This window comes from Actinacidiphila glaucinigra (assembly GCF_900188405.1).
Classification (GTDB): domain Bacteria; phylum Actinomycetota; class Actinomycetes; order Streptomycetales; family Streptomycetaceae; genus Actinacidiphila; species Actinacidiphila glaucinigra.
Window position 1 is genome coordinate 12125 of sequence record NZ_FZOF01000025.1, and the last position, 57041, is coordinate 69165.

At 72.2% G+C, this 57041-nt stretch carries 53 protein-coding genes, 4 tRNA genes and 1 pseudogene (1 of these 58 cut by a window edge); 42 read left to right on the forward strand and 16 right to left on the reverse strand.

Annotated features, from left to right (window positions below; translation table 11 throughout):
* Positions 1-72: 72 nt before the first annotated feature.
* Positions 73-143, reverse strand: a tRNA-Cys gene (locus CHF15_RS33745).
* A 27-nt stretch (positions 144-170) separates the two neighbouring features.
* Positions 171-243: transfer RNA gene (locus CHF15_RS33750), tRNA-Gly, on the reverse strand.
* 202 nt (positions 244-445) lie between these two features.
* Between CHF15_RS33750 and CHF15_RS33755 the strand changes: the two genes are divergently transcribed.
* The 3 genes from CHF15_RS33755 (at position 446) to CHF15_RS33765 (ending at position 3273) form a co-directional block, all read left to right on the forward strand.
* Entirely contained in the window at positions 446-1513 is a 1068-nt protein-coding gene (locus CHF15_RS33755) for a chorismate-binding protein (protein WP_089227729.1), read from the forward strand.
* The gene (locus tag CHF15_RS33760) at positions 1500-2363 is read left to right on the forward strand and encodes an aminotransferase class IV (RefSeq protein ID WP_089227730.1); all 864 of its coding nucleotides are present in this window, start codon (positions 1500-1502) and stop codon (positions 2361-2363) included. Before CHF15_RS33755 ends, CHF15_RS33760 begins: the two co-directional genes overlap by 14 nt.
* Before the next feature lie 64 nt (positions 2364-2427).
* Positions 2428-3273, forward strand: coding sequence for a GNAT family N-acetyltransferase (locus CHF15_RS33765; RefSeq protein ID WP_089227731.1), 846 nt, complete (start codon positions 2428-2430; stop codon positions 3271-3273).
* 124 nt (positions 3274-3397) lie between these two features.
* On the opposite strand, the gene CHF15_RS33770 is transcribed toward CHF15_RS33765, so the two are convergent.
* A complete protein-coding gene (locus CHF15_RS33770) occupies positions 3398-3904 on the reverse strand; it encodes a DsbA family protein (protein ID WP_089227732.1) in 507 nt (168 codons plus the stop codon).
* A gap of 126 nt (positions 3905-4030) precedes the next feature.
* Between CHF15_RS33770 and CHF15_RS33775 the strand changes: the two genes are divergently transcribed.
* On the forward strand, positions 4031-4477 hold the full coding sequence (locus CHF15_RS33775) for a hypothetical protein (RefSeq protein WP_089227733.1): 447 nt from the start codon (positions 4031-4033) through the stop codon (positions 4475-4477).
* A gap of 143 nt (positions 4478-4620) precedes the next feature.
* Positions 4621-4755 carry a hypothetical protein gene (locus tag CHF15_RS46485; protein ID WP_018564240.1) on the forward strand — a complete coding sequence of 45 codons (135 nt, stop codon included), beginning with the start codon at positions 4621-4623 and terminating at the stop codon, positions 4753-4755.
* Here the strand turns inward: CHF15_RS46485 and CHF15_RS33780 are convergent.
* Positions 4734-5318, reverse strand: coding sequence for a CGNR zinc finger domain-containing protein (locus CHF15_RS33780; RefSeq protein WP_089227734.1), 585 nt, complete (start codon positions 5316-5318; stop codon positions 4734-4736). The genes CHF15_RS46485 and CHF15_RS33780 overlap by 22 nt on opposite strands.
* 156 nt (positions 5319-5474) lie before the next feature.
* Entirely contained in the window at positions 5475-5888 is a 414-nt protein-coding gene (locus CHF15_RS33785; RefSeq protein ID WP_003959770.1) for an SsgA family sporulation/cell division regulator, read from the reverse strand.
* Between the two features lie 190 nt (positions 5889-6078).
* On the opposite strand from CHF15_RS33785, the gene CHF15_RS33790 reads away from it, so the two are divergent.
* From CHF15_RS33790 to CHF15_RS33820, 7 genes are all read left to right on the forward strand, one after another.
* The gene (locus tag CHF15_RS33790; protein ID WP_089227735.1) at positions 6079-6564 is read left to right on the forward strand and encodes a TIGR02611 family protein; all 486 of its coding nucleotides are present in this window, start codon (positions 6079-6081) and stop codon (positions 6562-6564) included.
* Between the two features lie 89 nt (positions 6565-6653).
* Positions 6654-6725, forward strand: a tRNA-Val gene (locus CHF15_RS33795).
* A 224-nt stretch (positions 6726-6949) separates the two neighbouring features.
* Positions 6950-8227 (forward strand): ABC transporter substrate-binding protein, encoded by a 1278-nt coding sequence (locus tag CHF15_RS33800; protein ID WP_179280089.1) that lies wholly within the window; start codon positions 6950-6952, stop codon positions 8225-8227.
* Between the two features lie 26 nt (positions 8228-8253).
* Entirely contained in the window at positions 8254-9225 is a 972-nt protein-coding gene (locus tag CHF15_RS33805; protein ID WP_089227828.1) for a carbohydrate ABC transporter permease, read from the forward strand.
* Positions 9222-10079 carry a carbohydrate ABC transporter permease gene (locus tag CHF15_RS33810; RefSeq protein WP_089227737.1) on the forward strand — a complete coding sequence of 286 codons (858 nt, stop codon included), beginning with the start codon at positions 9222-9224 and terminating at the stop codon, positions 10077-10079. The genes CHF15_RS33805 and CHF15_RS33810 overlap by 4 nt, the downstream gene beginning before the upstream one ends.
* Positions 10076-10678: a hypothetical protein gene (locus CHF15_RS33815; RefSeq protein ID WP_245939176.1), complete on the forward strand. Its 603-nt coding sequence runs from the start codon at positions 10076-10078 to the stop codon at positions 10676-10678. The genes CHF15_RS33810 and CHF15_RS33815 overlap by 4 nt, the downstream gene beginning before the upstream one ends.
* Positions 10679-10987: 309 nt before the next feature.
* Positions 10988-11722: an HAD family hydrolase gene (locus CHF15_RS33820; RefSeq protein ID WP_220093351.1), complete on the forward strand. Its 735-nt coding sequence runs from the start codon at positions 10988-10990 to the stop codon at positions 11720-11722.
* Positions 11723-12049: 327 nt separating this feature from the next.
* Here CHF15_RS33820 and CHF15_RS33825 read toward each other — a convergent pair whose 3' ends face one another.
* The gene (locus CHF15_RS33825) at positions 12050-14407 is read right to left on the reverse strand and encodes an SCO7613 C-terminal domain-containing membrane protein (protein WP_245939177.1); all 2358 of its coding nucleotides are present in this window, start codon (positions 14405-14407) and stop codon (positions 12050-12052) included.
* 80 nt (positions 14408-14487) lie between these two features.
* Between CHF15_RS33825 and CHF15_RS33830 the strand changes: the two genes are divergently transcribed.
* Together CHF15_RS33830 and CHF15_RS33835 are read left to right on the forward strand one after the other, a co-directional pair.
* Entirely contained in the window at positions 14488-14964 is a 477-nt protein-coding gene (locus CHF15_RS33830) for an SRPBCC family protein (protein WP_089227738.1), read from the forward strand.
* A 38-nt stretch (positions 14965-15002) separates the two neighbouring features.
* Positions 15003-15074: transfer RNA gene (locus CHF15_RS33835), tRNA-Val, on the forward strand.
* A 47-nt stretch (positions 15075-15121) separates the two neighbouring features.
* Here CHF15_RS33835 and CHF15_RS33840 read toward each other — a convergent pair.
* Positions 15122-15862, reverse strand: coding sequence for an exonuclease domain-containing protein (locus CHF15_RS33840; protein WP_089227739.1), 741 nt, complete (start codon positions 15860-15862; stop codon positions 15122-15124).
* 173 nt (positions 15863-16035) lie between these two features.
* On the opposite strand from CHF15_RS33840, the gene CHF15_RS33845 reads away from it, so the two are divergent.
* The 3 genes from CHF15_RS33845 to thrS all read left to right on the forward strand — a co-directional run bounded on the left by CHF15_RS33845 (position 16036) and on the right by thrS (position 19903).
* Positions 16036-16602 carry a DUF4365 domain-containing protein gene (locus tag CHF15_RS33845; protein WP_089227740.1) on the forward strand — a complete coding sequence of 189 codons (567 nt, stop codon included), beginning with the start codon at positions 16036-16038 and terminating at the stop codon, positions 16600-16602.
* Positions 16602-17789, forward strand: coding sequence for a hypothetical protein (locus tag CHF15_RS33850; RefSeq protein ID WP_089227741.1), 1188 nt, complete (start codon positions 16602-16604; stop codon positions 17787-17789). The genes CHF15_RS33845 and CHF15_RS33850 overlap by 1 nt, the downstream gene beginning before the upstream one ends.
* 131 nt (positions 17790-17920) lie before the next feature.
* The gene (gene thrS, locus CHF15_RS33855; RefSeq protein ID WP_089227742.1) at positions 17921-19903 is read left to right on the forward strand and encodes a threonine--tRNA ligase; all 1983 of its coding nucleotides are present in this window, start codon (positions 17921-17923) and stop codon (positions 19901-19903) included.
* Positions 19904-19940: 37 nt separating this feature from the next.
* On the opposite strand, the gene CHF15_RS33860 is transcribed toward thrS, so the two are convergent.
* Positions 19941-20615, reverse strand: a complete 675-nt coding sequence (locus CHF15_RS33860) for a potassium channel family protein (protein ID WP_179280090.1) — start codon at positions 20613-20615, stop codon at positions 19941-19943.
* Positions 20616-20681: 66 nt separating this feature from the next.
* On the opposite strand from CHF15_RS33860, the gene CHF15_RS33865 reads away from it, so the two are divergent.
* Positions 20682-21242, forward strand: coding sequence for an HIT family protein (locus CHF15_RS33865; protein ID WP_089227743.1), 561 nt, complete (start codon positions 20682-20684; stop codon positions 21240-21242).
* A 70-nt stretch (positions 21243-21312) separates the two neighbouring features.
* On the opposite strand, the gene CHF15_RS33870 is transcribed toward CHF15_RS33865, so the two are convergent.
* Complete coding sequence (locus tag CHF15_RS33870; RefSeq protein WP_089227744.1) at positions 21313-22956, reverse strand: hypothetical protein; 1644 nt, start codon at positions 22954-22956, stop codon at positions 21313-21315.
* A 178-nt stretch (positions 22957-23134) separates the two neighbouring features.
* A complete protein-coding gene (locus CHF15_RS33875) occupies positions 23135-25339 on the reverse strand; it encodes an elongation factor G-like protein EF-G2 (RefSeq protein WP_089227745.1) in 2205 nt (734 codons plus the stop codon).
* A gap of 250 nt (positions 25340-25589) precedes the next feature.
* Between CHF15_RS33875 and pgsA the strand changes: the two genes are divergently transcribed.
* From pgsA to CHF15_RS33950, 15 genes are all read left to right on the forward strand, one after another.
* Positions 25590-26249, forward strand: coding sequence for a phosphatidylinositol phosphate synthase (gene pgsA / locus CHF15_RS33880; RefSeq protein WP_089227746.1), 660 nt, complete (start codon positions 25590-25592; stop codon positions 26247-26249).
* Entirely contained in the window at positions 26246-27229 is a 984-nt protein-coding gene (locus CHF15_RS33885; RefSeq protein ID WP_089227747.1) for a phosphatidylinositol mannoside acyltransferase, read from the forward strand. The genes pgsA and CHF15_RS33885 overlap by 4 nt, the downstream gene beginning before the upstream one ends.
* Entirely contained in the window at positions 27226-28413 is a 1188-nt protein-coding gene (locus CHF15_RS33890; protein WP_089227748.1) for a glycosyltransferase family 4 protein, read from the forward strand. Before CHF15_RS33885 ends, CHF15_RS33890 begins: the two co-directional genes overlap by 4 nt.
* A 347-nt stretch (positions 28414-28760) precedes the next feature.
* Positions 28761-29318, forward strand: a complete 558-nt coding sequence (locus tag CHF15_RS33895; protein ID WP_089227749.1) for a LemA family protein — start codon at positions 28761-28763, stop codon at positions 29316-29318.
* Positions 29319-29465: 147 nt separating this feature from the next.
* Positions 29466-30380, forward strand: coding sequence for a pyridoxal 5'-phosphate synthase lyase subunit PdxS (gene pdxS, locus CHF15_RS33900; protein ID WP_089227750.1), 915 nt, complete (start codon positions 29466-29468; stop codon positions 30378-30380).
* 86 nt (positions 30381-30466) lie between these two features.
* Complete coding sequence (pdxT, locus tag CHF15_RS33905; protein ID WP_089227751.1) at positions 30467-31066, forward strand: pyridoxal 5'-phosphate synthase glutaminase subunit PdxT; 600 nt, start codon at positions 30467-30469, stop codon at positions 31064-31066.
* 61 nt (positions 31067-31127) lie between these two features.
* A complete protein-coding gene (locus CHF15_RS33910) occupies positions 31128-31880 on the forward strand; it encodes a YebC/PmpR family DNA-binding transcriptional regulator (RefSeq protein WP_089227752.1) in 753 nt (250 codons plus the stop codon).
* 134 nt (positions 31881-32014) lie between these two features.
* Positions 32015-32545, forward strand: coding sequence for a crossover junction endodeoxyribonuclease RuvC (gene ruvC, locus CHF15_RS33915; protein WP_089227753.1), 531 nt, complete (start codon positions 32015-32017; stop codon positions 32543-32545).
* Positions 32542-33156 carry a Holliday junction branch migration protein RuvA gene (ruvA, locus tag CHF15_RS33920; protein ID WP_089227754.1) on the forward strand — a complete coding sequence of 205 codons (615 nt, stop codon included), beginning with the start codon at positions 32542-32544 and terminating at the stop codon, positions 33154-33156. Before ruvC ends, ruvA begins: the two co-directional genes overlap by 4 nt.
* A gap of 31 nt (positions 33157-33187) precedes the next feature.
* The gene (gene ruvB / locus CHF15_RS33925) at positions 33188-34252 is read left to right on the forward strand and encodes a Holliday junction branch migration DNA helicase RuvB (RefSeq protein ID WP_089227755.1); all 1065 of its coding nucleotides are present in this window, start codon (positions 33188-33190) and stop codon (positions 34250-34252) included.
* A gap of 161 nt (positions 34253-34413) precedes the next feature.
* The gene (gene yajC / locus CHF15_RS33930) at positions 34414-34842 is read left to right on the forward strand and encodes a preprotein translocase subunit YajC (RefSeq protein WP_089227756.1); all 429 of its coding nucleotides are present in this window, start codon (positions 34414-34416) and stop codon (positions 34840-34842) included.
* 103 nt (positions 34843-34945) lie between these two features.
* Positions 34946-36706: a protein translocase subunit SecD gene (secD, locus tag CHF15_RS33935; RefSeq protein WP_089227757.1), complete on the forward strand. Its 1761-nt coding sequence runs from the start codon at positions 34946-34948 to the stop codon at positions 36704-36706.
* Positions 36706-37848, forward strand: coding sequence for a protein translocase subunit SecF (gene secF / locus CHF15_RS33940; protein WP_089227758.1), 1143 nt, complete (start codon positions 36706-36708; stop codon positions 37846-37848). The genes secD and secF overlap by 1 nt, the downstream gene beginning before the upstream one ends.
* A gap of 55 nt (positions 37849-37903) precedes the next feature.
* A complete protein-coding gene (locus CHF15_RS33945) occupies positions 37904-38464 on the forward strand; it encodes an adenine phosphoribosyltransferase (protein WP_089227759.1) in 561 nt (186 codons plus the stop codon).
* A 214-nt stretch (positions 38465-38678) separates the two neighbouring features.
* Entirely contained in the window at positions 38679-41150 is a 2472-nt protein-coding gene (locus CHF15_RS33950; protein ID WP_089227760.1) for a RelA/SpoT family protein, read from the forward strand.
* A gap of 75 nt (positions 41151-41225) precedes the next feature.
* On the opposite strand, the gene CHF15_RS33955 is transcribed toward CHF15_RS33950, so the two are convergent.
* Positions 41226-42455 carry a DUF349 domain-containing protein gene (locus CHF15_RS33955; protein ID WP_089227761.1) on the reverse strand — a complete coding sequence of 410 codons (1230 nt, stop codon included), beginning with the start codon at positions 42453-42455 and terminating at the stop codon, positions 41226-41228.
* 220 nt (positions 42456-42675) lie between these two features.
* A complete protein-coding gene (locus CHF15_RS33960; RefSeq protein ID WP_089227762.1) occupies positions 42676-43500 on the reverse strand; it encodes a peptidylprolyl isomerase in 825 nt (274 codons plus the stop codon).
* Positions 43501-43689: 189 nt separating this feature from the next.
* On the opposite strand from CHF15_RS33960, the gene CHF15_RS33965 reads away from it, so the two are divergent.
* The 3 genes and pseudogenes from CHF15_RS33965 to CHF15_RS46780 all read left to right on the forward strand — a co-directional run.
* Complete coding sequence (locus CHF15_RS33965; protein WP_089227763.1) at positions 43690-44406, forward strand: MBL fold metallo-hydrolase; 717 nt, start codon at positions 43690-43692, stop codon at positions 44404-44406.
* Between the two features lie 14 nt (positions 44407-44420).
* Entirely contained in the window at positions 44421-45683 is a 1263-nt protein-coding gene (hisS, locus tag CHF15_RS33970) for a histidine--tRNA ligase (protein WP_089227764.1), read from the forward strand.
* 33 nt (positions 45684-45716) lie between these two features.
* Positions 45717-46085, forward strand: a pseudogene (locus CHF15_RS46780) (histidine--tRNA ligase); the annotation flags it as partial.
* Here CHF15_RS46780 and CHF15_RS33980 read toward each other — a convergent pair.
* Positions 45990-48095 carry a putative bifunctional diguanylate cyclase/phosphodiesterase gene (locus CHF15_RS33980; protein WP_089227765.1) on the reverse strand — a complete coding sequence of 702 codons (2106 nt, stop codon included), beginning with the start codon at positions 48093-48095 and terminating at the stop codon, positions 45990-45992. The pseudogene CHF15_RS46780 and the gene CHF15_RS33980 overlap by 96 nt on opposite strands.
* Entirely contained in the window at positions 48092-48901 is an 810-nt protein-coding gene (locus tag CHF15_RS33985; protein ID WP_089227766.1) for an SAM-dependent methyltransferase, read from the reverse strand. The genes CHF15_RS33980 and CHF15_RS33985 overlap by 4 nt, the downstream gene beginning before the upstream one ends.
* A 283-nt stretch (positions 48902-49184) precedes the next feature.
* Here CHF15_RS33985 and CHF15_RS33990 point away from each other — a divergent pair, with 283 nt between their 5' ends.
* Together CHF15_RS33990 and CHF15_RS33995 are read left to right on the forward strand one after the other, a co-directional pair.
* The gene (locus CHF15_RS33990) at positions 49185-49829 is read left to right on the forward strand and encodes a vitamin K epoxide reductase family protein (protein ID WP_089227767.1); all 645 of its coding nucleotides are present in this window, start codon (positions 49185-49187) and stop codon (positions 49827-49829) included.
* Positions 49830-49873: 44 nt separating this feature from the next.
* Complete coding sequence (locus CHF15_RS33995; RefSeq protein WP_089227768.1) at positions 49874-51223, forward strand: replication-associated recombination protein A; 1350 nt, start codon at positions 49874-49876, stop codon at positions 51221-51223.
* A 16-nt stretch (positions 51224-51239) separates the two neighbouring features.
* On the opposite strand, the gene CHF15_RS34000 is transcribed toward CHF15_RS33995, so the two are convergent.
* Positions 51240-51956: a DUF2470 domain-containing protein gene (locus CHF15_RS34000; protein WP_089227833.1), complete on the reverse strand. Its 717-nt coding sequence runs from the start codon at positions 51954-51956 to the stop codon at positions 51240-51242.
* Between the two features lie 199 nt (positions 51957-52155).
* Between CHF15_RS34000 and rpsD the strand changes: the two genes are divergently transcribed.
* Entirely contained in the window at positions 52156-52767 is a 612-nt protein-coding gene (gene rpsD, locus CHF15_RS34005) for a 30S ribosomal protein S4 (protein WP_018564200.1), read from the forward strand.
* Between the two features lie 98 nt (positions 52768-52865).
* On the opposite strand, the gene CHF15_RS34010 is transcribed toward rpsD, so the two are convergent.
* Entirely contained in the window at positions 52866-55013 is a 2148-nt protein-coding gene (locus CHF15_RS34010) for an ATP-binding protein (RefSeq protein ID WP_089227769.1), read from the reverse strand.
* A gap of 174 nt (positions 55014-55187) precedes the next feature.
* Here CHF15_RS34010 and CHF15_RS34015 point away from each other — a divergent pair, with 174 nt between their 5' ends.
* The 3 genes in view from CHF15_RS34015 to alaS are tightly spaced (at most 5 nt apart) and all read left to right on the forward strand, a layout consistent with a single transcriptional unit that may run on beyond the window.
* Entirely contained in the window at positions 55188-55610 is a 423-nt protein-coding gene (locus CHF15_RS34015; RefSeq protein WP_089227770.1) for a DUF948 domain-containing protein, read from the forward strand.
* Positions 55611-55615: 5 nt separating this feature from the next.
* Positions 55616-55906: a DUF6167 family protein gene (locus CHF15_RS34020; RefSeq protein WP_018564197.1), complete on the forward strand. Its 291-nt coding sequence runs from the start codon at positions 55616-55618 to the stop codon at positions 55904-55906.
* A protein-coding gene (gene alaS, locus CHF15_RS34025) for an alanine--tRNA ligase (RefSeq protein WP_089227771.1) crosses the window boundary here: on the forward strand, positions 55906-57041 show its 5' end (the start). It continues 1534 nt past the right edge of the window; 1136 of the gene's 2670 nt are visible here — the first part of the coding sequence; its start codon is at positions 55906-55908; its stop codon lies beyond the right edge, outside the window. The genes CHF15_RS34020 and alaS overlap by 1 nt, the downstream gene beginning before the upstream one ends.

Here is a 57041-nt window from a genome sequence, read left to right on the forward strand (position 1 = left end):
CGATACTGGGATTGAACCAGTGACCTCTTCCGTGTCAGGGAAGCGCTCTCCCGCTGAGCTAATCGTCCTCAGAGGTGGAGACGGGATTTGAACCCGTGTAGACGGCTTTGCAGGCCGTTGCCTCGCCTCTCGGCCACTCCACCAGCGCGGGGGCGGTGACCCCCACTTCGAGCGGACGACGAGATTCGAACTCGCGACCCTCACCTTGGCAAGGTGATGCTCTACCAACTGAGCCACGTCCGCAGTGTCTCCCCCGGAGCTCGCACCCGGGCGGGACCTTCGCCGGTGCGCTTCCGCGTCCCGGCGACGAGTTGAACTCTAGCGGATTACGGCTCCGCCACCAAAACGCGTTTCCGCAGCGTGCCGGGTCGGTGACCAGCGCATCTCGCCCGTCGCCGCCGACTTAGACTCGCACTCGCCCCTCCGGACCGACCTGGGAAGCCCCGTGCCCGACCTCGAGCCCCTCGCCAGATTCGGCGGCCTCGTCGCCTCCGACCTGCGGGATGTCACCACCGACCCCGCCGCGCTGGACTCCTCCGGCTTCTGGGCGGTGGTCGCCGGTTTCGAGGGCGGAACGGTCTGCGCGCGCTTCGGGACGGTGCGGCCGGAACCCGCCACCGCGGCTCCCCGCCGGCTCTGGAAGGGTCCCGCCCGCGGCGACTGGACGTCCTCGCTGGACCGCGCCGGGTACACCGCCGGAGTGCGCCGCGTCCGCGAGTACATCGCGGCGGGCGAGGTCTACCAGGCCAACCTCTGCCGGGTGCTCACCGCGCCGCTGCCCGACCCGGACGCCGACATCGACGCCCTCGCGGCCGTCCTCGCCCGCGGCAACCCCGCCCCGCACGCCGGGACGGTCCGGCTGCCCGGGCACGGCATAGAGGTGGCCAGCGCATCCCCCGAACTCTTCCTGCGCCGCCGCGGCGACATCGTCGAGTCCGGGCCTATCAAGGGCACCGGCCGCACCGAGGCCGACCTGCTGCCCAAGGACCACGCCGAGAACGTCATGATCGTCGACCTGGTCCGCAACGACCTCGGCCAGGTCTGCGCCACCGGCACGGTCTCCGTCCCCGACCTCTGCGTCGTGGAGAAGCACCCCGGCCTGGTCCACCTCGTCTCCACCGTGCGCGGCGAACTGCGCGAGGGCGCCGGCTGGGCCGAGCTGATGGACGCCGCGTTCCCGCCGGGCTCCGTCACCGGCGCGCCCAAGTCCAGCGCGCTGCGCATCATCGCCGAACTGGAGACCGTTCCCCGCGGCCCCTACTGCGGCGGCATCGGCTGGGTCGACGCCGACCGCGGCACCGGCGAGCTGGCCGTGGGCATCCGCACCTTCTGGATCGACCGCATCGCCCCCGGCGGCCCCGTGCTGCGCTTCGGCACCGGAGCCGGGATCACCTGGGGCTCCGATCCCGATCGGGAGTGGGACGAGACGGAACTGAAGGCCTCCCGGCTGCTGGCGGTAGCGTCGGGTACGTACGACTCGAACGAAGGCGAACGGAACCATGGGGCAGAGTGACACCGTGAGCACGACCACCGCGGGCGCGATCTGGGTCAACGGCGCGCTGCGCGAGACCGACGAGGCGTCCGTGTCCGTGATGGACCACGGCCTGACCGTCGGGGACGGCGTCTTCGAGACGCTCAAGGCCACCGGCGGCACCGCGTTCGCGATGGACCGCCATCTGCGCCGGCTGGCCCGCTCCGCGCGCGGCCTCGGCCTGCCCGAGCCCGACCGGGACGAGGTGCGCCACGCCTGCGAGGCCGTCCTCGCCGCCAACCCGGTGGCCCACGGCCGGCTCCGCGTCACCTACACCGGCGGCACCTCGCCGCTCGGCTCCGAGCGCGGCACCACCGGCCCCACCCTGGTCGTCGCCCTCGGCGCCGCGACCGTCCGCCCCGACACGACGGCCGTCGTCACCGTCCCCTGGACCCGCAACGAGAAGGGCGCCCTCGCGGGGCTCAAGACCACCTCGTACGGGGAGAACGTCGTGGCGCTGGCCCGCGCCCACCAGCACGGCGCCTCCGAGGCGCTGTTCGCCAACACGCAGGGGCGCCTGTGCGAGGGCACCGGCTCCAACGTCTTCGTCGTCATCGGGGGCAAGCTGCTCACCCCGCCGCTCGCCTCGGGCTGCCTCGCCGGGATCACCCGGGAACTCGTCATCGACTGGGCGGGCGCCGAGGAGGCCGACCTGCCGTTCGAGGCGCTGGGTGAGGCGGAGGAGATCTTCGTGACCTCCTCGCTCCGCGACGTCCAGGGCGTCCACCGGGTCGACGACCGCGAACTGGCCACCGGGACCCGACCGGGCCCGGTCACGGCCAAGGCCATGCGGGTCTTCGCGGAGCGGTCGGCGGAGCACCCGAACCCCTGAGCCGTTGCCTCCGGGGCGGCGGAACCCGTGACGTGACCGCGGCGACCCGGTAGAACTCCACACCATGACCACCACCCTGCGCCCGGCCGAGCCCGAGCAGCGCCGGCGCGGCGGAGCACGCGCCCGCCGCTTCCACGTCTGCGTCAACGGGCGCCCGGTGGGGGAGACCACCCTGTCCACCGACGCCCGGTTCGGACCCGAGGCCGGGCGCATCGTCGCGCTGCGGATCGACCACGACCAGCAGCGCCGCGGCCGCGGCACCGTCGCGGCCCTCGCCGCGGAGGAGGTCCTGCGGGGATGGGGCTGCCGCCGCATCGAGGTCTCGGTGCGGGCGCAGGACACGGCCGCGCTCCGGCTCGCGGGTGTGCTGGGGTACGCCGTCCGCAACCGGAGCATGCTCAAGGCGCTGTCCGACGTGCCGCCGGCGCTGCCGGAGGGCAGCGTCGTACGGCCCATGACCGAGGCGGAGTACCCGGGGTGGGCGGCCCGCAGGCGGGACGAGTACGTACGGTCCTGGACGGAGCGCGGCGTGCCCGAGGAGCAGGCCCTCGCCAAGGCCGAGGCGGACGACCGGGCCGCCCTCCCCGAGGGGCTCGCGACGCCGGGCGCGCTGCTGAGGGTGCTGGAGGCCGGCGGGGCCAGGGGCACGGCGGGGGAGGCCGTGGGGGACCTGTGGGTCGGGCGCAGGGACGAGGACACGGGGTTCGTCTTCGACGTCCGGGTCGCCGAGGAGCACCGTGGGCGGGGCCACGGGCGCACGCTCATGCTGGCCGCGGAGCGGGAGTGCCTGGCGGCCGGGCTGGAATGGCTGGGGCTGAACGTCTTCGCCGGGAACGAGGCGGCGGAGGGGCTCTACGCGGCGCTGGGGTACGAGGTGACGGAAGTGCATCTGGCGAAGCCGCTCGTGTGAGTGCCCGGCGCTGTGGTCGCGGCCCGTTGTCGTGTGCGGGTGTGTTGCGCCTGCGGCGGGACTCCCCCCGGCCCTCGCCGGGGGGGGATCCCCGAGGCACCGCGCAGACGCGACGCCGAACCGGTCAGCGGCCCAGGGCCGCGTCCGCGAGGGACTCGATGCGGGCGCGGAGGCCCTCCTGGGACGTGCCGCCGTCGAGGCGCTCGCCCGAGATGACGTAGGTGGGGGTGCCGGTGACGCCGATGGCCTTGCCCTCGGCGTGGTCGGCGTCGACGACGAGCAGGTGCCGCCCGTCGACGAGCGCCGTGTCGACCTCCTCCGCGTCGAGCCCCAGGCCGGCCGCGATCTCGACCAGCAGCGCCTCGCCGCGCTCGCCCAGTTCCTCCGTGCGGGCGAGGACCGCCTCCGCGTACTCCCAGCCGCGTCCCTGGGCGAAGGCCTCCTCCGCGGCCTGGGCGGCGGCGTAGGAGTGCTTGTGCTTCTCCAGGGGGAAGTGCCGCAACTGGACCTCCAGGGCGTCGCCGTAGCGCTCGCGCAGGGAGTGCAGGTCGGTCAGGGCGGCGGCGCAGTCGGGACACTGGAGTTCGCACCAGTACTCGAGGACGACGGTGCGGGGAGTCGCTTCGTTCATGGGGCCAGTCTCCCACCGGGGGAGGAGCCGCCCCGGAGATCACCCTGAGGTTGCCGCCGGGCCGTGGCCCGGGGGCGGGCGGCGGGTGCACGATGGAGCGAGCAGACCACTTCGGAGGAGTTCCGCATGCTGACCTCGACCGTGTGTGTCGCGCTGTCCGCGGCGGGCCTGGCGATCGCCCTGCTCACCGCCTACCGGCGCAGGTTCCGCAGAGCGACGATGATCGCGGCGGCGGCACTGCTGCCCGTCGGCCTGTACATGACGGGCCTGGTCTCGCTGGCCGGGACCGTCGTCCGGGCCGTCGCCGACTGGGCGGTCGACCTGGTGTTCAAGCCGTCGGTGTGGGCGGGCTTCGCCGTGCTCGCCCTGTCCGTCGTGCTCTACGTCCTCGCGCGGGTCGCCGGGCGCCGCAAGGCCGTCCCGGAGGCGAAGCCGGGCCGGGCGGTCGCGCCGGGCGCGGGGGCGCCGGCCCTGGCGCAGGGGAAGAAACCAGTCCCGAAGGCGGCGAAGACCGATCCCGACCTGGCCGAATTCGGTGAGATCGAGGAGATCCTCAAGCGCAGGGGGATCTGAGCGGCGTGTTGGTGGCAGGGGGTGGCGGGGTTAGGTCATCATCGCCGTGGCGGACTTCAACTACCGCCCCCTGAGCGGGATTTGGCGTGCCCGGGGGCGTACGGTTGTGCGGGTTCGCGTCCCTCCGAGCACACCGTAAGGCCATGCAAGCCGAAGCAGACGACGACGAGCCACGCGGTTGCCTCTTCGCGCTCTCCCAGCCGCCGCTGATGCTGTTCCTGACCGTGATCGGCGGATTGCTCGCCCTGGGCGGGCTCTACGACCTCTGGCCGTTCTGAGCCGGCACGGCGACGGCCTCGCGGCGGCGCGCCCGGTACGCGGCGACGTGGAGGCGGTTGCCGCAGGTGCGGCTGTCGCAGTAGCGGCGCGAGCGGTTCCGTGACAGGTCGACGAAGGCGCGCCGGCAGTCCGGGGCGTCGCAGCGGCGCAGCCGCTCCCGCTCCCCGGCGACGAGGAGGAACGCCAGGGCCATCCCGCAGTCGGCCGCCAGATGGTCGGCGAGGGAGGCGCCCGGGGCGAAGTAGTGGACGTGCCAGTCGTAGCCGTCGTGATCGGTCAGCCGGGGCGTGGTGCCGGCCTCGGCGACGAGGGAGTTGATCAGCGCCGCGGCCTCGGGCGTGTCGGGCGCCGCGAAGGCCTTCGTGAAGAGCTGCCGGACGGCACGTACGGCGACGAGGTCGTCCTCGTCGAGCGAACCGATGTCACTGACCTGGTTGCGCTCCACGAAGGCGCGCAGCGCCGCGAGATCGGCCAGACCCTCGCGGCCGTCACTCTCCGGTGTGGTGTTGATGAGATCCACCACGCAGTCGAGTGCGCACCTGGTGTCATGGTTGATCAGCACGGAATCGCTCTCTCCCTGGCCTGGTGGGTCGGGCGTTCCGGTGACTGTAGCGCGAGAGCCGTCGTCGTGGAGCGCGCTGCTCCCCGACGACGGCTCCGGCAGGTCGGGTCCGCGCCGTACCCCCGAGATGCGTACGGCGACGGACGGTCGGTGGACTCAGCTCTCGGCGAGAATGTGCGAGAGCTCGGTGTCCAGGTCGAAATGACGGTGTTCGGTGCCGGGGGGCACCGCGGCGTCGGTCCGCTTGAGGAACGACTCCAGGGCCCGCGCAGGGGCCTCGAGCAGCGCCTCCCCCTCCGGAGAGCTGAGGGCGATGCACACGACGCCCTGGCCGTGACTGCGGGACGGCCAGACCCGGACGTCGCCGGTGCCGGTGGGCCGGTGCAGACCTTCGGCGAGCAGGTCGCGGGCGAACACCCATTCGACTGTCTCCTCGGCACCGGTGTGGAAGGTGGCGTGCACGGCGTAGGGATCGGCCGTGTCGTACCGCAAGCCCGCGGGTACGGGCAGTGACGATTCGCTCGACACAACGAGGCGCAGGTGCAGCTCGCAGCTGACCGTGGTGTTCATAAGCGCCAGGGCCTTTCGCTCAGTGTGCGCTCGGGGATTCGCACGTCGGCGAAATCGACATGCCACCTGCGGGGACGTTGTAAACCCCTCTGACGGGTTTGTGAGGGTTCCGGTACCTCGTCCGGCCGAGTTCTTTTCCTCCCCGGCGAGCCATTCCGGTGACGAAGCGGCGTCGGGTAAGTTTGGCTGTATGACTGCGGAGAGTGACGAGCGGGAGGTGGCTGTGGCCATGGATCCCGCGACCCCCGACGACGGGGGCGACGAGGGCGGCGAGGACGGCGAGCCCGAGGGCTCCGAGCGCCCGCTGGGGTCGAGGGCGCCGGGGTTCATCCGGCGCTCCCGCGCGCTGCACGTGAGCTGGCAGGTCGGGGTCTTCCTGGTGGGTCTGGCGATCGTCGGGACGGGCGTGGTCCTGCTCCCGCTGCCGGGGCCCGGCTGGGTGGTGATCTTCGCCGGCATGGCGGTCTGGGCGACCGAGTTCGTCTGGGCCCAGCTGGTGCTGCGCTGGACGAAGCGGAAGGTGACCGAGGCGGCACAGAAGGCACTCGACCCGAAGGTGCGGCGGCGGAACCTGACGCTGACCGTCATCGGGCTGGTGATCATCGGCGCGCTGCTCGGCTACTACGTGTGGCGGTTCGGCTTCGTGATGCCGTGGAAGGCCGACCTGCACTCGTGATGCCGGGGAAGGGCCGACCGTCACCGGGGGTGCGCCGTCCGCGATGGTCGGGGCACCCGCTGACATGCGGTAATGTTGTGTCCGCACCGGGGCGATTAGCTCAGCGGGAGAGCACTTCGTTCACACCGAAGGGGTCACTGGTTCGATCCCAGTATCGCCCACCCGGACCGAGGGCCCGGAAGCCGAGAGCGGCTTCCGGGCCCTCGTCGTGTGCCCGGTGGTCCCGATGTTTCAGGTGGGCGCGAGGAAGCGCTTTCCGTCATTCTCCGTCGTAAGCATTGACGCCCTGTCAGGGTCTCCCTACGGTTTCTCGGCAAGCGCTTGCCTTAATCGTTTCAGGCCCTCCGCGGGGCGCGGGGTGGCGTCTGCCCGAAGGGGGCATGTCGTGAGCGTTCGAAGGAGTGTGCGCGGGCCGCGGGGCCTGCGGGCGGCCGGGGCCGCGGTCGCCGCGCTGGCGCTGCTGGCGGCCGGCTGCGGCGGCGGCGATCCGGACGGCGGGACCGTGACCATCCGCTACTCGTGGTGGGGCGCCCAGGACCGCGCCGAGCTGATCCGGAAGACGATCGCGCTCTTCGAGAAGGACCACCCGCACATCAAGGTCAAGACGGACTTCGCCGAGTACGCCGACTTCTGGAGCAAGTTCAACACCCAGGCCGCGGGCGGCAACGCCCCCGACGTCTTCCAGAACTCCGTCGCCTTCCTGCGCAAGTACGGCGAGAAGAACCTGCTGCTCGACCTGAACGCCCAGGTCGAGGCCGGCAATCTCGGCATGGACGACTTCCGGGCCGGCCTGGACAAGGCCGGCGAGGTCGACGGCAGGCTGCTCGGCGTCCCCGTCGGCGGCAACACCTTCGCCCTGGTCTACAACCCCGAGGCCTTCGAGCGCGTCGGCGTCACCCCCGCCGCCGGCTGGACGTGGGACGAGTTCGACGCCGCCGTCCACAAGATCAGCGCCGCCGAGGGCGACCTGTACGGCGCCAGCGACAACGGCGGGGTGATGTACCTGTACGACCTCTACCTGCGCCAGAACGGCAAGGCCTTCTTCACCGCCGACAAGAAGCTCGGCTTCACCGAGGCCGACCTGCGGCAGTGGTGGGGCGCCCACTACGCCGACAACAAGGCGGGCGACCTCGTCCCGGCCAAGAAGAGCGAGCAGATCAAGCCCAAGTCCTCGGTCAGCGGCGACCTTTCCGCCGCCGAGTTCACCTGGGACAACTTCATCGTCCGCTACGCCGCCGAGACCGACACCGAGCTCGCCCTGGCCCCGGTCCCGACCACCGACGGCACCAGGACCGGTCAGTACATCTCCTCGCTCATGCTCAGCGGTTCCGCCCGCACCCAGCACCCCGAGGAGGTCGCGGAGTTCATCGACTTCATGGTCCACGACCCCGAGGTCGGGAAGACCATGGGCTACAACCGCGGTGTCCTGCCGACCAACGCCCAGTTCGACGCGTACGAACCGACCGGCGTCGACGCGCAGATCGCCGCCTACGAGAAGTCCGTGACCGGCGTCATCGAGCCGATCACCCCGCACCCCGCGGGCGCGGACGTCGCGGAGGCGGCCTTCCTGCGGATCTACGCCGAAGTCGCCCTGGGCAAGACCTCGGTCGACGACGCCGTCACGCAGTTCTTCAGCGAGGCGAAGACCGCGCTCGGCTCCTGAGGGGACGACCTGTGACCCGCACCCAGATGACCCGGCCGGACGTCGTCGAGCGGCCCCGCACGCCTCATCGCCGTACCCCCGAGGGCCCCCGGGCCGCCGGCCGGCGCCGGGAGACCCTGGCCGGCTACCTGTTCCTCACCCCGTGGTGCGTCGGGGTCCTGCTGCTGACGCTGGGTCCGATGCTGGTCTCGCTCTACCTGGCCTTCACCGACTACAACCTCTTCGACACCCCGAGGTGGATCGGGCTGCGGAACTTCCGCGACATGTTCGCCGACGACCGCTGGTGGCACTCGGTGCGCGTGACGCTGGAGTACGTGCTGGTCGGCACCCCGCTCAAGCTCGCCGCGGCACTCGGTGTGGCGCTGCTGCTGGTCAGGCCGCGCCGCGGGCAGGGCTTCTACCGCTCCGCCTTCTACGCGCCGTCGCTGATCGGGGCGAGCGTCAGCATCGGCATCGTGTGGCGCTCGGTGTTCCAGGACGACGCCGTCGTGGACCGCGCGATGCGCTTCGTGGGCTGGGACGCCGGCGGCTGGGTCGGTGACCCGGACTGGTCGCTGCCCACCCTCGTCACCCTGACCGTCTGGCAGTTCGGCGCCCCGATGGTGATCTTCCTGGCGGGGCTGAAGCAGGTGCCGCGGGAACTGTACGAGGCGGCGGAGGTCGACGGGGCCGGGGTCTGGCGGCGGTTCCGCTCCATCACGCTGCCGATGATCTCCCCGGTGCTCTTCTTCAACCTGCTGCTGGAACTCATCCACTCCTTCCAGGTCTTCACCTCGGCGGTGGTCCTCGGCGGCAGCGGAGGCGGGGCGGGCGGACCGGCCGACTCCCTGCTCGTCTACACCTGGTACCTGTACGAACAGGGCTTCCGCAACCTCCGCATGGGCTACGCGTCCGCCATGGCCTGGATGCTGATGCTGGGCATCGGCCTGCTGACCGCGGTGCTGTTCCGCACCCAGCGCGGCTGGGTCCACTACGAGGAAGGGACGGACGCCCGATGACCCCCGCCGTCACCGCCCGCCGCCGCACGATGCGCACCGTCGCCTGGCACGCGGGCGCCCTGGCCCTGCTCGCGGTCATCCTCTACCCGGTGGTGTGGCTGGTCGGGGCCTCGTTCAAGCCGGGCGACGAGATCGTCGGCAGCCTCGAACTGCTGCCCGGCCGGCCCATCTCCGACAACTACCGCCGGCTGACCCGAGGCATCGCCGACATCCCCGTCTCCACCTTCTTCACCAACTCGCTCGTCCTGGCGCTCGGTTCGGTGGTGGGCGTGCTCGTCTCCTGCTCAGCGGCGGCCTACGCCTTCGCCCGTATCCGCTTCGCCGGGCGCAACCTGCTCTTCGCGGTGATGATCTCGACGCTGCTGCTGCCCTTCCAGGTGCTCATCATCCCGCAGTACGTGCTCTTCCAGAAACTCGACCTGATCAACACTTACGTTCCGCTGCTGCTCGGGAAATATCTCGCCGCGGACGCGTTCTTCGTCTTTCTCATGGTGCAATTCATGCGCAATCTCCCCCGGGAATTGGACGAGGCCGCGCGCATCGACGGCTGCGGCCATCCGCGCATCTTCTGGAGCATCGTGCTCCCTTTGTGCCGGCCCGCGCTCATCACGAGCGCCATTTTCACGTTCATCTGGTCCTGGAACGATTTCATCGGGCCCCTGCTGTACCTGAACGAACCCGACAAGTACACCGTCTCGCTCGGGCTGAAGATGTTCATCGACCAGGACAGTGTGGCCGACTACGGCGGCATGGTCGCCATGTCGCTGGTCGCACTGCTGCCCGTCCTCCTCTTCTTCCTCGCCTTCCAGCGCCACCTCGTCGAGGGCGCCGCCACGTCGGGGCTCAAGGGGTGAGGCCCCTGACCACGACCGAGGGCGCCCGGAGTCGCTCCGCGGCCCGGTCCGCGCAGTTCGCGCTGTTCGCCGAGTGCCTGCTGACCGGGGTGTGGCTGGCGGTGGCGGCGCTGCCGCTCGTGACCGCGCTGCCCGCGTTCGCCGCCGCCTGCGGACACCTGCGGCGGCACCTGGACGGGGAGCGGTCCACCTGGCGCGACTTCGCGGCCGAGACCGTCGCCGCGACCCGCGCCGGCTGGGCCCGGACGCTTGTGTGGTGGGGCGGGCTCGCACTGCTCGGGCTCGACCTGGCCGTGGCCCGCTCCGGGGCGCTGCCCGGCGGGGGAGCCCTCACCGGGGTCAGCGTGCTCGCGGCGGTCGCCCTCGTGGTGACGGGGCTTCGCGCCGCCGCGCTCTGGCGGCCCGGGGAGGGCGGCCGGGGTGCGGCGGGCCGCGCCGTGCGGCGCTGCGTGGGCGACCCAGGGGGGACGCTGCTTCTGGCGGGCGGGGTGGGGGTGGCCGGGGTGGCCGCGTGGATGCTTGTGCCGCTGGGGGTGGTGGCGTTGGGGTGCGTGGCGGGGGCGGCGGTCGCGGTGGAGCGCCGGGCGCGTGCGCTGTGATGGGGCCCGGTTGTTGTGTGCGGGTCCGTTGCGCCTGCGGCGGGGTGTCCCCCGCCCTCCCGCCCTCCCCCAGCCTTCGGCCGGGGGGACCCCCATCCGGCGCGGTTGGTGCGGGCCTGCGTTCTGTTCGTCTGGGGTCGGTGCCGCGCCGGGGTACGCCCCCAGCCTTCGGCCGGGGGGACCCCCACCTCGGCGCTCGCGGCGCTGCCCCACGTCATTCAGCGCCGCACCTCACCGCTCGTCTCCCCCAGCCTTCGGCCAGGGGGAGTCGCCTTCCGCCGAACGAAGTGCACCGGGTATACCGGCGGGGTGATCGAACTTCGCCCCGGGCAAGACTCGCCCACCTTCGAGGCTGTGCTTCTGGACTGGGTGGGAACGCTCATCGTCCCCAAGTGGGGGCCCGACCACGCCGGGCCCAAGGGCGGGTCGTGGATCGAAGGTGCTTTGCAGCGCCTCGCCCGGGATGCCTCTTCGTCGGAGGTGAGCCGGATCAGCGCGGCGCTCGACGCGGCGATCAGGCAACCCGAAGTGGCACAGGCGATGAAGGGTGCGGACGCGTCCGTGGAGTCGTACCGTGCGGGGTTCGCGCGGTGGGCCTCGGCCGCCGGCATCGACGAGGCGCTGATGGGCGCCCTGTACGACGAGCTGGCGCTGCCGGATGTCGATCTCTTCGCGGTGGACGTGGAGCGGACACTCGCGACGCTGAAGGCCGCCGGGGTGCGGGTGGCCGTGGTCAGTGACGTCCACTTCGACATCCGCCCCTGGTTCGTGAAGGCGGGCCTCGACGGGTACGTCGACCGGTTCGTGCTCTCCTTCGAGCACGGTGTCTGCAAGCCCGACCCCGCCATCTTCCGGTCGGCGTTGGACGCGCTCGAGGTGGGCCCGGACGATGCGCTGATGGTCGGCGACCGTTCCGCCTATGACGGTGCCGCGGTCGAAGCCGGCATCGCGACAGTGCTGCTCCCACCGCTCGCCGAGGCGTCCGCGGAACGCCTGCACCTCGTGCTCGCATCCTGCGGACTGCGCCCGCTCGCGCGCCTCTGACACCCCCTCCGGCCGTCAGTCGCCTGTACGAGGGGAGGGGGTGTGGCGGGGTGCCCCCGCAGGGGACGAGCGGCGAACCCGGCGCCGAATGATGCAGGGGTAAACCGCGAGCCCCGAGGTGGGGGTCCCCCCGGCCGAAGGCTGGGGGCGTACGCCGGTGCGGCACCGACCCACGCACACGGTGCGAGGCCCGCACTGACCGCGCCGGATGGGGGTCCCCCCGGCCGAAGGCTGGGGGAGGGAGGGTGGGTGGGAGAACCGCCCGCCGCAGGCGCACACAACCCGCACCCGGCAACCGGCCGCAGCCACACCCCACCCGCACGATTCCTACCGCAGGCGCCCCAGCGCCTCCCGCACGCGCCGCACATCCCGCAGACGGCGCTCGTACGTCGCCCCCACCCCCAGCAGGAGCGCGCCGGCCAGGGCGAGCGGCACCCAGCGGGGGACCGTGCCGAGGGCCTGGGCGATGTAGGGGGCCAGTTCGTGCAGCGCGTCGAGCGCGAGCACGCCCGCCCCCAGCAGGAGCGGCGCCGCCAGGCGGTGGCGCGCGCCGAGGAGCATCACGGCCAGGGAGGCCGCGCCCAGGCACAGAGGGCGGACCCAGTCGGGGTCGCCCCAGGCCGCGGCGAGGCTCGGGAAGAGGGTCGCGGCGAGCCCGGGGGCGTAGGCGGCCCAGGAGGAGAGCCCGGGGTCGCGGCGCCGCCGCAGCGCACCGACGGCCAGGGCGGCGACCGTGACGGGGAGCGTGTACGCCTCCGGGGCGTCCACGCCGGACGCCGCGAGGCGCACCCAACTGGCCGCGACCATCAGGCAGGTCGCGACGTAGCCGAGCCACCGCCGGTCGGCCCGCAGCGCCGCGACGGCCGCGGCGAGGACGCCCGCGAGGGCGAGGGCCAGGGCGAGCAGAGCCGGGTCGTCGGCGGTGAGGCCGACCCCGAGGAGGGCCGCCGCGTGGCCGGGGTGCTCGAAGGGGCGTCCGGGGGCGCGGAGCGCGGCGGCCTGGGCGGCCGCGGCGACCGCGAGGAGGGTGAACGCCGCCGCGTGGGCGGGCAGTCCGGTCCAGGCGAGGCCCGCCGTGCAGGCGACGACGGCGGAGGCGGTCACCACGCGGGTGCGCGACGCCGCGGCGTACAGCGCGCCGAAGCAGGCCAGCAGCACGGCGAGCACGGTGAGCGTCGTCGTGCGCTCCGGGTGGGCCCAGGCGACGGCCGTCGCGGCGAGCCCGCACGCGCTCACCAGGGCGGTCCAGGTGAGCGCCCTGGCCGACAGCGCGAGCAGGGCGCCCACGACGACGAGCCGTACGGGCGGCGGACCGGGCACGCAGACGGCGACCGCGGCCGAGACCAGGGCGCCGGAGGCGGCGAGCGGGGCGTACGGGGTGCCTCGGTGCAGCCGTGCCGCCGCGGCCAGTTCGGCGGCGAGCAGGCCGGTCACCGCGACCGCGCTGTACGGGCCCTCCCACACGTCGGGCGTGACCACGCCCACGGTCAGCGAGGGCAGCGCCCACAGCAGGGCCAGGGCGTGCACCGCGGCGGCACCGGCCGCCAGGCCCGCGGCCACCGGGCGCAGGCGGGCCGGGACGGCGAAGGCCGCGGCGCTCAGCACGACCGCCGCGCACACCAGGTATCCCGGCACGATCCAGTCGCCGGTCACGCCGGTCCGGACGACCCCGCCCGCGGCGCCCACGACCGCGAGCGCCGCGACCCCGGCCAGGATCCCGGACACGGCGGCGGGCACCGACGGCCGCAGTGCGACGGCGAGGGCCACCGCCGTGGCGCCCAGCAGCAGCGCGCCGGCGCGCAGTGCCGCGCCGCCGTCGCCGGCCGAGACGGAGAGCCCGCCCGCGGTGAGCAGCCCGGCGGCCCCGACGGCCGTGCCGGCGACGGCGGCGGTGATCCGCGTTCCGCGCCCGCCGGTGAAGAGGGCGGCCGCCGCGTCCAGCGCGGCCGTGACGAGCAGGGCGGCCGCGATCGCGTACGCCGAATCCGCCGCCGACGCCCAGAGCACCAGGGGGAGTTGACCGATCGCCACGGCGAAGGGCACCGGCAGCACGAGCCGCCCGAGCGCCTTCCCGTAGCCGGCCCAGAGCGCGGCGACGGCGGCCAGGGACACGGCCGCGTAGCGCAGCCCGTCGGCTTCGGCGAAGGCCACGCGGTGGAGTGCGTACGCGTCGAGCAGCAGCAGGACGAGGCCGAGGCAGGCGACCACTTCGGCCGTCGCGTTCAGGGCGCGCCGCAGCAGCAGCGTGGGGACGCCCGTCGCCGCGAGCGTCAGGGCGCCCAGGACGGCGGCCCGGCCGCCGATGCCGAGCCGGCCCCAGCTGATGACGGTGAACGCGACGGCGGCGACCGCCAGCAGCACGCCGCCCAGGGCGAGCAGCAGGTTCTGCACCGCGCGCGGCGACGCCTCGCGCCGCGGCGGGGCGCCCCACGGCGCGCCCGGACCCGCGCCCCACGGCGCCTGCGGGTACGGCGGCCGCAGCTGCGCCAGCAACTGCCCGCGACGTATGAGGAGGCGGCCGCGCTCGGCGTCCAGCCGCAGGAGCGCGCGGTCGGTCTCGCGCAGTTCGCCGGCGACCGGCCCGACCAGGGGCAGCGCGCAGCGCGGGCAGGCGGGCGGCGCCGTCGCGGGCAGATGGGTGCCGCATGCGGGGCAGCGGTCGTGCGGCGGGGGCATCGTCTCCATGGCTCGGAGTGTGGCGCGGCCCACGTGCACGGGCATGCGCGCCGGTACTCAGATCCGCGCTGAGTACGCACACTGGCCTCATGGACTGGAGCCGTTACCGCTTCCGCAGCCTGTGGCGGATCGCCGCCCCGCCCGACGCCGTGTACGGCCTGCTGGAGCGTCCGCACGAGTACCCGACGTGGTGGCCCCAGGTCCGCGAGGTGCGGCAGACCGGGGAGACCGCCGGCACCCTGCGCTTCCGCTCGGTCCTGCCGTACGACCTGTTCGTCACCGCGCACCAGACCCGCCGCGACCCGCGGGCGCGGGTCCTGGAGGTGGCGATGTACGGAGATCTGGAGGGGTGGGTGCGGTGGACGGTCGGTGCGGACGGCGCCGGCGGTGGCACCCGTCTTCTCTTCGAGGAGGACGTGATCGTCAACAAGCCGCTGATGCGGCGGCTGGCCGTGCCGTGCCGGCCGCTGTTCCGGGCGAACCACGCCCTGATGATGCGGCAGGGGAGGCGCGGCCTGGCGGCCCGGCTGCGCGGGGAGGGCGCACCCGGCCGGGAAGCCGTTTGAACGCAGCCGCCCGTGCCCTGTATTGTTCAGGTCGTCCCGGGCGATTAGCTCAGCGGGAGAGCACTTCGTTCACACCGAAGGGGTCACTGGTTCGATCCCAGTATCGCCCACCCTCACGAAGGGCCGGTCCATCACGGACCGGCCCTTCGTCGTGCGGCTAGGCCGCCGGCTCCTCCGGGGCCCGTAGCGGCGACGGCCGCAGCGGCCAGGCGGGGTCGACCCGGTCGTCCGTGCCGCTGCGGGCGAACCACGCCTGCAGCCCGCGGGCCTGGCCGGCGTGCCAGAGGGCCTGCCGGGCGTGCAGTTCGGCGGGCGCCACCTGGCCGATCCGCGTGGCGAAGCGGTGCCCCAGCACCCGTACGAGGGCGAGCGCGGCGAGGGCGTCCGCCGCGGCGTCATGGGCGTCGGTCAGCACGACGCCGTAGTGCGCGCACAGGTCGGTCAGGGTGCGGCGGCCCTTGCGGTAGCGGTCGAGGTGCTTGTCCAGGACCCGGGGGTCGAGGACGCGCAGCGGGCCGCGGACCAGGTAGGTGTCGAGGGCCATGCCGCGGTGGCGCCTCAACTCCCGGTCGAGCAGCGTCAGGTCGAAGGGCGCGTTCATCACCACCAGCGGCACGCCGGCCGCGGCCTGATCGGCCAGCGCGCGTGCCAGTTCCTCCACCACCGGGCCGGGACGGCGTCCGTTGGCGCGGAGGTAGTCGTCGTCCAGCCCGTGTACCGCGCGGGCCCCTTCGGGCACCGGGACCCCCGGGTCCACCAGCCAGCGTGTCGTCCTGGCGGGTATGCCGGGGGCGTCCTCGACCACCAACGCGGCCGAGACGACCCGGTCTTGCTCCACGTCGACCCCCGTGGTCTCCGTGTCGAAGGCGGCCAGCGGGCCGTCGTACCAGTGCGGCATGGCGCACCTCCCGTGCGGATCGCAGGATGTGGGCGGCCGTTCGGCCGCCCTTACGGTAGGTACCCGTGACCGCACGTCACCGAACCGCAACGGTTTGCGACTTGTCGCTGGTGGGGATGAAGATGGTAACGGGGATCACCAGGATTCCCGGGCCCGGAAAGGCACGGAGAGCGATGGCGCTCGAGCAGCCCGGCCCGGGTGGGCTGCTGTCCGAGCGGAACGCTTCGCTGCGCGGCGGACTCGCCACCACCAGCTGCATGGAAACCCTCCAAGTGGGATATCTGCACGCGGTGGCGGCCGCCGCCGGCTGTTCGCTCGCCCAGCCCTTCCCGGACAACGGCATCGACTGGCACATAAGCCACAGTTCGCACGGCCACAGCGTGGACGACGAGGTCACGATCAAGGTGCAGCTCAAGTGCACCTACCAGGTGGCCCCGCGGCCTCCCGGTCCCACCTTCGCCTTCACGCTCGAGAACGAGCACCTGGTGAAGCTGGCCCGGAACCCGGTCTCGGTGCACAAGATCCTCGTGGTGATGCTCGTGCCCCGCACCCAGGAGGAGTGGCTGCGCGCCAGCCACGACCGGCTGGAGCTGCGGCACTGCTGCTACTGGACGAATCTTGCCGGCCACGCGGTGACCGGCAGGCGCAAGACCACCGTGCGGATACCCACCGCACGGATCTTCGACGACCGGGCCCTGTGCGAGATCATGACGCGGGTCGGGGCGGGAGGGAGGCCCTGATGAGCCGCACGGCCGACGACGCACTCGTCCCGCCCGACCCCGAGCGGGTCGACCCCGGCGTCCTCGTCGCGCTGCTCGCCCGCCACGGCTGGCGGCGGCGCGGCGGCGCCCCGGGCCGCTACACACGCTGGACGCCCCCCGGCGAGCCGGAGTCCGCCGCCCGGACCAGCCTGCTCGTGCCCGAGCGGCGAACCGCGGGCGCCCGCTACGCCGACCACGCCGAGCTGCTCGGCGAGGCCCTGGACGCCCTCGCCCGCTGCGGCGAGCCCTCGGCGCGCGAGGTGCTGACCGCGCTCGCCGTCCCGGGCGACGAGATCCGCTGGCACCGCGAGCGGCCGCCGGCCGCGGGCGCGGCCGTGCCGTGGACGGCGGCGGAGCAACTGCGCGGCGCCGCCCGCGCCATGCTCATGTCCGCCGCCCGCGCCGAACGCGACCGCTTCGGCTACTTCGGCGCGCGCCACACCGGGTACGCCGACGCCTTCCTGGAGCGGGTGCTGGTCGGTGACGCGCCGGGGCACCAGCTCACCGCGTACGTGCCGGTCCCGGAGGGCCGCAGCACCGTGACCACGCTGCTGCGCGCCCTGCAGGCCACCCGGGACGCCGTGGACTACCAGCGGACGACCGGTGGCATGGAGGCCTTCGACGCGGCCGTGGGCCTCGGCGTCTGCCACGAACTGGCCGATTCCCTGATCCGGATGGTGCGCGGCACCGAGGGCGTGGTGGTCGCCCTCGCCTGGGCCCCGGCGGCCGGGCCGCCCGCCGGGTTCGCGACCGTGCCGGAGCCGGTCGAGTTCTCCCCTGGCGACCTCCCCGCGCTGGAGGCCGCCAGTGATCGTTACGTGCGCGAGGAACCCTCGGTCGATGTACGCGTCACCGGCACCGTCACCCGGCTGCGGCGGCCGCGTCCCTCCGGGGGCGGCACCATCCGGCTGCGTGTCCTGGCCGGCGCGGACGTCCGCCACGTACGCGTTCGCCTGCCCGAGGAGGGGTACCGCATCGCCGCCCAGGCGCACCTGGTGGGGCTGCCCGTGCGGCTTTCCGGGCGACTGGAGCGGCGTACCGGCTTCCGGCACCTGACCCACCCGTCCGCGCCGGCCCCCGTCCACGTCGACGAGGCCGACCGCGACCGGCTGATGAAGGCCCTGCACGGCGGCGTCGACACCTTCGAGGACTCCTTCGGGGGCTGACCGGGCACTCGCCGGCCGGCGGCCGAGCCGCCCGGCGCTATCGCTTCGCGGGGCACCGGTGCGGCTCGGTAGGATTCAGCGGTGCAGCATTCCGCTGCCGGAGCCAGTGGGACATACGTCAGGAGAGACCGGTGTCAGACGTCCGTGTGATCATCAAGCGCGATTCCGAGGAGCAGGAAGAGCGGCTGGTCACCACGGGCACGACGGCGGCCGAGCTCTTCGACGGCGACCGCACCGTCGTCGCCGCGCGTGTCGGTGGACAGCTGAAGGACCTCGCGTACGAGGTCGCCGACGGCGACGAGGTCGAGCCCGTAGGGATCGCCAGCGAGGACGGCCTCAACATCCTGCGCCACTCCACCGCGCACGTGATGGCCCAGGCCGTGCAGGAGCTCTTCCCGGAGGCCAAGCTCGGCATCGGCCCGCCGATCAAGGACGGCTTCTACTACGACTTCGACGTCGAGAAGCCCTTCCACCCCGACGACCTCAAGCGCATCGAGAAGAAGATGCAGGAGATCGTCAAGCGCGGCCAGCGCTTCTCGCGCCGTGCCGTCAGCGACGACGCCGCCCGCGAGGAACTCGCGGACGAGCCCTACAAGCTGGAGCTGATCGGCCTCAAGGGCTCCGCAGCCGAGGCCGCCGAGGGCGCCTCCGCGGAGGTCGGCGCCGGCGAGCTGACCATCTACGACAACCTGGACCCCAAGACCGGCGAGCTGTGCTGGAAGGACCTCTGCCGCGGTCCCCACCTGCCCTCCACCCGGATCGTCCCGGCGTTCAAGCTGATGCGTTCGGCCGCCGCCTACTGGCGCGGCAGCGAGAAGAACAAGCAGCTCCAGCGCATCTACGGCACCGCCTGGCCGTCCAGGGACGAGCTCAAGGAGTACCTGGACTTCCTCGTCGAGGCCGAGAAGCGCGACCACCGCAAGCTCGGCGCCGAACTCGACCTGTTCTCCATCCCGGAGCAGATCGGTTCGGGCCTGGCGGTCTTCCACCCCAAGGGCGGCATCGTCCGCCGGGTCATGGAGGACTACTCGCGCCGCCGGCACGAGGAGGAGGGCTACGAGTTCGTCTACACCCCGCACGCCACCAAGGGGAAGCTCTTCGAGACCTCGGGCCACCTGGACTGGTACGCCGACGGCATGTACCCGCCCATGCAGCTCGACGAGGGCGTGGACTACTACCTCAAGCCCATGAACTGCCCGATGCACAACCTGATCTTCGACGCGCGCGGCCGCTCCTACCGTGAACTGCCGCTGCGCCTGTTCGAGTTCGGCACCGTGTACCGGTACGAGAAGTCGGGTGTCGTGCACGGGCTCACCCGTGCCCGCGGCTTCACGCAGGACGACGCGCACATCTACTGCACCAAGGAGCAGATGGCGGACGAGCTCGACAAGACGCTCACCTTCGTCCTCAACCTGCTGCGCGACTACGGTCTGACCGACTTCTACCTGGAGCTGTCCACCAAGGACCCGGAGAAGTTCGTCGGCTCCGACGAGATCTGGGAGGAGGCCACCGAGACGCTGCGGCAGGTGGCCGAGAAGCAGGGCCTCCCGCTCGTCCCCGACCCGGGCGGCGCCGCGTTCTACGGCCCCAAGATCTCCGTCCAGGCCAAGGACGCCATCGGCCGCACCTGGCAGATGTCGACCGTGCAGCTCGACTTCAACCTGCCCGAGCGCTTCGACCTGGAGTACACGGCGGCCGACGGCACCAAGCAGCGCCCCGTCATGATCCACCGGGCGCTCTTCGGTTCCATCGAGCGCTTCTTCGCGGTGCTGCTGGAGCACTACGCGGGCGCCTTCCCGGCCTGGCTGGCCCCCGTCCAGGCGGTCGGCATCCCGATCGGCGACGCGCACGTGTCCTACCTGCAGGACTTCGCCGCCGAGGCGAGGAAGAAGGGCCTGCGGGTCGAGGTGGACGCCTCCGCCGACCGGATGCAGAAGAAGATCCGCAACGCGCAGCGGAGCAAGGTGCCGTTCATGGTCATCGTCGGCGACGAGGACATGGCGGCGGGTTCGGTCTCCTTCCGCTACCGGGACGGCTCGCAGAAGAACGGCATCCCGCGCGACGAGGCGATCGCCGAGATCGCCAAGGCCGTCGAGGACCGCGTCCAGGTCTGAACCGCCGGCACGGCACACGGCGACGGGCCCCCGGAGGTCAGCCCTCCGGGGGCCCGCCCGCGCCCTGCCGCTCGTCGGCGCGGCGGAAGCTCTGGGTGAGCCAGGCCGAGAACGACCCGACGACCGCGCCGATCAGGACGACGCCCAGGAACATCACGCCCACCGCGATGACCCGCCCGCGCGCTGTCACCGGCACCAGGTCGCCGTAGCCGGTCGTGGTGATCGTGGAGCACAGCCACCACACCGACTCGCCGTAGGTGCGGATCTGCCCTCCGGGGGCGTCGTGCTCGTCCGCGTAGACCTGCAGGCTCGCCGCGAAGCCGAGGAGCAGCGCGCTGAGTCCCGCGTACGCCATGACCCGGGCCTCCAGGGAGAGCCGCGGCTGCTTGTGGCGGTTCTGGATCTTCCCGTAGAGCTGCAGCAGGCGCAGCGGGCGCAGCAGCGGCAGGATCACCACGACCAGGTCGAGCCAGCGCCGGCGGACGTAACTCCAGCGGTGCGGTGCGACCGCCACCCGGACCAGGTAGTCCACCACGAAGATCCCCCAGGTCACGACGGTGATCGTGAACAGCAGGTCGGACCAGTCGGGCGGCAGGTCGGGGGCGAGCACGCGCACCGCGTACGTGACGAGGAACACCAGGGACGCGATGGACAGCGGCACGCTGCCCCGACGTTCCCACTCGTGCAGCCGCCGCTCGTCATCCATGGGCATGGGGCCAGCATCGTGCCCCACGGCCGGGAGTGCCCCCGGCGACACGCAGGGCCGGGACGACGCCATATGCTGCAAGGCATGACGAGTGAGCCGGAACTGCAGAACGGAGTGGGGACGCAGGACGCGTTCCAGCGCCTGTGGACGCCGCACCGCATGGCGTACATCCAGGGCGAGAACAAGCCGACCGGCCCCGGGGCCGGGGACGGCTGCCCCTTCTGCGTGATTCCGGAGATGAGCGACGAGGACGGGCTGGTCATCGCGCGCGGCGACGCCGTGTACGCGGTCCTCAACCTCTACCCGTACAACGGCGGCCACCTGATGGTGGTGCCCTACCGCCATGTCGCGGACTACACCGAACTCGACGCGGCGGAGACCACCGAGCTCGCCGAGTTCACCAAGCGCGCCATGGCCGCGCTGCGCTCGGCCTCGGGCGCGCACGGCTTCAACATCGGCATGAACCAGGGCACCGTGGCGGGCGCCGGGATCGCCGCACACCTGCACCAGCACGTGGTGCCGCGCTGGGGCGGGGACACCAACTTCATGCCGGTGGTCGGCCACACCAAGGTGCTGCCGCAGCTCCTCGCCGACACCCGCAAGATGCTCGCCGACGCCTGGCCGGCCGCCTGATCCGGCCCGCTTGCGCCGGCCGGACTCCCCGGACCGGGACGGCGCGCACGCCGTCCGGCCCGGGCTCCCGTCAGTAGACGTCGGCCTCGCTGGGCGAGGCGTCCTGCACCGAGGTGCTGAGGAACTGCGAGCGGTTGGTGAACTTCGTGACGTCCACGCCGTTCTCCTCCATCACGGCGATGGCCGCGGAGTGCACTGCCCGCAGCACCGGGGTGGCGGCGCGCAGCGCGTCGTCGGCCATGAACCGGTTCGTCCAGGGCGCCGAGGCCCAGCTGTGCCGCAGCCCGAAGGGCTCGGGCAGGACGATCTTGCCGCCGAGGTGGTCGAGTATCCGGGGGAAGCGCGTCAGCGGGGCGCGGGCGGCCAGCCGCACCACCTCGTCGCTCGCCACGAGCGGCAGCTGCACCTTCTTTGTCTCCCAGAACTTGACCGGGTGGGCGATCTCCTTCTCCTTGGCCTCCGGCGCCGTGGTGAACAGGGAGTGCACGGGCCCGAGGACGTGCCCGGTGACCTCGATCCGCAGGGTGCTCGCCAGCACGGTCACCGAGACCATCATGGTGATCACCAGCTGGCCGTCCCAGACCACGAACTGCACGCCCAGGTAGTGCCGGTTGCCCTTGTCGAACTGCTGCTCGTTGCAGATCCGCTGGATCTCGAAGTCCCGGACGGTGTAGCCGTCGACGTCGGATCCGGTGGGACGGCTGATCTTCTTGGCACCCGCACCGACATGGGAGACGACCCAGTGCTGTATCAGGGGCTTGGGGAAGCCGCCGGTGTGCAGGGGCCCGCGCTGCAGGTCGCGGAGCCTGCCGTGGATCATCTTGATCACGTCCCAGCTGCGGAACGGGTGGATCTCGCTCAGGCCCTCGCGCGGGGTGAGCTCCTCGGCCATCCGCCAGGCGCCCCAGCGGGCACCCATGCCGAGCACGCCCTTGGGGCCGGCGTAGAAGACCACGTTGCTCTGCTGCTCCGCGGAGAGCTTGGCCAGGTTCTGGCGCAGCGTCTCGGCCCGGGTCTGGTTGGGGTTGCGCGGCACGGCCTCGGGGATCTTGGCGCCGACGCCGCTGCCGGAGACCAGCCCCGCCCAGCGTTCGCGCAGGTCCTTGGCGGTCTGCTCGCAGATCCGCTTCGCCCAGAACCAGCCGAGGACCGGGGCCACCATCATCACCCGCAGATACTGCGACCAGAAGCCGGTGAGCGGCGGGTTGAGGACGAACAGGACGGCGAAGAAGCCGACCACGATCAGGACCACCGAACCGAGCAGCCCCGCCCGTGACCCCTCGGACTTCCGTACGACCGCGCGGAGTTGGAAGGCGCCCAGCCAGATCAGCATGCCGGGCAGGAACAGCAGGCCGAACACGGCCATGACGGCGGTCAGTTTGCCGTCGCGCTCCTGGCGGATCCGGTTGGCGGCCAGGCAGTGCTCGACGACGGTCTGCGGCTCCGCGCCGAAGGACTGCACCAACTCGTTGCGCCCGGCGCCGAGCATCCGGTTCTGCACGGCACGGGCGAACGCCTCGCCCAGGTTGGCCCGCAGCAGCTTGACCTTCGGCTCCTTGATCGCCGACATGCCCTCGTCGGCCGCCGACAGGGCCTCCAGGGGACTGTCCCGGTACGCGGCCGACGCGAGCGCCTGGGTGGCCCCCGTCTGGCCGTCGACACCGCTCAGCGGTATCTGCGCGCCCGGGCTCAGGAAGTCGAAACCGTCGGTCACTGCCGCCCCCTTCTGGTCCCCGCCCGCGCGGAAGTGAACCCGCCCGGCCCTTTCCCCGGCCGCGGCACCGGCACACCTGCGACGCCGCCAACCCAGCGTATACGGGGCGTGTGACATGCGTCATCGGCCCGGCGGAAGAAGATCGTTCCGCCGGGCCGCCGACCTCCCCGTGAGGGGGTTACCTGCCGGACTCCTGGGCGTGCTGCTCCCTCAGCTTCTGCGCCAGCTGAGGCGGCATCGGCTCGTGCCGGGCGTAACTGCGGCCGTACCGTCCGGTGCCGTGCGACAGCGACCGCAGGTCGACCGCGTAGCGCCCGATCTCGATCTCCGGTACCTCGGCCCGCACCAAGGTGCGTCCCAGGCCGACCGGTTCGGTGCCCAGCACCCGGCCGCGGCGCCCGGACAGGTCGCTCATGACGGGGCCGACGTACTCGTCGGGCACCATCACCCGGATCTCGCTGACCGGTTCCAGCAGGTGGATCCGGCACTGCGAGGCCGCCTCGCGCAGGGCGAGCGCCCCCGCGGTCTGGAAGGCGGCGTCGGAGGAGTCCACCGAGTGCGCCTTGCCGTCGACCAGGACGATGCGGATGTCCTCGACCGGGAAGCCGAGGGCCACGCCCTTGGCGGCCTGGGCGCGCACGCCCTTCTCCACCGAGGGGATGAACTGCCGCGGTACCGCGCCGCCGACGACCTTGTCGACGAACTCGATGCCGGAGCCGACCGGCAGCGGCTCGACCTCGATGTCACAGATGGCGTACTGGCCGTGCCCGCCTGACTGTTTGACGTGCCGTCCGCGCGCCGTCGACTTCTCGCCGAAGGTCTCGCGCAGCGCCACCTTGTGCGGCACCGCGTCGACCTGCACGCCGTAGCGCGTGCGCAGCCGCTCCAGCGCCACGTCCATGTGGGCCTCGCCCAGGCACCACAGCACGACCTGCCGGGTGTCGGGGTTCTGCTCCAGCCGCATCGTGGGGTCCTCGGCGACGAGCCGGGACAGGCCGACGGACAGCTTGTCCTCGTCGGCCTTGCTGTGCGCCTGGATCGCGACCGGCAGCAGGGGGTCCGGCATCAGCCAGGGCTCCATGAGCAGCGGGTCGTCCTTGGCGGAGAGGGTGTCGCCGGTCTCCGCGCGGGTCAGCTTGGCGACGCAGGCCAGATCGCCTGCGATGCAGTGCGGCACCGTCCGCTGCTGCTTGCCGAACGGCGAGGACAGCGCGCCGACGCGTTCGTCGACGTCGTGGTCCTCGTGGCCGCGGTCCTCCAGCCCGTGGCCGGAGACGTGGACCGTCTCGTCGGGGCGCAGGGTGCCGGAGAAGACCCGCACGAGGCTGATCCGGCCCACGTACGGGTCGGAGGAGGTCTTCACGACCTCGGCGGCCAGCGGCCCGCCGGGATCGCAGGTGAGCTGTGCGTGCGAGGTGCCCTGGGGCGTGGTGACCTGCGGGACCTCGCGTTCCAGCGGCGTCGGGAAGCCGCCGGTGATCAGTTCCAGCAGCTCCACCGTGCCGATGCCCTGCTTGCAGCCCTCGGCGGCCGGCGCGGCGGCCAGCACGGGGTGGAAGGAGCCGCGTGCCACGGCGCGCTCCAGGTCCTGGACCAGCGTCTTGAGGTCGAGTTCCTCGCCGCTCAGGTAGCGGTCCATGAGGGTCTCGTCCTCGCTCTCGGCGATGATCCCCTCGATGAGCCGGGCGCGCGCGTCGTCCAGCTCCGGCAGCTGCCCCTCGTCCGGCGGGCGCTCCTCGCGCTTGCCGGAGGAGTAGTCGTAGACCCGCTGCGACAGCAGGCCGATGAGCCCGGTCACAGGCGCGTGGCCGTCCGCGCTCTCCTCGCCGTGCAGCGGGAGGTACAGCGGCAGCACCGTGTCGGGGGAGTCGCCCCCGAAGGCCTCACGGCAGGTCTCGGTCATCTCGTCGAAGTCGGCCCGGGCCGCCTCCAGGTGCGTGACGACGACCGCGCGCGGCATGCCGACCGCCGCGCACTCCTCCCAGACCATCCGGGTCGCGCCGTCGACGCCGTCGGCCGCGGAGACGACGAACAGGGCCGCGTCCGCCGCTCGCAGACCGGCCCTGAGTTCCCCCACGAAGTCGGCGTACCCGGGGGTGTCCAGCAGATTGACCTTGATCCCGTCCCACTCCACCGGTACGAGCGAGAGCTGTACCGAGCGTTGCTGACGGTGCTCGATCTCGTCGTGGTCGGAGACGGTCCCGCCGTCGGCCACGTGACCGGCGCGGTTCACCGCCCCTGTCGCCAGGGCGAGCGCCTCGACCAGTGTCGTCTTTCCGGAGCCACTGTGGCCGACCAGCACCACGTTGCGCACGTCCTCGGGCCGGCCGGCCGCCAATGCCCTTCCGGCGGCTCCCGGACCTGCATCTCTCCTGTCGCCCATGTGCCTCGCCTCCCGGTCCGTCACGGCATGGGGACTGGCGCCACGGGAGACCACCCGCCCAGGGCGGTCTGCAGTGACGCCCGCGGTAATTCGACCTTCCCACGCCCGTCACGGTGCGTCCATACGTCGTACGTGCTGCGACAGGAAGGGAGCCACGGACCTGCGCCGGAACGCGCCTGGCTACGATGGGCCAGCCGGGCGGCCGAAAGGGGCCGCGCCGGGGCACCCACACCGAACCTCCGGGAAGGCCATGCTGAACAAGTACGCGCGTGCTTTCTTCACGCGTGTCCTCACACCGTTCGCCGCGTTCCTGCTGCGCCGGGGCGTCAGCCCCGACACGGTCACGCTGATCGGCACGGGAGGCGTGGTCGCGGGAGCGCTGGTCTTCTACCCCAGGGGCGAGTTCTTCTGGGGCACGGTCGTCATCACCCTGTTCGTCTTCTCCGACCTGGTCGACGGGAACATGGCCCGCCAGGCGGGCGTCTCCAGCCGCTGGGGCGCCTTCCTGGACTCCACCCTGGACCGGGTCGCCGACGCGGCGATCTTCGGCGGGCTGGCGCTGTGGTACGCCGGGGGCGGGAACGACCTGGCGCTGTGCGCGGTGACGATCTTCTGCCTCGCCAGTGGCCAGGTGGTCTCGTACACCAAGGCGCGCGGTGAGAGCATCGGACTGCCGGTCGCGGTGAACGGCCTGGTCGAGCGGGCCGAGCGACTGGTGATCTCGCTGGTCGCCTGCGGTTTCGCCGGGCTCCACAAGTTCGGCGTCCCCGGGATCCAGTGGCTGCTGCCGATCGCCCTGTGGATCGTGGCCGTCGGCAGCCTGGTGACGCTGGTGCAGCGGGTGATCACCGTGCGCCGCGAGGCCTTCGAGGCCGACGCGGCGGCGCACGAAGGGAGCGGGCGGGCGTGAGGGACGGGCTGACCGACACGCTGTACGGACTGGGCTGGGGCGCGGTCAAACGGCTGCCGGAGCCCGTCGCGGCACGGCTCGGCCGGTCCATCGCCGACCTGGCGTGGAACCGCCGCGGCAAGGGCGTGCAGCGCCTGGAGTCCAATCTGGCCAGGGTCGTGCCCGACGCCGGCGAGGCGCGGCTGCGCGAGCTGTCGAAGGCCGGCATGCGCTCGTACCTGCGCTACTGGATGGAGTCCTTCCGGCTGCCGGCCTGGAGCAAGGAACGCATCCGCTCCTCGTTCGACTGCAAGGACCTGCACCTCCTCGAGGAGGGCCTGGCCTCCGGCCGCGGCGTCGTCCTCGCCCTGCCGCACATGGCCAACTGGGACCTCGCGGGCGCCTGGGTCACCACCAGGCTCGGGGTGCCCTTCGCCACCGTCGCCGAGCGGCTGAAGCCCGAGACCCTGTACGACCGCTTCGTCGCCTACCGCGAGGGCCTGGGCATGGAGGTGCTGCCGCACACCGGCGGCGCCGCCTTCGGGGCGCTGGCCCGGCGGCTGCGCGGCGGCGGCCTGGTGTGCCTGGTCGCCGACCGGGACCTGTCCTCCTCCGGGGTGCGGGTGAACTTCTTCGGCGAGGCCACCCGCATGCCCGCGGGCCCCGCCCTCCTCGCCCAGCAGACCGGGGCGCTGCTGCTGCCGGTCACCCTCTGGTACGACGAGTCGCCGAACCTCCAGGGCCAGGTGCACGCCCCGATCGAGGTGCCGGAGGGCGGCACGCGGGCGGAGCGGACCGCCGTCATGACGCAGCGCCTCGCGGACGTCTTCGCCGCCGGCATCGCCGAGCACCCCGAGGACTGGCACATGCTCCAGCGCCTGTGGCTCGCCGACCTCGAACCCCGCGCGGACGCGCCGGCCGGGCAACCCGCGGAGCCCGGCGCGGCGTCCTCCCCGGCGTCCGGCGAGCCCGCCGACCGCTCCGGAACGGAGAAGCCTTGAGGATCGGGATCGTCAGCCCGTACTCGTGGGACGTCCCCGGCGGCGTCCAGTTCCACATCCGCGACCTCGCCGAGCACCTCATCGCGCTCGGCCACGAGGTCTCCGTCCTGGCTCCGGCCGACGACGACACCCCGCTGCCGCCGTACGTCACCTCCTCCGGACGCGCCGTGCCCGTGCCGTACAACGGCTCGGTCGCGCGGCTCAACTTCGGGTTCCTGTCGGCCGCGCGGGTGCGCCGCTGGCTCCACGAGGGGGCCTTCGACGTCATCCACGTCCACGAGCCCTCCTCGCCCTCGCTCGGCCTGCTGACCTGCTGGGCCGCGCAGGGGCCGATCGTGGCCACCTTCCACACCTCCAACCCGCGTTCCCGGGCGATGATCGCCGCCTACCCGATCCTGCAGGCGGCGCTGGAGAAGATCAGCGCCCGGATCGCGGTCAGCGAGTACGCCCGGCGCACCCTGGTCGAGCACCTGGGCGGCGACGCCGTGGTCATCCCCAACGGTGTCGACGTGCGCTTCTTCGCCGACGCCGAGCCCAAGACGGAGTGGCAGGGCGGGGGTTCCGCCGGCGAGGAGCGGGGGCAGACCATCGGCTTCATCGGGCGGATCGACGAGCCCCGCAAGGGCCTGCCGGTGCTGATGAAGGCCCTGCCGAAGATCCTCGCCGAGCGGCCGGCCACCCGGCTGCTGGTCGCCGGGCGCGGCGACGAGGCCGATGCCGTGGAGGACCTGCCCAAGGAGATGCGCGAGCGGGTCGAGTTCCTCGGCATGGTCAGCGACGAGGACAAGGCGCGGCTGCTGCGCAGCGTGGACCTCTACGTGGCGCCCAACACCGGCGGGGAGAGCTTCGGGATCATCCTGGTCGAGGCCATGTCGGCCGGCGCGCCGGTGCTCGCCAGCGACCTGGACGCCTTCCGCCAGGTGCTCGACGGGGGCGCGGCCGGCGAGCTGTTCCCCAACGAGGACCCGGACGCGCTGGCGGCCTCCGCGCTGCGGCTGCTGGGCGACCCCGAGCGGCGCGCGCAGTTGCGCGAGCTCGGTTCGCGGCACGTCCGGCGCTTCGACTGGTCGGTCGTGGCCGCCGACATCCTCGCGGTGTACGAGACGGTCACCGCGGGCGCCGCGTCGGTCGCCGCCGACGAGCGGGTGGGCCTGCGCGCCCGCTTCGGCTTCGCGCGCGACTGAGGCCCCCGGTGGTGGGCGCCGGGGGCCGTGGCGGTTCCGGTGTGCCGCGGTGGCGCGGTCCTTCGGTGTCCGGTGGGCCGTGGCGGCGTCCCGGTGGTCCGGGTGCCCGGTGGGTGCGGCGGGCGCGCAGGCTGCCTTGCGGTTCGCGGCTGCACCGGTGATCGTGGCGCCGCAGTGGTCCGGTGCTCGCACGGCGGTCCCAACGGTCCGACCCCGCTTGGGCTGGGTGGTCCGGCGCCCGGTCGGCCCGGCCCGTGGTGCTCCGGTGCCCTGCGGTCCGTGACCGCGGCGGTGCCCGCGCGGCGGTCCGGCGGCGGCCGGGGGCCGCCCCGGGCGCACCGGTAGCCTTGCGGCCCGTGACCACCTTCATCTGGGTCGCCGTGGCGCTGGTCGCCGTCGGCCTCTACCTGAGCTGGACCGCGGGGCGGCTGGACCGCCTGCACGCCCGTATCGACGCCGCCCGGGCCGCGCTGGACGCGCAGTTGCTGCGCAGGGCCTCCGTGGCGCAGGAGCTGGCCACCGCGGGAGTGCTGGACCCGGCGGCGAGCATCGTCCTCTACGAGGCGGCGCACTCCGCCCGGCAGGCCGAGGACGAGCAGCGCGAGGTGGCCGAGAGCGAACTGAGCCAGGCGCTTCGGGCCGTCTTCGCCGAGTCCGACGCCGTCGACGCCGTACGGGCCGCGCCCGGTGGCGAGGAGGCCGCCCACGAGCTCACCCAGGCGGTGCGCCGGGTGCCGATGGCGCGGCGCTTCCACAACGACGCCGTGCGCGCCGCCAGGGCGCTGCGCGCGCACCGCAAGGTGCGCTGGTTCCGGCTGGCCGGGCACGCGCCGCGGCCGGCGACCTTCGAGATGGACGACGAGCCGCCGGTCGTCCTGACCGTGGAGGGCGTGGCAGGCCACTGAGGAGCGATTGGCCCTTTTGCGGTCCACTTCGTGCGGTCCACCATGAAACACAGAGCAACCATCGGTGTTCCGCCGGACGACCCTGACGGGGCCGGGAGACGCCGGGGGCTGCCCCCGCCCTGCAGCTGAGCCCCGAGTGAGGTCCCCGTGTCCACCACGCTTCCCAGCACCCCCGAGTCCCCCGAGACCGGCACCGCCCGCGTCAAGCGCGGCATGGCCGAGCAGCTCAAGGGCGGCGTGATCATGGACGTCGTCACCCCCGAGCAGGCCAAGATCGCCGAGGACGCGGGCGCCGTCGCCGTCATGGCGCTGGAGCGGGTCCCGGCCGACATCCGCAAGGACGGCGGCGTGGCCCGCATGTCCGACCCGGACATGATCGAGGGCATCATCGACGCCGTCTCGATCCCGGTGATGGCCAAGTCCCGCATCGGCCACTTCGTCGAGGCCCAGGTCCTGCAGTCGCTCGGCGTCGACTACATCGACGAGTCCGAGGTCCTCACCCCGGCCGACGAGGTCAACCACTCCGACAAGTGGTCCTTCACCACCCCCTTCGTCTGCGGCGCCACCAACCTGGGCGAGGCCCTGCGCCGCATCGCCGAGGGCGCGGCCATGATCCGCTCGAAGGGCGAGGCCGGCACCGGCAACGTGGTCGAGGCCGTCCGCCACCTGCGCCAGATCAAGAACGAGATCGCCCGCCTGCGCGGCTACGACAACCACGAGCTGTACGCCGCCGCCAAGGAGCTGCGCGCCCCGTACGAGCTCGTCAAGGAGGTCGCCGAGCTCGGCAAGCTGCCGGTCGTGCTCTTCTCCGCCGGCGGTGTCGCCACCCCGGCCGACGCCGCGCTGATGCGCCAGCTCGGCGCCGAGGGCGTCTTCGTCGGCTCCGGCATCTTCAAGTCCGGCGACCCGGCCAAGCGAGCCGCCGCCATCGTGAAGGCCACCACCTTCTACGACGACCCCAAGATCATCGCGGACGCCTCCCGCAACCTGGGCGAGGCCATGGTCGGCATCAACTGCGACACCCTCCCCGAGGCCGAGCGCTACGCCAACCGCGGCTGGTAAGCGCCCCAGCTCCCCGCGATGGGCAGGCCGGCGACGGCCTGCCCATCGTCCGTTGCCCCACCCGACGTCCCGGAAGGTCCCACCCCGTGTCCAGCAGTCCCCCGACCATCGGAGTCCTCGCCCTGCAGGGCGACGTCCGCGAGCACCTGGTCGCGCTCGCCGAGGCCGACGCCCTGGCGCGTCCCGTGCGGCGGCCGGAGGAACTGGCCGAGGTGGACGGCCTGGTGCTCCCGGGCGGCGAGTCGACCACGATCTCCAAGCTCGCCACGCTCTTCGGCGTGATGGAACCGCTGCGCGACCGCATCCGGAACGGGCTCCCGGTGTACGGGACCTGCGCGGGCATGATCATGCTCGCCGACAAGATCCTGGACGGCAGGGACGACCAGGACACCTTCGGCGGGATCGACATGATCGTGCGACGCAACGCCTTCGGCCGGCAGAACGAGTCCTTCGAGACCGCGGTCGAGGTCGAGGGCGTGGAAGGCGGCCCGGTCCAGGGCGTCTTCATCCGCGCTCCCTGGGTCGAATCGACCGGCAGCGGCGTCGCCACGCTGGCGCGACTCGACGACGGCACCGTCGTCGCCGTCCGCCAGGGCAACCTGCTGGCCACCTCGTTCCACCCCGAACTGACCGGGGACCACAGGGTGCACCGGTACTTCGTCGACATGGTGCGCGCCGCCGGGTGACGCGATCCCGGTAGGATCGCAATGTTCGTGAAGCAATCGGTGACGTGAAGGAGACAGGCTGATGTCCGGCCACTCTAAATGGGCTACGACGAAGCACAAGAAGGCCGTGATTGACGCCAAGCGTGGCAAGCTCTTCGCGAAGCTGATCAAGAACATCGAGGTCGCCGCCCGTGCGGGCGGTGCCGACGTGTCCGGCAACCCGACCCTCTTCGACGCCATCCAGAAGGCCAAGAAGAGCTCGGTGCCCAACAAGAACATCGACAGCGCGGTCAAGCGCGGTGCCGGTCTCGAGGCGGGCGGTGCCGACTACGAGACGATCATGTACGAGGGCTACGGGCCCAACGGTGTCGCGGTGCTCATCGAGTGCCTCACCGACAACCGCAACCGCGCCGCCTCCGACGTGCGTGTCGCCATGACGCGCAACGGCGGCTCCATGGCGGACCCGGGCTCGGTGTCGTACCTGTTCAACCGCAAGGGCGTCGTGATCGTCCCCAAGGGTGAGCTGGGCGAGGACGACGTGCTCGGCGCGGTGCTGGACGCCGGCGCGGAGGAGGTCAACGACCTCGGCGAGTCCTTCGAGGTGCTGAGCGAGGCCACCGACCTCGTCGCGGTGCGCTCGGCGCTGCAGGACGCCGGCATCGACTACGACTCCGCTGAGGCCAACTTCGTCCCCACCATGCAGGTGGAGCTCGACGAGGAGGGCGCCCGCAAGATCTTCAAGCTCATCGACGCGCTCGAGGACAGCGACGACGTGCAGAACGTCTTCGCCAACTTCGACGTCTCCGACGAGATCATGGAGAAGGTCGACGCCTGAGCCGTCCGGCAGGACGCACGGCGGGACGGCGGCCCGTGGGGATGACACACCCCCACCGGGCCGCCGTCGTTGTCGGTGGCACCCGATAGCCTCCGGGAACGGCTGAACGGCTGTCCGAGGGAGGGAGGGGCGCGGTGCGTGTGCTGGGCGTGGACCCGGGGCTGACCCGCTGCGGTGTCGGCGTGGTGGACGGGGTTCCGGGCAGGCCGCTGCGCATGGCGGGGGTCGGTGTCGTCCGCACCCCGGCGGACGCGGACATCGGCCATCGCCTCGTGCTGATCGAGCGCGGCATAGAGGCCTGGCTGGACGAGTACGCGCCCCAGGCGGTCGCCGTGGAACGGGTGTTCAGCCAGCACAACGTGCGCACCGTGATGGGCACCGCCCAGGCCAGCGCGGTCGCGATGCTGTGCGCCTCCCGCCGCGGGCTGCCGGTCCACCTGCACACCCCCAGCGAGGTCAAGGCAGCCGTCACCGGCAGCGGACGGGCCGACAAGGCCCAGGTCGGCGCCATGGTCACCCGGCTGCTGCGGCTCGACGCACCGCCCAAGCCCGCCGACGCCGCCGACGCACTGGCGCTCGCCATCTGCCACATCTGGCGCGGCACCGCGACCAACCGCCTCCAGCAGGCCGTCGCCCGAGTACGAACCCAGGAGCCCAGCACATGATCGCCTTCGTCAGCGGGCCGGTCGCCGCCCTCGCCCCCGACACGGCCGTGATCGAGGTCGGCGGCATCGGGATGGCCGTCCAGTGCTCCCCGGGCACCCTCGCCGCCCTGCGCCTGGGGGAGCCGGCCCGGCTCGCCACCTCCCTCGTGGTCCGCGAGGACTCCCTCACCCTGTACGGCTTCGCCGACGACGACGAGCGCCAGGTCTTCGAATTGCTCCAGACCGCCAGCGGCGTCGGCCCCCGCCTCGCCCAGGCCATGCTCGCCGTGCACAGCCCGGACACGCTGCGCACGGCCGTCGCCACCGGCGACGAGAAGGCCCTCACCGCCGTTCCGGGCATCGGCAAGAAGGGCGCCCAGCGCCTGCTGCTGGAGCTCAAGGACCGCCTCGGCGCCCCCGTCGGCGGAGCGGGCGCCGCACGTCCCGCGGTGGCCGCCGGGCCCGCCTCGTGGCGCGAGCAGCTGCACGCCGCGCTGATCGGCCTGGGCTACCAGCCGCGTGAGGCGGAGGAGGCCGTGGCCGCCGTGACGCCGCAGGCGGAGGCGAGCGCCGAGCCGCAGGTCGGGGCCCTGCTGCGGGCCGCCCTGCAGACCCTGAACCGAGCCCGCTGACCGTAGCCCGCCGAGCGTAAGGCGCACCGAAGTGAACTGGGACGACGAGTCCGTACCGACCACCGCCGACCGTCTTGTCGGCGCCGCCGCCGACGGCGAGGACCAGGCCGTCGAGGCGGCGCTGCGGCCCAAGGCGCTGGAGGAGTTCGTCGGCCAGGAGCGGGTCCGCGAGCAGCTCGACCTGGTGCTGAAGGCCGCCCGCCGGCGCGGCGGCACCGCGGACCACGTGCTGCTCTCCGGTGCCCCCGGGCTCGGCAAGACGACCCTGTCGATGATCATCGCGGCCGAGATGGGCGCCCCGATCCGCATCACCTCCGGCCCCGCCATCCAGCACGCCGGGGACCTCGCGGCGATCCTTTCCTCACTCGCCGAGGGCGAGGTGCTCTTCCTCGACGAGATCCACCGGATGTCCCGGCCCGCCGAGGAGATGCTGTACATGGCGATGGAGGACTTCCGGGTCGACGTCATCGTCGGCAAGGGTCCCGGCGCCACCGCCATCCCCCTCGAGCTGCCGCCGTTCACCCTGGTCGGCGCCACCACCCGGGCGGGACTGCTGCCGCCGCCGCTGCGCGACCGCTTCGGCTTCACCGGCCACATGGAGTTCTACGCCCCGGCCGAGCTGGAGCGGGTCATCCACCGTTCCGCGCGGCTGCTCGACGTCGACATCGAATCCGAGGGCGCCGCCGAGATCGCCGGCCGCTCCCGGGGCACCCCGCGTATCGCCAACCGACTCCTGCGCCGCGTAAGGGACTTCGCGCAGGTCAAGGCCGACGGCGTGATCACGCGCGAGGTCGCCGAGCGGGCGCTGGAGGTGTACGAGGTCGACGGGCGCGGCCTGGACCGGCTGGACCGCGCCGTGCTGCGCGCCCTGCTGGGGCTCTTCGGCGGCGGTCCGGTGGGGCTGTCGACACTGGCGGTCGCCGTGGGGGAGGAGCGGGAGACGGTGGAGGAGGTGGCCGAACCGTTCCTGGTGCGCGAGGGGCTGCTGGCGCGCACACCCCGTGGCCGGGTCGCCACTCCCGCCGCGTGGGCGCACCTCGGCCTCGTGCCGCCACAGGGCGGCGGACCCGGGCAAGACGGGCTGTTCGGCCCTTGACGGCGGGGAGACTCGCCGCCGCAGGAACCTCGGTGTAATGCTTGGCGTTGTTCCACCGGCGAACGAACGCTTAGACTCCGCCGACGTCGTCCCTCCGGGACCGACGCCACAATCCCGTAGACCAGGCCCCCAGCGGCCGTGCGAAGGATCGTCAAGACACCATGAATCTGGTTCAAATCCTGCCTTTCGTCCTGATCATCGGTGTCATGCTGCTGATGACCCGCTCCGCGAAGAACCGGCAGCGCCAGGCCACGCAGATGCGTGACCAGATGGCTCCCGGTTCGGGCATCCGGACGATCGGCGGCATGTACGCCGTCGTCAAGGAGGTCAACGAGGACACGGTCCTGCTGGAGCTGGCCGACGGCGTCCACGCGCACTTCGCCAAGAACGCCATCGCCGCGGTCCTCGACCAGGCCGAGTACGACCGCATCGTGCACGGCATCGACCCGGAGCCCGAACTCGAGGCGCACGGTGCCGAGGACGTCGACGACGTCGAGAAGGCCGACGCCGACGAGGCCGTCGACCTGAGCAAGTCCGCCGACGAGGCCGCGACCGAGAACGCCAAGACGGACGGCACCGACAAGAAGTAACGGCCCGCCCGGTACTTTTCCAGGGTCGGCAAGTCCGTACTACTCATCGTGCCGCTCCGCTGCGCGCAGGTCGCAGGGCGGTTGGACAGGGAGAATCGAGAAGGTGGCAGCACCGAAGAGGGGCCGTAGGCCCTCGGGGAGCCAGGGATACCCCGGGCGGGCGCTGGCAGTGATCCTGCTGGCCATCGTGGCGCTCACCGGAGGGATGTTCCTCTCCGGCCACACCACCCCCCGGCTGGGCATCGACCTCGCCGGCGGTACGAGCATCACGTTGACGGCCAAGAGCGACCAGGTCGGCGCGATCAACAAGACCAACATGGAGACCGCCAAGTCGATCATCGACCGGCGTGTCAACGGTCTGGGTGTCTCGGAAGCCGAAAGCCAGATCCAGGGCGACCGGAACATCATCGTCAACATCCCCAAGGGCACCAACGCCGCGCAGGCCGAGCAGCAGGTCGGCACCACCGCCCAGCTCTACTTCCGGCCCGTGCTCGCCGAGGTGGCCAACACCCCGGCGACCCCGGCCTCGCCGAGCGGCAGCCCCTCGGGCTCGCCCTCCTCCCCGGCATCGCCGTCCGCGAGCGCCTCGACCGGCGCCAAGGTCTCCGGTTCCCCGTCCGCGAGCGCCTCGACGCAGGGCCGCGCCGTCACCGACGCGCTGAAGGCCTCGTCGACGCCGTCCGCCCCCGCCTCGGGCGCGCCCTCGCCGAACCCGTCGCCCTCGGCGAGCACCGCGGCCCCGGGCAGCGCGCTGGACACCTCCATCCCCGAGGAACTGCAGGCGAAGCTCGCCGCGCTGGACTGCTCCGACGCGAAGACGCGCGCCAACCTGAACCTCAAGGCCAAGCCGACGGACAAGATCGTCGCGTGCAACCAGGACGGCACCGCCAAGTACGCCCTCGGCCCCGCCGCGGTGGACGGCAAGAACGTCAGCAAGGCCGCCGCGCAGTTCGACACCCAGGGCGGCAACGGCTGGGTCGTCACCCTGAACTTCGACGGCGCCGGCTCCAAGGCCTTCTCGAAGATCACCTCGCAGCTCTCCCAGCAGCAGCCGCCGAACAACCAGTTCGCGATCGTGCTGGACAACGAGGTCGTCTCCGCCCCCTCGGTGAACCAGACCCTGAGCGGCAGCGCCGAGATCTACGGCAGCTTCACCCAGGAGAGCTCGGAGGAGCTCGCCAACGTCCTGTCCTACGGCTCCCTGCCGCTGACCTTCGACAAGTCGGACGTCACCAAGGTGTCGGCGGCGGTCGGCGGCGAGCAGCTGCACGGCGGTCTCATCGCCGGCGGCGTCGGCCTCGCCCTGGTCGTGCTCTACCTGGTCGCCTACTACCGCGGCCTGAGCTTCGTGGCGATCCTGAGCCTCATCGTCTCGGCGATCCTCACCTACGAGATCATGACGCTGCTCGGCCCGGCCATCGGCTTCGCGCTGAACCTGCCCGCGGTCTGCGGCGCCATCGTCGCCATCGGCATCACCGCCGACTCGTTCATCGTCTTCTTCGAACGCATCCGTGACGAGCTGCGCGAGGGCCGCTCCCTGCAGCCGGCCGTCGCCCGCGGCTGGCCGCGCGCCCGCCGCACGATCCTCGTCTCGGACTTCGTGTCGTTCCTGTCCGCCGCCGTGCTCTTCGTCGTCTCGGTCGGCAAGGTGCAGGGCTTCGCGTTCACCCTCGGCCTGACGACGCTGCTCGACGTGGCCGTGGTGTTCCTCTTCACCAAGCCGCTGATGACGATCCTGGCCCGCAAGAAGTTCTACGCCGGCGGACACCCCTGGTCCGGGCTCGACCCGCGTGCCCTGGGCGTCAACCCCCCGCTGCGCCGCACCCGCCGCCCCGCGGCCCGTACCGACGTCAAGGAGGCCTGATGTCCCGGCTCGGTAACCTCGGGCACCGCCTGCACCGAGGCGAGATCTCCTACGACTTCGTCGGCCACCGCAAGCTCTGGTACGGCGTCTCGGTCCTCATCACCATCGCGGCGATCGTCGGTCTCGCCGTGAACGGACTCAAGCTCGGCATCGAGTTCTCCGGCGGCGCGGTCTTCACCACCCCGAAGACCGAGATGTCGGTCAGCCAGGTCCAGGAGAAGGTCGCCGACAACACCGGCGGCCACCAGGCCATCGTGCAGAAGCTCGGCTCCGGCGCCGTCCGCATCCAGATCAGCGACATCTCGCTCAACGAGGCGAAGGAGATCCAGGGCGAGATCGCCACGGATCTCAACGTCAAGGCGAACGACATCGACCCGCAGATCATCGGTCCGAGCTGGGGCGACGAGATCTCCAAGAAGGCCTTCCAGGGCCTGGTGATCTTCATGGTCCTGGTGACGATCTACCTGGCGATCGCCTTCGAGTGGCGCAAGGCCGTGGCGGCCCTGATCGCCCTCATCCACGACCTCACGATCACCATCGGCGTGTACGCGATCGTGGGCTTCGAGGTCACGCCCGGCACGGTGATCGGTCTGCTGACCGTCCTCGGCTACTCCCTCTACGACACCGTCGTCGTCTTCGACGGTCTGAAGGAGTCCACCAAGGACATCACCAAGCAGAACCGCTACACGTACAGCGAGCTGGCCAACCGCAGCCTCAACCAGACCCTGGTGCGTTCGATCAACACCACGGTCGTGGCGCTGCTGCCGGTGGCGGGCCTGCTCTTCGTCGGTGGCGGCCTGCTCGGCGCCGGCATGCTCAACGACATCGCCCTGTCGCTCTTCGTCGGCCTCACCGCCGGTGCGTACTCCTCGATCTTCATCGCGACCCCGCTGGTCGCGGACCTCAAGGAGCGCGACCCGCAGATGAAGGCGCTGCGCAAGCGCGTGCTCGCCAAGCGCGCCGCCGACGCCCGCCGTGGCGGCGACGCCGAGGACGAGGCGCAGGACGCGTCCCCCGCGGACGGGGACGCGGACGGCGAGTCGGACGAGGACGCCCACGCGGGCGCCGTCGTCGGCAGTCAGCGCAACCAGCCGGCCCGCAACAACCGCGGCCGCAACCGTCCCTCCGGCAAGCGCCGCTGAGGACGCGGCGGACGACGGACGAGACACAGCGGACGAGCACCGAGGAACACAGCCGATGACCACGACGGACGCCACCCCGGAGGGGCTGCGCAGCCTGCTGCTCAGCCGTATCCGGGACGTGCCCGACCACCCCAGGCCGGGAGTGATGTTCAAGGACATCACCCCGCTGCTGGCCGATCCCGCGGCGTTCAACGCGCTGATCGACGCCCTGGCCGGACTCTGCGTCCGGCACGGCGCCGACAAGGTCGTCGGCCTCGAGGCGCGCGGGTTCATCCTCGCCGCCCCGGCAGCCGCCCGCGCAGGGCTCGGGTTCGTGCCCGTGCGCAAGGCGGGCAAGCTGCCCGGGCAGACGCTGGGACAGGCGTACGAGCTGGAGTACGGCACCGCCGAGATCGAGGTCCACCAGGACGCCTTCTCGGCCGGTGACCGGGTCCTGGTCATCGACGACGTGCTCGCCACCGGCGGTACGGCCCAGGCGTCCCTGGAGCTGATCCGCCGTACCGGCGCCGAGGTCGCGGGTGTCGCGGTCCTCCTGGAGCTGGGCTTCCTCGGCGGCCGCGCCCGCCTCGCCCCGTCCCTCGCCGGCGCCCCTCTGGAGGCGCTGATCGCCGTCTGAGCCACTGGCTCGCCGGAGGCGGGCTCCCGGGCCGCGGAAGCGGTTCGGGAGCCCGCCTCCGGGCGTTGCGGGGGGTCCACGGGGCGGACGGGACGCGGTGCACCCGCTCAGATCGCTACCATGGTGTCTCGGAACTTCCCTCCTCGCCCGTCTTCCGGCCGGGAGGGGACCAGAAGGAGTGCCCTTGCAAGAAGAGGCCAGGCAGGCTCAGCCGATGACCGCCGAAGACGGGAAGAAGCAGGCGGCTTCCCTCTCCACGGCTCCTCCCGTCGCGCCCGCCGCACCGGCCGCACCCGCGGAGGGCAAGGCCGCCAAGCCCGCTCCCGCCGCCCCCGCGACCCCGGCCGCCCGGCCCGTACGCACTCCCGGGAGCGTGGCCCCCAACCGGCCCGCCACCTCGTCCAACCGCGTCCGCGCCCGCCTCGCCCGGCTCGGTGTGCAGCGCTCCAGCCCGTACAACCCCGTCCTGGAGCCCCTGCTGCGCATAGTGCGCAGCAACGACCCCAAGGGCGACCCGTCGCAGCTGCGCCAGATCGAGCGCGCCTACCAGGTCGCCGAGCGGTGGCACCGGGGACAGAAGCGCAAGAGCGGCGACCCGTACATCACGCACCCGCTCGCGGTCACCACGATCCTGGCCGAGCTGGGCATGGACCCGGCGACACTGATGGCCGGGCTGCTGCACGACACCGTCGAGGACACCGAGTACGGCCTCGACGCGCTGCGCCGCGACTTCGGCGACTCCGTCGCCCTGCTGGTGGACGGCGTCACCAAGCTGGACAAGGTCAAGTTCGGCGAGGCCGCGCAGGCCGAGACGGTGCGCAAGATGGTCGTCGCCATGGCGAAGGACCCGCGCGTGCTGGTCATCAAGCTCGCCGACCGCCTGCACAACATGCGCACCATGCGCTACCTCAAGCGGGAGAAGCAGGAGAAGAAGGCCCGCGAGACGCTGGAGATCTACGCCCCGCTGGCGCACCGGCTGGGCATGAACACCATCAAGTGGGAGCTGGAGGACCTCGCCTTCGCGATCCTCTACCCCAAGATGTACGACGAGATCGTCCGGCTGGTCGCCGAGCGCGCCCCCAAGCGGGACGAGTACCTGGCGGTCGTCACCGACCAGGTGCAGCAGGACCTGCGCGCCGCCCGCATCAAGGCGACCGTCACGGGCCGCCCCAAGCACTACTACAGCGTCTACCAGAAGATGATCGTGCGGGGCCGGGACTTCGCCGAGATCTACGACCTGGTGGGCATCCGCGTCCTCGTCGACACCGTCCGCGACTGCTACGCGGCGCTGGGCACCATCCACGCGCGGTGGAACCCGGTGCCGGGGCGGTTCAAGGACTACATCGCGATGCCCAAGTTCAACATGTACCAGTCGCTCCACACGACGGTCATCGGGCCCAGCGGCAAGCCGGTCGAGATCCAGATCCGCACCTTCGACATGCACCGCCGCGCCGAGTACGGCATCGCGGCGCACTGGAAGTACAAGCAGGAGGCCGTCGCCGGCGCCTCCAAGGTGCGTACCGACAGCCCGAAGTCCGCCAAGAAGGACGACGCCGTCAACGACATGGCGTGGCTGCGGCAGTTGCTCGACTGGCAGAAGGAGACGGAGGACCCGGGCGAGTTCCTGGAGTCGCTGCGCTTCGACCTGTCCCGCAACGAGGTCTTCGTCTTCACCCCCAAGGGTGATGTCATCGCGCTGCCCGCCGGCGCGACCCCCGTCGACTTCGCGTACGCCGTCCACACCGAGGTCGGGCACCGCACGATAGGGGCGCGGGTCAACGGCCGCCTGGTGCCGCTGGAGTCGACCCTCGACAACGGCGACACGGTGGAGGTCTTCACCTCCAAGGCGGCGGGCGCCGGCCCGTCCCGCGACTGGCTCGGCTTCGTCAAGTCCCCGCGCGCCCGCAACAAGATCCGCGCCTGGTTCTCCAAGGAGCGCCGCGAGGAGGCCGTCGAGCAGGGCAAGGAAGCCATCGCCCGCGCGATGCGCAAGCAGAACCTGCCGATCCAGCGGGTGCTCACCGGCGACTCCCTGGTCACCCTCGCCCACGAGATGCGCTACCCCGACATCTCCGCGCTCTACGCGGCGATCGGCGAGGGGCACATCACCGCGCAGTCCGTCGTGCACAAGCTCGTCGAGGCACTGGGCGGCGAGGAGGGCGCGACCGAGGACATCGCCGAGATCACGACCCCCTCGCGCAGCCGCACCAAGCGGCGCTCGGCCGCCGACCCCGGTGTGATCGTCAAGGGCGAGAAGGACGTCTGGGTCAAGCTGTCCCGCTGCTGCACCCCGGTGCCGGGCGACCCGATCATCGGCTTCGTCACCCGCGGCAACGGCGTCTCCGTGCACCGGGCCGACTGCGTGAACGTCGAGTCGCTCTCGCAGCAGCCCGAGCGGATCATCGACGTCGAGTGGGCACCGACCCAGTCCTCGGTCTTCCTGGTCGCCATCCAGGTCGAGGCGCTGGACCGGTCCCGGTTGCTGTCGGACGTCACACGCGTCCTGTCCGACCAGCACGTCAACATCCTGTCCGCCGCCGTGCAGACCTCCCGCGACCGGGTGGCCACCTCGCGCTTCACCTTCGAGATGGGCGACCCCAAGCACCTCGGGCACGTCCTGAAGGCCGTACGCGGCGTCGAGGGCGTCTACGACGTCTACCGCGTGACGTCGGCGCGCCAGCGCTGACGCAGACACGGCGAAGGGCCCGTACGCCTCGCGTACGGGCCCTTCGCCGTGGTCCGGGTGAAGCCGGGGCGGGACTCAGCCGCCGAACTCGTCCAGCGACTTGAGGGCCTGGTCGAGCAGCGCCTGGCGCCCGTCCAGCTCCCGCTGCAGCTTGTCGGCCCTGGAGTTGTTGCCCGCCGCCCGCGCCGTCTCGATCTGCTCACGCAGCTTGTCGACGGCCGCCTGCAGCTGCCCGGTCAGGCCCGCGGCACGCGCCCTCGCCTCGGGGTTGGTGCGGCGCCACTCGGACTCCTCGGCCTCCTGGATCGCGCGCTCCACCGCGTGCATACGGCCCTCGATGCGCGGCCGGGCGTCGCGCGGCACGTGGCCGATGGCCTCCCAGCGCTCGTTGATGCCGCGGAAGGCCGCGCGCGCCGCCTTCAGGTCGGTGACCGGGAGCAGCTTCTCGGCCTCGATGGCCAGCTCCTCCTTCAGCGTGAGGTTCTCGCGCTGCTCGGTGTCGCGCTCGGCGAAGACCTCGGAGCGGGCCGCGAAGAAGACGTCCTGGGCGCCGCGGAAGCGGTTCCACAGGTCGTCCTCCGCCTCGCGCTGGGCGCGGCCGGCGGCCTTCCAGTCGGTCATCAGCTCGCGGTAGCGCGCCGCCGTCGGGCCCCAGTCGGTGGAGCCGGAGAGCGCCTGCGCCTCCTCCACCAGCTTCTCCTTGCGGCGGCGGGCGTCCTCGCGCTGCGCGTCGAGCGCCGCGAAGTGGGCCTTGCGCCGCTTGGAGAAGACCGAACGGGCGTGGCTGAAGCGGTGCCACAGCTCGTCGTCGGTCTTGCGGTCCAGCCGGGGCAGGCCCTTCCAGATGTCGACCAGGGCGCGCAGCCGCTCGCCGGCGGCCCGCCACTGCTCGCTCTGCGCCAGCTGCTCGGCCTCGGTGACCAGGTCGTCCTTGGCCGTCCTGGCCTCCTCCGAGGCCTTGGCCTTGGCGACCTTGCGCTCCTCGCGGCGCGCGTCGACCTGCTCGGTCAGCGCGTCCAGCCGCTTGGCCAGCGCGGCCAGGTCGCCCACGGCGTGCGCCTCGGTCACCGCGGCGCGCAGGTGCTCGATGGCGGTCAACGCGTCCTTGGGGGCCAGGTCGGTGGTCTTCACCCGGCGTTCGAGGAGGCCGATCTCGACGACGAGGCCCTCGTATTTCCGCTCGAAGTAGGCCAGCGCCTCCTCAGGGGAGCCTGCCTGCCACGAGCCGACTTCGCGCTCGCCATCGGCCGTACGCACGTACACGGTCCCCGTCTCGTCGACGCGGCCCCACGGGTCGCTGCTCACAGCGCCTCCTCCACGTGATGCCCGGCCGTCGCACGGCTCGCGGGCATCGTCCACAGTTCCATTCGGCCGGGCCGTGCCCAGGCCGGTCCGACGGTCCGCTCACATCCATGGTGCAGCCGTCGGAGCAGGCACCCTACACAACGCCAACATAGGCGACCGGTGCCCCGGCTGTCCGCATCCCGCACCCGCGAAATTAACCCGCGGGTGCGGGACGCGGCGGTCAGGACTTCCCGACCGTCGCCTTGTTGATCACCACGGTGGCGTTCGGGGCACCGTCACCGGCGCCGGTCGACTCGCCCGCGGCGGAGATCTTGTCCAGCACCTTCATGCCGGCCGCGCTGATCGTCCCGAACGGGGTGTAGTTCGGCGGCAGCGGGCTGTCCTTGTAGACCAGGAAGAACTGGCTTCCGCCGGTGTGCGCCTGTCCGGTGTTGGCCATGGCCACCGTGCCCGCCGGGTACGTACCGCCGGCGATCTCCTTCGCCTTCAGGTTCTCGTCCGGGATGGTGTAGCCCGGACCGCCCGTGCCCTGGCCCGTCGGGTCGCCGCACTGCAGCACGTAGATGCCGCTGGTGGTGAGCCGGTGGCACTTGGTGTGGTCGAAGTAGCCCTTGCCGGCCAGGAACGCGAAGGAGTTGACCGTGTGCGGGGCGTTCTTCGCGTCGAGGTCCAGCGCGATGTCGCCGCAGGTCGTCTGGAGCGCGAGGGTGTACTTCGCCGCGGTGTCGACGGTGACCGCGGGCTCCTTCTTCCACTGCTCCGTGCCGGGGCTGCCCTCGGCCGGCTTGGTGCAGGGGTCGGGCGCCTTGCTCGGCTCCGCGGGGGTGGGGGAGGCGTCCGCGGAAGCGGCGTCGTCCTTCTTGGCGTCCGGGCTGAAGGCGCCGGCCGCCCAGGCCGTGGCGCCCGCCGCCAGGACGACCGCGAGCACGGCGGCGACCACCGCGTTGCGCCGCACGGTCTTGCGTTGGGCCTGCACACGGCGCTCGTGCTGCCGCTCGAACTTGTCCCGGGCGAGCTGGCGCCGCCGCTGATCCTTGGTGACCACTGAGCCGTCTCCCGATGCCTTCTGCTCGTCGCGTCCGAATGTGAGTACGCCGCCGATCTTCGCGCCCGGCGCACCCCTCAGTCCAGCGACGTTACTGGTTCGCGATGGCCGCGTTCCCGCCGGTAGGCTCGTGGGGCCGCCATCGTGCGGTACGACCTGCCGAGAACGACAGCCGACAGAAGGACGAACGTGCTCATTGCCGGGTTCCCCGCCGGGGCCTGGGGCACCAACTGCTACGTGGTCGCCCCCGCCGCCGGTGAGGAGTGCGTGATCATCGACCCGGGCCACGAAGCGGCCCAGGGCGTCGAGGACACGCTCGCCAAACACCGTCTCAAGCCCGTCGCCGTCATCCTCACCCACGGCCATCTCGACCACACGGCATCGGTCGTCCCGGTCTGCGGGGCCCACGGCGTCCCGGCCTGGATCCACCCCCGGGACCGCTACATGCTCAACGATCCCGAGAAGGCCCTCGGCCGCTCGATCGGCGCGCAGCTGCTCGGCGGGCTCACCATCGGCGAGCCCGACGACCTGAAGGAGCTCACCGACGGCAGCACGCTGGCGCTCGCCGGTCTCGAGCTGTCCGTGGCGCACGCGCCCGGCCATACCGAGGGGTCGGTGACGTTCAGGCTCCCGGAGACGGCCGAGATCCCCTCGGTGTTCTTCTCGGGCGACCTGCTGTTCGCCGGCTCCGTAGGCCGCACCGATCTGCCCGGCGGTTCCATGGACGAGCTGTACGTGTCGCTGGCCCGTGTGTGCCTGCCGCTCGACGACTCGACCGTGGTGCTGTCCGGCCACGGACCCCAGACGACCATCGGCCGTGAGCGCGCCACCAATCCGTATCTGGCGGAGGTGGCCCGCGGCCTCGGAGGGGACGACCACCCGTCCCCTCCGCGACGAGGAATGTGACGAGAGACCTCCCAGTGAGCACCTTCCAGGCCCCCAAGGGCACCTATGACCTCCTGCCGCCCGATTCCGCCGTGTTCCTGGCGGTCCGCGAGGCGCTCTCCGCGCCGCTGCGGCGGGCCGGCTACGGCTACGTCGAGACCCCCGGCTTCGAGCAGGTCGAGCTCTTCTCCCGCGGTGTCGGCGAGTCCACCGACATCGTGACCAAGGAGATGTACACCCTCACGACCAAGGGCGGTACGGAGCTGGCGCTGCGCCCCGAGGGCACCGCCTCCGTGCTGCGCGCCGCGCTGGAGGCCAACCTGCACAAGGCCGGCAATCTGCCGGTCAAGCTCTGGTACTCCGGCTCGTACTACCGCTACGAGCGGCCGCAGGCCGGGCGCTACCGGCACTTCTCCCAGGTCGGTGCCGAGGCGATCGGCGCCGAGGACCCGGCGCTGGACGCCGAGTTGATCATCCTGGCGGTGGACGCCTACCGCTCGCTCGGGCTGCGCACCTTCCGCCTGCTGCTCAACTCGCTGGGCGACCGCGAGTGCCGTCCGGTCTACCGGGCCGCCCTCCAGGACTTCCTGCGCGGCCTCGACCTCGACGAGGACACCCGCCGGCGGATCGAGATCAACCCGCTGCGCGTCCTGGACGACAAGCGCGAGAGCGTACAGAAGCAGCTCGTCGGCGCGCCCATGATGCGCGATCACCTCTGCGAAGGGTGCAAGGCGTACCACGAGCAGGTGCGCGAGCTGCTGACGGCGGCGGGCGTGGAGTTCGAGGACGACCCCAAGCTGGTGCGCGGTCTGGACTACTACACCCGCACCACCTTCGAGTTCGTCCACGACGGCCTCGGCTCGCAGTCCGCGGTCGGCGGCGGCGGCCGCTACGACGGCCTGTCCGAGATGATCGGCGGCCCCGAGCTGCCGTCGGTGGGCTGGGCGCTGGGTGTGGACCGTACGGTGCTGGCCCTCAAGGCCGAGGGGATCGAGCTGGAACTGCCCGCGCCCACGCAGGTGTTCGCGGTGCCGATGGGCGAGGAGGCGCGCCGGGTGCTGTTCGGTGCCGTCACCGAGTTGCGCCGGGCGGGTGTCGCCACGGACTTCGCCTTCGGCGGCAAGGGCCTGAAGAACGCGATGAAGTCCGCCAACCGCTCGGGTGCGCGTCTCGCGATCGTCGCCGGCGAGCGCGACCTCGCCGAGGGCGTCGTGCAGGTCAAGGACCTGGAGAGCGGCGAGCAGAGCGCGGTGCCGCTCGACGGTGTCGTCGAGGCCGTGCGCGAGCGGCTCGCCTGAACCGTACGCGGTGACGCGGCCGGCCGGTGGGTGCTCCCGCCGGCCGGCCGCGCCGTCGGCGCGTCGGCCCCCGGCCACGGGTCGGTCGGCGGCCCCGAGCTGGAACTGCCCGCGCCCACGCAGGTGTTCGCGGTGCCGATGGGCGAGGAGGCGCGCCGGGTGCTGTTCGGTGCCGTCACCGAGTTGCGCCGGGCGGGTGTCGCCACGGACTTCGCCTTCGGCGGCAAGGGCCTGAAGAACGCGATGAAGTCCGCCAACCGCTCGGGTGCGCGTCTCGCGATCGTCGCCGGCGAGCCCGGCCACGGGTCAGTCGGGGCGGCCCCGCTCGATCCACCGGGCGATCCGCTCGGGCCGCATCGGCCGGCCGAAGTACCAGCCCTGGCCCCAGTCGCAGCCCAGTGAGCGCAGCCGCCGGGCGTGCTGCGAGTTCTCCACACCCTCGGCGGTGACCGTGAGTCCGAGCGCGTGCGCCAGGGACACCAGTCCGCCGACGATGCGCCAGCCGACCGGGTCGTCCGTCCCGGCGCGGTGGGGGTCCGTGACGAAGGCTCCGGCGATCTTGAGTCCGGACACCGGGAGATCCCTCAGATAGGCGAGGTTCGACCAGCCGGTGCCGAAGTCGTCGACGGCCAGGGAGACCCCGGCGTCGGCGATCGCCTGCAGGGCGCGCAGCGACTCGTCCTCGGGTCCGATCACCGCGCTCTCGGTGATCTCCAGCTCCAGCCGCCCGGGTTCGAGGCCCGTGCTGTCCAGGATCGACGTGACGTCGTGCACCAGGCCTGGGTTGCGGATCTGGCGGACCGCCAGGTTGACGTTGATCTGCGGAGCGGCCTCCCCGTAGCGCCGCACCCAGGCGGCCGCCTGCCCGACCGCGCGTTCCAGGATCCAGCGGCCCAGCGGCATGATCAGCCCGGTCTCCTCCGCCGTCCCCACGAACTCGTCCGGGCCCAGCACCCCGAACTCGGGGTGACGCCACCGCACCAGGGCCTCCACCGCCACCAGGGAGCCGTCGGCGAGAGAGCAGAGCGGCTGGTAGTCGACGAAGAACTCCCCGCGGTCCAGCGCCACCGGCAGTCGTACGGAGATGGCATAGCGGCTCACGGCGCGCGCGTTGTGCGTGGGGTCGAAGAGCGTCCAGCGGCCCCGTCCGGCCTCCTTGGAGCGGTACAGCGTCAGATCCGCCGCCCGCACCGCCGCACCCGGGGTCGTGGCGGCGATCCGCTGCGCCAGCACCCCGACGCTCGCGCCGATCGTCAGCTGCTGGTCGCCCACGAGGAAGGGCCGCGCGAGCGTGGTCAGGACGAGCTTGGCGACCGCCACCGCCTCCTGGTCGCCCCGGCACTCCTCCAGCAGCACCACGAACTCGTCCCCGCCCAGCCGGGCCACCAGGTGCCCGAGCGGGGCGAGCGCGGCGTCCAGCCGCTCCGCCACCGCCGTCAGCAACTGGTCCCCGGTCTCGTGGCCGAGGCTGTCGTTGACGACCTTGAAGCCGTCGAGGTCGACGTAGCACAGGCCGAAGCGCGCGTCGGGCGGCGGCTGCTCGAACAGGCCCTCCAGCCGCTCGAAGAACGCGGTGCGGTTGGGCAGCCCGGTCAGCGGGTCGTGGGTGGCCTGGTGGCGCAGCCGCTCCTGGAGCCGGTAGCGGTCGGTGATGTCCTCGACCATCGCCACCTGGTAGCGGGGTTCCCCGTGCTCGTCGCGGATCAGCGAGACGGTCAGGTGCGTCCACACCACCTCGCCGTCGCGCCGGTAGTACGGCTTGTCGCACTGGAACCGCTCGCGGCGCCCTCTGACCAGGTCCTCGTACGCCTCCCACACGCCCGGGGCGTCCTCGGGGTGCACCAGCTCGGTGACCCGGCGGCCCCACAGGTCCTCGGGGCGGGCCCCGAGCAGCTCCCGCAGCGCCTGGTTGAACTGCACGATCGTCCCGTCCACGTCGGCGATGCCGATGCCGATGGCGGCGTGCTCGAACAGCGCGCGGAAGCGGGCCTCCGAGGCGTTCCTGGCCCGCTCGGCGTCCTCACGGGCCCGGAACGCGGCACGCTGGATCGCCTCCTGCTCGCGCAGGGTGCGCTCGCGCAGCGCGGCCGCCCAGCCGGAGGCGAAGGCGCCGGCCACGGCCGGCACCCGCTCGGGACCGGCCGGCTGGATCTGCAGCAGCGCCACGGCGGCCGCCAGGATCTCCGGGTCGGTGAAGTGGGCCTCCACCAGCAGCGTGCCGGCCTGTTCCGCGAGGGCGGTGTCGCACGTCCGGTCGCCGAGCGCCCGGCGGAGCAGGTCCGCCGTCGTGGCCGCCACCCGGCGCAGGGTCTGCGGGGGCAGTGCGAGCCCCGGTCCGGAGCGCAGCAGGTGCGACCAGGCGTCCGTGAAGTCCGGGGCGGGGCCCGCGACGGCCGACGGCGACTCCCTCACGGCCGCCGCCCCACGCCGGCCAGACCCGACATCTGCTCGGGGTGGGGCCCCACGGACTCCGGGTCCTCCGGTCGCCACTCGGACAGCCAGACCAGCCCCGGCGGCAGGAGTTCCCAGCCGTCGAAGAAGGCCGCCACGTCCGTTCTGGTCCGCATGACCAGCGGTGTCGTGGTGCGCCGGGCGTACAGCTCCGCCAGCGAGTCCGCCTGCCGGGGGCGGCTCTCCCGGGAGGCGTGGGTGAGCACCAGGTGGCTGCCGGGCGGCACGGCGTCGCGCAGCGCGCCCACGATCTTGCGGGGGTCCTCGGCGTCGGTGACGAAGTGGAGCATCGCCACCAGCAGCACGCCCACCGGCTCCCCGGGCGCGAGCAGGTCGGTGACCTCGGGCCGGGAGAGCAGGTCGCCGGTGTCGGTCATGTCGGCCATCACCATGGCGCTGAGCGGGTCGTCCTGGAGCATCAGACGGCTGTGCGCCACCGCGATCGGGTCCATGTCCACGTACACCACGCGCGCCCGCGGGTGGACGGCCCGTGCGACCTCGTGCACGGCGCCGAAGGTCGGGATCCCGGAGCCGATGTCGAGGAAGCGGGTGATGCCCAGGGCGGCGAGGTGCTGGACCGCGCGGCGCAGGAAGGCGCGGTTGGCACGCATGATCACCGGCAGGTCGGGCCAGAGCGCCATGGCCTGGCGCGCCATGTCGCGATCGGCCTCGAAGTTGTGGGAACCGCCCAGGTAGTAGTCGTAGACCCGGGCGGCGTTGGGCGTCTCCACGTCCGTCCCTGCGGGCACCCACTCGGGTCGACGCATGGGGCACCTCTCCCCGTCGGGGTGAATCCTCGGATGTACGGGTCCACTCAGAATCCTATATGCCCCATATCCACGCATTTTTGGTGAGCGTGGTTCTCGACGAAGGCAGCCACGGTCTGCTAGCACAGCGTGAGGGAGTGCGTACGTACGGCACGCTAAATCAGCCCTCACGTCCGGCCGTTGTCGCTCGAGCGGGTGACACGGCACCATGGGACCCGGCACTTCCGGCGGGTCCGACCCGTTGGGCAGTGCGGCACATCCCCCACCCCACGGAAACGGCGACATGGTGACTACGGCGGTTGACACGGCTCGCACCGACAGCGGTAGCCAGGAGTCCGCGGACGGACTCATCGGCGCGGGCAGGGCCTTCACCTGGCTGCTCGTGGTCTGCGGTGCGCTCGGCCTGCTCGCCTCGTGGGTCATCACGATCGACAAGTTCAAGCTGCTGGAGGACCCGAACTTCGTCCCCGGCTGCAGCCTGAACCCGATCATCTCCTGCGGCAACATCATGAAGAGCGAGCAGGCGCACGCCTTCGGCTTCCCCAACCCGATGATCGGCATGGTCGCCTACCCCGTCGTCATCGCCCTCGCCGCGGGGATGCTCGCCGGCGCCCGCTACCGCCGCTGGTTCTGGCTCGGACTGCAGGGCGGCACGCTCTTCGGCGTCGGCTTCGTGACGTGGCTGCAGTACCAGTCGCTGTACAACATCGGCTCGCTGTGCCTGTGGTGCTCGCTGGCCTGGGTCGTCACCATCGCGCTGTTCTGGTACACCCTCGTCCACAACCTCAAGCACGAGATCATCCCGGCGCCCGCCCGGGTCCGGGACCTGGTCCTGGAGTTCCACTGGGTCGTCCCCGTCCTCTGGTACGGCGCGATCGCGGTGGCGATCCTGACCCGCTGGTGGACGTACTGGAGCACCCTGATCTGACGGCGGCGCCGCGCTGTCGGTGCGGTGACATAGGCTTCCTTGCCGTGGAGCCCGACCTGTTCACCGCCGCCGCAGAGGAACGCCAGTCGAGGGAGCCCGGAGGCAGCCCCCTGGCCGTACGGATGCGCCCCCGCACCCTCGACGAGGTCGTGGGGCAGGGCCATCTGCTCCGCCCGGGGTCGCCGCTGCGGCGCCTGGTGGGCGAGGGCGGCGGAGGACCGGCGGGACCGTCCTCGGTGATCCTCTGGGGCCCGCCGGGCATCGGCAAGACGACCCTGGCCTACGTGGTCAGCCACGCCACCAACAAGCGCTTCGTCGAGCTGTCGGCGATCACCGCGGGCGTCAAGGAGGTCCGCGCGGTCATCGAGAGCGCCAAGCGCGAGTCCGGCGGCTACGGACGCGACACCGTGCTCTTCCTGGACGAGATCCACCGGTTCAGCAAGGCCCAGCAGGACTCCCTGCTCCCCGCCGTCGAGAACCGCTGGGTCACCCTGATCGCGGCCACCACCGAGAACCCGTACTTCTCGATCATCTCCCCGCTGCTGTCCCGGTCCCTGCTGCTCACCCTGGAGCCGCTGACCGACGACGACCTGCGCGGGCTGCTGCGCCGGGCGATCACCGACGAGCGCGGCCTGAAGGGCGCGGTCGCCCTGCCGGGGGACACCGAGGAGCATCTGCTGCGGATCGCCGGCGGGGACGCCCGCCGGGCGCTGACGGCGCTGGAGGCGGGGGCGGGCGCGGCCCTGGCCAAGGGCGAGCCGGAGATCTCCCTGAGCACCCTCGAGGAGACCGTCGACCGTGCCGCCGTGAAGTACGACCGCGACGGCGACCAGCACTACGACGTGGCCAGCGCGCTGATCAAGTCCATCCGCGGCTCGGACGTGGACGCCGCGCTGCACTACCTGGCCCGCATGATCGAGGCCGGGGAGGACCCGCGGTTCATCGCCCGCCGGCTGATGATCTCCGCCAGCGAGGACATCGGGCTCGCGGACCCGACCGCGCTGCCCACGGCGGTCGCCGCGGCCCAGGCGGTGGCGATGATCGGCTTCCCGGAGGCCGCGCTCACCCTCAGCCACGCCACGATCGCGCTCGCCCTGGCCCCCAAGTCCAACGCGGCGACGACGGCCATCGGGGCCGCCCTCGCCGACGTGCGGGCGGGCAAGGCCGGTCCGGTCCCGTCCCATCTGCGCGACAGCCACTACAAGGGCGCCGCCAAGCTCGGCCACGGCACGGGCTACCAGTACCCGCACGATCTGCCCGGCGCCATCGCCGCCCAGCAGTACGCACCGGACGAGATCCACGGCCGGCGCTACTACGAGCCGACCCGCTACGGGGCCGAGGCCCGCTACGCCGACGTGCTGGAGCGGGTCAGGGGGCGTCTGGCGGGGGAGTAGCGCGAAGCGCCTGGTGTCAGAGGTCCTGTGCGGCCGCCGCCTCCTGCGCGGCGTCGAAGAGCGCGTGCATGGCCCGGTGCAGGTCGGTGTGGCCCCGTACCGGCTCCGGGAACTCGAAGCGGGCGTCGAAGACGCCGTCCTCGCCGGTGAAGCGCACCCGCAGCCCGAAGCGGTCCAGGGCGAGCGGCACCGCGGCGGCCGGGATGCCGCGGCAGGCGCCGGCGCCGCCGGCGAGGGCGCACAGCCAGCCCACCTGGTCGGCGTGGGCGGCCGCGAGGTGCTGCAGCAATTCCGCCTCGTGGTCGACGAGCGGGTCGGGGCGGGCGGCGGCGAACTCGTCCGGCTCCACCTGCTCCGCGCCCCACAGGTCGTCCAGCGAGGCCTCGCCGACCTCCAGCCGCAGCCGCACCTTCCCGGCCGGGGCCGGCAGGTCGCGCGCGACGGTGACCCAGCCCGCGATCCAGGCGCGGCCGCGGATGCGCCCGGGCACGGCGACCGGGGCGACGTCAGTGATGTCGAGCACAGCCGTGAGGTCGTCGTCCTCGGCGTGCGTCGCGGCCCTGACGGCGGGCGATTCCGCGGGAAACAGCAGGAACAGGTCGCCGTCGGTGCCCACGATGCGCTCCTCGGGAACCATGAGCTCGGGGAGGTCGGGCACCAGGCCGGGAATCACCAGGATGGCGGAGGCGGTACTCTGTACGAGAGTTCGTGTGCGCTCGGCTGCTGACGGCAGTCGGGCGATTTCATGCCCGCTGGGACGCGGCTGACCATGAGCTGATCGGACCTCCGTCAAGTCGGCGCCCTCGTTGGCGTCGGCGGCGCCCTGTGCGGCGTCCGTTACGTCCGTGATGCGTGTGGTGTTCCCTGGGCGCGACATACGATCTCCTTCGCTAAGGTAAGCCTTACCTAACTTACATGGAGGTCTGGGAAACGTGAACCAGTCGCGTCCCAAGGTCAAGAAGTCGCGTGCCCTCGGCATCGCCCTGACGCCGAAGGCCGTCAAGTACTTCGAGGCCCGTCCCTACCCGCCGGGCGAGCACGGCCGTGGCCGCAAGCAGAACAGTGACTACAAGGTCCGACTGCTGGAGAAGCAGCGCCTGCGCGCGCAGTACGACATCTCCGAGCGCCAGATGGCCCGCGCCTACGACCGCGCCCGCAAGGTCAGCGGCAAGACCGGCGAGGCCCTGATCGTCGAGCTCGAGCGCCGCCTGGACGCCCTCGTCCTGCGCGCCGGCCTGGCCCGCACCATCTACCAGGCCCGCCAGATGGTCGTCCACGGCCACATCGAGGTCAACGGCCACAAGGTCGACAAGCCGTCCTTCCGCGTCACCCCCGACGACGTCGTGATGGTCCGCGAGCGCTCCCGCGCCAAGACCCCGTTCCAGGTCGCCCGCGAGGGCGGCTGGGCCGGCGAGGGCGAGACCCCGAAGTACCTGCAGGTCAACCTGCAGGCGCTGGCCTTCCGCCTGGACCGCCTGCCGAACCGTCGTGAGGTCCCCGTGATCTGTGACGAGCAGCTCGTCGTCGAGTACTACGCTCGCTGACGCCTGCCGCACCCGGCACGCACGTCAGCCCCGGCGCCCCGCCCTTCCGGCGGGGCGCCGGGGCTTTCGCGTACCCGACGGTGGCCCGGCCCCGGCGGTCAGTCCTGGGCCGACCGGCCGAGCGGCGCGCCCGCGGGCAGCGGGTCGGCGGGCGGGACGGGACCGCGGGGCTGACGCGGGCCGGGACGCGTCGGGGGCAGCCCGGTCAGGGCCCTGGCGACCGCGGCGTCGAGGTCGAGCACGAGGCCCTCGGCGTACGCCCCCTCGTAGCCGGGCCGGCCCAGCTCGGCGCGGGCCAGCTCCTCGCAGCGCTGGTGGGGGATGCCGAAGTGGCGCGAGCCGAACACGGGAAGCCCGACGAGCCGCCAGATGCCGCCCGCCGCGCCCTGCAGCACCGCCGCCTCCCGGGCGTCCCCCGGAACGCGCAGCAGCGCGAGCAGTTCGATGCCGAGCACGATGCCCACCATGTCGCGGAAGGTGTGGTTGATCCGCACGCACTCGGCCGCGAGTTCGGCGGCGAGCACCGGGTCGTCCTGCCACCAGGCGATGACCGCCCGCGTGTAGAGCGCGTACGCCAGCGCCCACCGCTCCCCGTGGTCCTCGCAGACCTCGCGGATGTGGTCGCACAGCTCGATCCCGCCCTCCAGGTCGCCGTCGAAGGCCACGGCCATCGCCAGCTCGACCTCGGCCATGATCACATTGCTGTTCAGCTCGCCCAGCGTCCGGTAGTGGCCCAGCGCCTCCTCGAACAGCGCCCTGGCGCGCGGCAGGTCGTCGCCGAGCAGCGCCCCGCACCCCATGCGGTGCACCGCGTACGCAACCGCCGTCGCGTCGCCGGTGGCCAGTGCCTGTTCGCGGCACTCGTAGAGCATGCCCAGCGCGGCGGTGCCGTCGCCCTGGAGGATCGAGACGTAACCGCACACCCACAGCGCCTTGGCACGCTGACCCGTGGGCTCGTGGTCGGCCGCCAGCGCGCGTTCCAGCCAGTAGCGGCCCTCGGCGAGCCGGCCGCAGCCGACCCAGAAGAACCACAGGCTCGCCGCCAGGTACTGCCCCGTCCGCAACTCCTCGGGGACCTCCAGCGAGAACTCCAGCGCGGCCCGCAGATTGGCCAGCTCCCGCTCGGTGCCGACCGAGATCTCCTCCTGCCGCGCGCCGAACCACTCCATCTCGCCCCAGGTGGCGAAGCCCAGGTACCAGTCGCGGTGCCGGGTCCGCAGCCGGCGCTCCTCGCCCAGCTCGCGCAGCCACCCCAGCCCGTACTCGCGCACGGTGTCCAGCAGCAGGTAGCGCACCACGCCCGCGTCCTCGCGGCGCAGCACCACCGACTTGTCCACCAGGTCCGCCAGCAGGTCCACCACCGCCTCGGCCGGCACCTCGCCGCCCGCGCACACGTACTCGGCCGCGTCGAGGTCGAAGTCCCCCGCGAACACCGACAGCCGTGCCCACAGCAGCCGTTCGCGCGGGGTGCACAGCTCGTGGCTCCATCCGATCGCGGTGCGCAGCGCGCGGTGCCGCTCGGGACCGCCGGGGCCGCCGCGCCGGGTGAGCAGCCGGAAGCGGTCGTCCAGGCGCCCGGTGATCTGCCGCACCGACAGCGCCCGCAGGCGGCCCGCCGCCAGCTCCAGCGCCAGCGGGATCCCGTCCAGGCGGCGGCACAGCTCCTCCACCTCGGCCCGGTTGCCGGCGTCCACGGTGAAGTCCGGCAGCACCGCGGCCGCCCGGTCGGCGAACAGCTCCACCGCCTCGCCGGCGTCGCTCAGCGGCTCCAGCGCCACGATGTGCTCGCCGGCCACCCCCAGCGGCTGCCTGCTGGTGGCCAGCACCCGCAGTCCCGGTGCCCGCCGCAGCATCGCGTCGGCCAGTTCCGCCGCCGCCTCCACCTGCGGCTCGCAGCAGTCCAGCACGAGGAGCAGTTCGCGGCGGGCCAGGAAAGCGCCGAGCGCGGCCCGGGGGCCGCGCGCGGTGTGGTCGGTGAGGCCGAGCGCGTCCGCGACGGCGTGGTCCACCAGCCCCGGGTCCCGTACGGCCGCGAGTTCGGCCAGCCAGACCCCGTCGGCGAAACCGGCGCGCAGACCGGCCGCCGCGCGCAGCGCGAGCCGGCTCTTGCCGACCCCGCCCACGCCGGTCACCGTCACCATCCGGGCCCGTTCCAGCAGCCGGGCCACGTCGTCGAGCTCGCGCCGCCGGCCGACGAAGTGGTTCAGCTCGCACGGCAGGTTGCCGGGCGTCGTCTCATGGCGCATGGATCACGGAGGGTATCGTCGAATAAGCGGAACGTACAATCCGGGCCCGTCGCCCGGGGGCGGACGAGGGCGGCACCGGCCCGCAATGCGGTACGGAGCGTGCTGCCCGTCGCGATAAGGTCGGTATCTGATCGGTACCTGGTTCGCGCGGTGGAAATCCGAGGGAGTGGCAACGTGTCCGGTGGAGAGGTGGCCGGCCTCATCGTGGCCGTCTTCTGGGCGATCCTCGTGTCGTTCCTCGCCGTGGCACTCGTACGGCTCGCCCAGGCGCTCCGTCAGGCGACCCGTCTCGTGGCGGAGGTGACCGACCAGGCCGTGCCGCTGCTCGGCGAGGCCTCCGACGCCGTCCGCGCGGCCCACGCCCAGCTGGCCCGCGTGGACGCCATCACCTCTGACGTCGCCGAGGTGACCGCCAACGCCTCCGCCCTGTCCACGACGGTCGCCTCCACCTTCGGGGGCCCCCTCGTGAAGGTCGCGGCCTTCGGCTACGGCGTGCGGCGCGCGGTCACCCTGCAGGCCAAGGGCGCCGCCAAGAAGCGCACCGTGGTCGTCGGCCGGACGCTCCCGTCCGCCCGCCGCCGTAAGTCAAGGGGCTGACCTGCATGTTCCGCCGTGCCTTCTGGTTCACCGCCGGTGCCGCCGCCGGGGTGTGGGCCACCAACAAGGTCCATCGCAAGATCCGCAGCCTGACGCCCGAGAGCCTCGCGGCGAAGGCGGCCGACAAGGCCCTCGAGGCCGGGGACCGGCTGCGCACCTTCGCGCAGGACGTCCGCGCCGGCATGTCCGAGCGCGAGGGACAGCTCAACGACGCACTGGGCCGCACGGCCCCCGACCTCGACATGCCGGCCCCGCGGCCGGCGATCTCGTACCACCACCGGAAGGACGAACACTGATGGAGTCGGCAGAAATCCGCCGCCGCTGGCTGCGATTCTTCGAGGAGCGCGGGCACACCGTAGTGCCGTCGGCGTCGCTCATCGCCGACGACCCGACGCTCCTTCTGGTGCCCGCGGGCATGGTCCCGTTCAAGCCCTACTTCCTGGGTGAGGTCAAGCCGCCCTTCCCGCGCGCCACCAGCGTGCAGAAGTGCGTCCGCACGCCCGACATCGAAGAGGTCGGCAAGACCACGCGCCACGGCACGTTCTTCCAGATGTGCGGCAACTTCTCCTTCGGCGACTACTTCAAGGAAGACGCCATCAAGTTCGCCTGGGAGCTGCTCACCAGCTCCGTGGCGGACGGCGGTTACGGCCTCGACCCCGAGCGGCTGTGGATCACGGTCTACAAGGACGACGACGAGGCCGAGCAGATCTGGCGCGACGTCGTGGGCGTGCCCGCCGAGCGCATCCAGCGCCTGGGCATGAAGGACAACTTCTGGTCCATGGGCGTCCCGGGCCCCTGCGGCCCGTGCTCCGAGATCAACTACGACCGCGGCCCCGAGTTCGGTGTCGAGGGCGGCCCCGCCGTCAACGACGAGCGGTACGTGGAGATCTGGAACCTGGTCTTCATGCAGTACGAGCGCGGGGAGGGCAGCGGCAAGGAGGAGTTCCCGATCCTCGGCGACCTGCCCGCCAAGAACATCGACACCGGTCTCGGTCTCGAGCGTCTCGCCATGATCCTGCAGGACGTGCAGAACATGTACGAGACCGACACCCTGCGTGCCGTCATCGACAAGGCCACCGAGCTCACCGGCGTCGCCTATGGCGCCGCGCACGAGTCCGACGTCTCGCTGCGCGTCGTCGCCGACCACATGCGCACCTCCGTCATGCTCATCGGCGACGGCGTCACCCCCGGCAACGAGGGCCGCGGCTATGTGCTGCGCCGCATCATGCGCCGCGCCATCCGCAACATGCGGCTGCTCGGCGCCACGGACGCCGTGGTCGGCGAACTCGTGGACACCGTCATCAAGACGATGGGCCAGCAGTACCCGGAGCTCGTCGAGGACCGCAAGCGCATCGAGACGGTCGCCCTCGCCGAGGAGTCCCGCTTCCTCAAGACGCTCAAGGCCGGCACCAATGTGCTGGACACCGCCGT

Coding starts and splice junctions, on each gene's coding strand:
- CHF15_RS33760 (WP_089227730.1), top strand. CDS start 1,500: ATGGGGCAGAGTGACACCGTGAGCACGACCACCGCGGGCGCGATCTGG.
- CHF15_RS33765 (WP_089227731.1), top strand. CDS start 2,428: ATGACCACCACCCTGCGCCCGGCCGAGCCCGAGCAGCGCCGGCGCGGC.
- CHF15_RS33770 (WP_089227732.1), bottom strand. CDS start 3,904: ATGAACGAAGCGACTCCCCGCACCGTCGTCCTCGAGTACTGGTGCGAA.
- CHF15_RS33775 (WP_089227733.1), top strand. CDS start 4,031: ATGCTGACCTCGACCGTGTGTGTCGCGCTGTCCGCGGCGGGCCTGGCG.
- CHF15_RS46485 (WP_018564240.1), top strand. CDS start 4,621: ATGCAAGCCGAAGCAGACGACGACGAGCCACGCGGTTGCCTCTTCGCG.
- CHF15_RS33785 (WP_003959770.1), bottom strand. CDS start 5,888: ATGAACACCACGGTCAGCTGCGAGCTGCACCTGCGCCTCGTTGTGTCG.
- CHF15_RS33790 (WP_089227735.1), top strand. CDS start 6,079: ATGACTGCGGAGAGTGACGAGCGGGAGGTGGCTGTGGCCATGGATCCC.
- CHF15_RS33805 (WP_089227828.1), top strand. CDS start 8,254: ATGACCCGGCCGGACGTCGTCGAGCGGCCCCGCACGCCTCATCGCCGT.
- CHF15_RS33810 (WP_089227737.1), top strand. CDS start 9,222: ATGACCCCCGCCGTCACCGCCCGCCGCCGCACGATGCGCACCGTCGCC.
- CHF15_RS33825 (WP_245939177.1), bottom strand. CDS start 14,407: ATGGAGACGATGCCCCCGCCGCACGACCGCTGCCCCGCATGCGGCACC.
- CHF15_RS33830 (WP_089227738.1), top strand. CDS start 14,488: ATGGACTGGAGCCGTTACCGCTTCCGCAGCCTGTGGCGGATCGCCGCC.
- CHF15_RS33840 (WP_089227739.1), bottom strand. CDS start 15,862: ATGCCGCACTGGTACGACGGCCCGCTGGCCGCCTTCGACACGGAGACC.
- CHF15_RS33845 (WP_089227740.1), top strand. CDS start 16,036: ATGGCGCTCGAGCAGCCCGGCCCGGGTGGGCTGCTGTCCGAGCGGAAC.
- CHF15_RS33850 (WP_089227741.1), top strand. CDS start 16,602: ATGAGCCGCACGGCCGACGACGCACTCGTCCCGCCCGACCCCGAGCGG.
- CHF15_RS33860 (WP_179280090.1), bottom strand. CDS start 20,615: ATGCCCATGGATGACGAGCGGCGGCTGCACGAGTGGGAACGTCGGGGC.
- CHF15_RS33865 (WP_089227743.1), top strand. CDS start 20,682: ATGCTGCAAGGCATGACGAGTGAGCCGGAACTGCAGAACGGAGTGGGG.
- CHF15_RS33875 (WP_089227745.1), bottom strand. CDS start 25,339: ATGGGCGACAGGAGAGATGCAGGTCCGGGAGCCGCCGGAAGGGCATTG.
- pgsA (WP_089227746.1), top strand. CDS start 25,590: ATGCTGAACAAGTACGCGCGTGCTTTCTTCACGCGTGTCCTCACACCG.
- CHF15_RS33910 (WP_089227752.1), top strand. CDS start 31,128: ATGTCCGGCCACTCTAAATGGGCTACGACGAAGCACAAGAAGGCCGTG.
- ruvA (WP_089227754.1), top strand. CDS start 32,542: ATGATCGCCTTCGTCAGCGGGCCGGTCGCCGCCCTCGCCCCCGACACG.
- yajC (WP_089227756.1), top strand. CDS start 34,414: ATGAATCTGGTTCAAATCCTGCCTTTCGTCCTGATCATCGGTGTCATG.
- secF (WP_089227758.1), top strand. CDS start 36,706: ATGTCCCGGCTCGGTAACCTCGGGCACCGCCTGCACCGAGGCGAGATC.
- CHF15_RS33945 (WP_089227759.1), top strand. CDS start 37,904: ATGACCACGACGGACGCCACCCCGGAGGGGCTGCGCAGCCTGCTGCTC.
- CHF15_RS33950 (WP_089227760.1), top strand. CDS start 38,679: ATGACCGCCGAAGACGGGAAGAAGCAGGCGGCTTCCCTCTCCACGGCT.
- CHF15_RS33985 (WP_089227766.1), bottom strand. CDS start 48,901: ATGCGTCGACCCGAGTGGGTGCCCGCAGGGACGGACGTGGAGACGCCC.
- CHF15_RS33990 (WP_089227767.1), top strand. CDS start 49,185: ATGGTGACTACGGCGGTTGACACGGCTCGCACCGACAGCGGTAGCCAG.
- CHF15_RS34010 (WP_089227769.1), bottom strand. CDS start 55,013: ATGCGCCATGAGACGACGCCCGGCAACCTGCCGTGCGAGCTGAACCAC.
- CHF15_RS34020 (WP_018564197.1), top strand. CDS start 55,616: ATGTTCCGCCGTGCCTTCTGGTTCACCGCCGGTGCCGCCGCCGGGGTG.